The organism is Sodalis sp. RH22 (assembly GCF_047324165.1).
GTDB lineage: Bacteria > Pseudomonadota > Gammaproteobacteria > Enterobacterales > Enterobacteriaceae > Acerihabitans.
The window spans coordinates 573,367-630,209 of the sequence record NZ_CP178731.1 but is presented as its reverse complement, the minus strand read 5'-3'; the positions used below and the strand labels follow the sequence as shown (position 1 = coordinate 630,209).

The window sequence follows — 56,843 nt, the reverse complement described above, 5'->3', positions numbered from 1 at the left end:
CTCGACGCGCGGTAGCACTATGGCAAACGTGCAGATCTCCCAGGGTAATTCGCGCGACCTTCCTGCTTATGCCTGTCGGATATACGTCACAGCGTTCCGTGCAAGTACTGGGCTTTAACGATTTTCGCCGTCTTACCCCGCTGCGCCGCCTGATCCGCTTCCTGTACGTCAGGCCGGCATTTTGCTTTCAGCTTCCTTCAGATCCGCGATCGCCCGCGACACCCTTGCCTTCAGCTAACACTTCCCCTTGCCGGGTGTGTAGAGGACTTTCACCTCCAAGTCGCCCCTTGGCCACCACGGCCAGGGGACAGCACCCGTCAGGGCGCTACGCGCCATGCCTGGCGCACGAATAATAAACGGCTGCTCTCCCGCATCCGCAACGATACGACCGTCCTGCCACGCCAGCTCTATCGCGACGAGTCCACACCAAGCGAAATGGGCAATTTGTGGGTACATAAATACCTCAGATCTTACGGGATATAGTGGATGAACGCGCAGGTCTGGACTTTGGGACGGATGAACGAGACAAGATAAGCGTATCCGTGCTGGCCGCTGGACGAGCCAGCTGGCCGAACGTCTCGTTGCGTACTGGGAAACTCGGCGATTGATAGCGGGCTATCAGACGGCGCCGTAAGGCTTTACGGTACTGTGCCTGGTGATGAATATCCCTGGCCAGTCGATACAACTCACCATAGCCAATGTCCTTATGCTCCACGACAAACACTTTAACCGCGCTCTGCAATGCGTCGCTGGTCTGACTCAGGGCAATCAGATCTGAGCCGGTGATGGGTAGGGCAGGAATATTATCGGGCAGATGATACAGCCCGCTACGCCTTACGAGAGGCGAGCCAGCGAGCGTAAACGCGGTCCAAACGAGCCCCCCGAAAAGAGCACCCAGCACTATCAGTTGCCCTAGACCAGGCCAGAATCGGTACAGTACCATACCCGCCATCAGCGTACTTCCGGCCCAAATCAGTAGGGCCAGCCATAGTCGGGGCATATGGACGACTATCTTGGGGATACGCTGCGCATTCTCGCGCTTGATGAGGTTTAACACCATGTTTCGGATAAGCGTGACATCATTCTGGGATGACATGAGTGTTGCCTTCCTGTGATTATTCAGAGAGAAAAAACGACACTGTAAAGCTTCTGCCAATATTTTAAGCGGCACCGAAAATACATCCGCATGGCGGGTGGCTGCGCCAACTCAAGCTCACTGATTTTAAGTGCTGATGCCCCATCACGCTTGAGGCGCATAGCATGAAAAGCCGCCATATCGGCTAAGATGCGCTGCTGCCCCATTGAGGTAAGCGGGATAAAATTTTCCATCATACATGCCCCCCTGGCTGCTGTATAACGCGATCAGTAAACCGATTCAGGTGTTTCCCCAGGGGCACTGGATGCCGGTGTTTTTTTGGCTGATGAAAAATTACGCGCTCTGGCCCGGCTTGTAAAACCCTTTAATCACGGACTTCAACGGAAGGCGTACACGACAACGCCCGGACATCATGGCCGGAGCCAATGAAAAGGGTCACGAACCCAGTGTAACCCAAGAACGTGACCGGTTCCCTGGTGTTGTCGTGTAGCGATGTAAAGGTTTTACTTTACACATAAAATGTAAAGGAATGCTAGACAGGCGTCAAGGATAATTGATTGTCTGGGCGACCGATGATAGGAAAAAGACTCAAAGAAGCGCGAAGATTATGTGACATGACGCAAGAGAAGCTGGGGGTAATGATTGGCATTGAGGAAGCTACCGCCCGACAACGCATTTCACAATATGAATTGGGGACTCATACGCCAAAATATTCGCTCGCCTGCCTGATGGCGGAAATCTTGCACGTACCGGAATGCTACTTTTACATCAAAAGTGATGATTTTGCTGATAAAGTATTAGCGCTTTATCAGGCAGAGAACTCTCACTGTGCTACCGACACCAAAGAAAAGTAGGTAAAAAGTCTATTTGATAGCAACAACCACGTTGGCTGATTTTCCGACAACGTTCGGGGACGTATATGCCTATAGTATTATGTCAGGCTGAAACGAGGATATCCGCTGGTCGGTTGCGTTCGTCCTAATGCTGCAACGAATGGATACCCCAAGGATATCTGCTGGACAGACCACACGCCAATCCTAAAGGGCACCATTCTGTCTTGCGTACTACTGCCACACCATCTCTCAGTACCCGCCTCACGCCGCTGGAGCGCAACGGCCGGCAGGTATAGAATCGTCTGAACATGAAGACAGGACCGGAGACGGAGGGTCCGCCCCCGGATCGATAATCAGGTGATAACAGGAGTATTTTTATGAGGATCCGTACTCTTGGCCGTAACGGCCCCACCGTGTCCGCCCTGGGCCTCGGCTGCATGGGCATGAGTGCGTTCTACGGCGACCACAGCGACGAGACCGGCTCGATCGCCGTCATCCGCCACGCGCTTGACCGCGGCGTTACCCTGCAAGGTTGAAATCGCTTGACCCAATGAAAAAGGATCTCTTTCTTTTTTTCTTTATCGGGTTCATTGAAAAGAAGTTCATTGGTTTTGTCTATATCTTTACCGAAAGAGTCAAGATGGCTCCTCGGAATTTTACCGAGTAATTGTTGAATTTCCATACCTTTCTCCTTACTGGAATTTTCAGAGTTACATTAATGTTCACCTGTCTTACTTGATAACATACTTATCATAAGCAACGCACAGATAGTAATAATACTTCCCACTATCTGAATGCTTTCCATCTTTTCTCTTAGAAACAGGTATGCGCCGAAGATCCCAAAAATAGGGACCAAGTTTAGAAACATTCCTGCTAATCCTGCACTGATATTTTTTAATGAAATTAAATAAAATGTGAATGCGAGAGCATATTGAAGGATACCGGATGCTATCGCCAGTAACACAATGCCTATCGATGGAATAGAGAATGTATAATCGGTAACGATATACTCGATAATAAAAGCTAATGTTGTTGCAAGAAGTGCAGTGACTTGTTGAAAAGCAACAATGATAATGGCATCTGCAACCGCTATCGAGCGCGATGTCATCATAACATATACGGCAGCGGCAAGCATACCGGAAATAATAAGAAGATTCCCTATCATACCATTATGTATCAATTCTGACAGACTACTTCCTATTGAAAAGTAGAGGCCAATCAGAATGAAAGACGATAACATAATGAACAATTTACTTAATTTTTCTTTAAAAAACAACGCGGCAATGATCACTATAAATATTGATTCTAACGACTGTAATAGTGCCGCATCCGTTGCTCTGGCGAACGTGAGGCCAATCAACACCAGGATATAGGTCAAAAATGGCTCAAAAAGACCGAGAAAACTCACCTTTTTTAATGATCGTATATCTGGAATTTTTATTTTCTTTATAAGAACAATACACCATATAAAAACAACGCTGGCTGTAAGTCCCCCCCTGTCAGGATAGATGGCATCCCCTACTGAAAATCTAATTGGGGGTAGTGGAGCCTGACATGAAACGTTATTCACCTGAACGTAAAGCTGCTGTTTTGGACAAATTATTACCTCCTCACAACATGACTGTTAGCGCACTTGCACAGCAAGAAGGAATATCGGAAGCTACCCTTTACAACTGGCGTATTCAGGCCAAATTGGAGGGAAAGCCCGTGCCCGGAGCGAATAAAACTACCGAACAATGGTCGACCGAAGCCCGTTTTGCCGTGATCGTGGAAACTGCCACACTCAGTCAAGCCGAGTTAGGCGAATATTGCCGTCGTAAAGGGCTTTATCCAGAACAAATAGCCCAGTGGAAACAAGACTTCCTTCAAACGCCACAACCCGATACCCGGCAGTCGCAAAAACAGGCCCAAAAAGAAATCAAAGGGCTGAAGCGAGAACTGGCCCGAAAGGAAAAAGCCCTGGCGGAGGCGGCCGCGTTGCTGGTGTTGCGAAAAAAGCTCAATGGTTATTACGGGATAGCAGACGAGGACGACTGACGCCAGCGAACGAGCGAGTGCAATTTATCCGGTGGATAGGCGAGGCGACGAGCGCCGGTGCGCGCTTGCTCCCCGCCTGCCGAGAAGTGGGCATCAGCCTGCGCACCTGGCGGCGCTGGAACGGGCAGGCCGAAGACCGCCGGCCTTCGGCGGTGCGCCCACGACCGGCCAATAAGCTGACACTCGCCGAAGAACATCAAATACTGGCCGTGTGTCACGAGCCGGAGTATGCCAGTTTGCCGCCGGCGCAAATCGTGCCACGTCTGGCGGACACAGGGGTCTATCTAGCCAGCGAATCGACGTTTTACCGGATCCTGCGGCGCCACGGTCAGGTGCATCATCGAGGGCGTAGCCGGGCACCGCTGAAGGTCAATAAACCGACCAGCTATCAGGCGCTTGCGCCCCGCCACGTGTGGACATGGGACATCACCTGGCGTGCGCCCGGAGCTCAGGGCTGGCAAGGAAGCTAAATATGAGCCACGAACTGATCTGAAATCCGCCGCTTGTCGACAGGAGTCTGACAAGCGGCGGCAGTGTCTGGTTGTGCAGACACATGAGCCCGAGCGGCAGTGTCTCATTGTATGCTGGTGAGGTGATGAAGCCCGCTGACAACGGGGGGTGAGGCGAACTCGTTAAGCCAAGATGCTCCTCCAGGCTGAGTAGTGGACGGATGAAGAACATGAACCGATTAATCCGCGTCTATGGGTTGAAATGTCACCACCCCCTACACGGGTTAACAGGGGGTACAACGTTAGACGTTCTTTACATGTAGGATGGAGCGTGTCGATTGGCCACTTTACAGCCACGAATATGGCCATGGACTGACGCAATACCACAATTCTGTGTCAGAGCGTTATCGCCTCACAGAATGATGAGGGTAAAGACTGCGATCGGCATCCACCCCACTATGTTTGAGTTCAGGTCAGTAAACCGGGGAAGGTCTGTTTGGCTGTTAAGGGAGCATGACCCCGATGACAAACAGGCTGGCGGAGCTCCCGTAGTAGTCCGCGATGGGGAAAGCCCATTACATGGCGAAGGGGAGCAGTTTATATATGTTTGTAGAACAAACTACCTGACTGAAGTGAGGTGAAGACCTTTGATAATCAGCGAAATGCAATGCAAACTGGCAACGTGGGCGGATACCGAGCCGGATCGTAAAATGGATCGGTTATTGCGCCTGATTGCACACCCGATATGGCTGGCAGAAGCAGCACGGAAAACGCTGGCATCCCGAGGTAGTTACACGCCTGGGATAGACGGCATAACCAAACTGCATCTGGAAAACCGGTTGTTGGAAACTCTGGCTCAGCTCCGTCAGGAACTACTGTCGGGTGACTATCAACCGGCCCCCGCCCGGCGTGTGTACATTCCAAAAGCGAACGGGAAACTGCGCCCACTGGGGATACCTACATTACGGGATCGTATTATCCAGCGGGCCATGTTGATGGCAATGGAGCCCATCTGGGAAAGTGATTTCCACCGTCTTTCCTATGGATTTCGTCCGGAACGCAGTGTGCATCACGCTATCCGCACAGTGAAACTTCAACTGACAGATAAACGTGACACCAGTGGACGGTGGGTCATCGAAGGTGACCTTTCCAGTTACTTCGACACAGTACATCACCGGCTGTTGATGAAGGCGGTACGGCGACGGATCTGCGATCAGCGGTTCTTGTCGTTGCTCTGGAAAATCATCAAAGCCGGCCATGTTGATGCCGGACTGTTTCGTGCGGCCAGCGAGGGGGTTCCGCAAGGCGGGGTTATCTCGCCCCTACTGGCGAACATTATGCTGCATGAATTCGATCAGTATCTTGAGCGCCATTATCTTGGTACAAAGCCGCGTCAAGACCGATGGTATAACAACCATAGCATCAAGGTCGGTCGTCGGTCGGCGATCCAAGGGAAGTGGCAATGGCAACCCGCTGTAGCTTACTGCCGTTATGCTGATGATTTTATCATTATCGTAAAGGGTACCAAAGCGCATGCTGAAGCCATTCGGAACGAATGTCGCGATGTGCTTGAAGGAAAGTTGAAGCTGGCGCTGAACATGGAAAAGACCCGGGTCACCCATGTAAACGACGGCTTCACGTTTCTCGGTCATCGGCTTATTCGGAAACGAAGTCGCGACGGCATAATGCGGGTAGTCAGCACGATCCCACGAGAAAAGGCAAGAAACTTCGCCGCATCGCTGACTCAGTTATTGTCGGGAAACTTCGACGCCAACAAGATCGATATGGTCGACACACTGAACAAGAAGCTTCAAGGCTGGGCGAATTTCTACCAATTTGTCGACTTCAAAGCCAAAGTGTTCAGCCATATCGACGGTGTGGTGTTCTGGAAACTGACACACTGGCTGTCGCGGAAATACCGGACAGCAATCAAGCCGCTGATGCGACGCTGGTTTAAGCTCCCGCTCAACGGGTCAGCAAAGACCTGGGTTCTGTTTGGTACCAATCGCCAAAGCAGTCGATGCCGGGTGGAACTGATACGTTTAGTTGGGCGAGGTAAACGGCAATTCCGCTGGCGACTTCCTGAAAGCAATCCTTACCTCAGGAAGGAAGAACGCAATACGTTTACCTCACGCTATCGCGACGTTGCCATGGCCATGAGCCGTGTATAAATGGAGAGCCGGATGCGCTGAAAGGTGCATGTCCGGTTCGGAGAGGAGAGGCAAGGAAATAGTTCGACTACGCCTTGTCTCTTACTCTACTCGCGTCACGAGTCCGTGGCCGGTATTTTTATCTGTATCTGATAGAAGATATCTTTAGCCGGAAAATCGTCGGTTACGAGGTTCACGAAGAAGAAAATGGTGACCAGGCCGCCGCCCTGCTGCAGCGTACCGTGCTGCGTGAACAGTGCTACCGGCAACCTTTGGTGCTGCACGCCGATAATGGGGCGCCGATGAAATCCCAAACGCTGAAAGCAAAGCTGGAAGAACTGCAGATCACCGGTTCGCACAGCCGGCCGCGGGTCAGCAACGACAATCCGTATGTAGAGTCGCTGTTCAGAACGCTGAAATATGTTCCAGCGTGGCCGTCATCGGGCTTCCTGGACCTAAATGAGGCAAGACAGTGGGTTGAGTGTTTTAGCCGATGGTACAACGAAGAGCACCGGCATAGCGCTATCGGTTATGTGACGCCGGAACAACGCCATCAGGGGCATGACATTGCCCTGTTGGCAAACCGAAAAGCCTTGTATGAATCAGCCCAAAGGGCCAACCCGGAACGATGGTCAAAACACTGTCGCCAATGGCAACGTGTCGAAGTGGTGATGTTGAATCCGGATAAGCCGGAAACAGCGCTGGAAAATGCAGCATAAAAAATGACTAAGGGTGCCAACATCCTTGACAGCCGCCGAAGTTGTATTAATAAGAGCATTATCGGCGGAAAGCTTTGCAAAGCCCCCTTAGACATGACTAAGGCCATACCCCAGCAAAAAGCTGCCAGAATAGCAAACGCAGCGCCCTTAATATGAACGTTTGGTATCATAGTCCACCTGGTGTGGTTTAAATAAAATAATAACTATTTTGACGGTTCTGCTGGACAACACTCCTGCGGACAAGCATTCAAATCGCAAAGCCGACACACAGAATCTGACGTCTGGCGGTCGGTCACGGTATTTTCTAATATTTTTGAAATAAGCACCAAAAAAATGTCTTTTTCTTCCCCTTTTAACGGAGAAATAAGCTGCTCCAACACGCTATATCGCTCTTTGAGGATTTTTTGCATTTCTTCCATGCCTTTACTGGTTAAATGCAACGTAGCTGAACGACTATCTGTGACCGCGCGCTCTTTATAAACCAAACTCTGCTCTTCCAGTTTCTGAACCAGGCGCGTGGCAGCTGACTGCCCCAACGACAATGCGGACTGCAAATTGCTTAGCTGATTAGAGAAAAGGCCAATTTGAACCAGCGCAGAAGGATAAGAGGCATTCATTCCCAAGGCTTCGCTCGTTGCGGCAGAGATACGATCGGAAACTGAGAGGCAAAAAGCCCCCATGATGTTAAGTAGGCGTAGTTCGGACTGATTCATCAGCACACCCCATTGGGTTATGAATACTTAGCTTGTTATACATGTATCACTCATGCATTTACTTGGCAAGTATTATCCACTAACTATGTAGGTGTTCTTATCCAATGCTGTTCTGCGGGATCTTCCACGTCGCCATCACCATCTAAACTGATCGCATAGCGCCCCTGAGCAAACAGCATCAGGCGCCGAACCCATTCAGCCCGGTTGGCTGCATGTCGATTTCTTTCACCGTGTCCAGCCATTCTCCTTGTTGCCGGTTGTAGCCCCCTGCTCTGCTCCGGCCGCCTCTCTTTCAGCTTGGCCACTGCACGATCAAGATGCTGGGAAAAGCAAAGCTAAGGTTTGCGTGGTAATACTTTTATTATATTAATTTCTTTGAAATTCTCCTGCAGCATGTCTTGATTCATACTTGCTTTTCAATCACGAGGAGAAATGACGATGCGAATGAGAATACTAGGTAAAGATTTTACCGTTTCGGCTATGGGTTATGGCGCCATGGGCTTGAGCGAATTCTACGGAGAGGCCAAGGATACTGATTCTCTTGAGGTATTAAAAACGGTCATCGAAAGTGGCGTTAATTTACTCGACACCGCTGATATCTATGGGCGAGGACACAATGAACGCCTGATCGGTCACTTTCTTGGCACGCTGAAAGGTCGTCAGCGTGAACAGATTAACATCGCCACCAAGTGTGGTATTTACCGACCGGTTGAAGCGGCGTATGCACGCAGCATTAACAACGAACCGGACTATATACGCCGCTGCTGCCATGATTCATTACAACGGTTAGGCATCGAGCGTATTGACCTCTATTATCTGCACCGCATTAACCCGCAGGCGTCGATTGAAGAAAGTATGTCCTGCTTGAGCGAGTTGGTGAAGGAAGGCAAAATTGCGCATGTTGGGTTGTGCGAAGTCTCCGCCACAACGCTTGAAAAAGCCCATCGGGTTCATCCGGTCACGGCGTTACAAACTGAATATTCCTTGTGGACTCGTGATATCGAACAGAATATTTTGCCTACGGCCATCCGCCTAGGTATCGGTGTGGTCCCTTATTCGCCCTTGGGACGCGGTTTTCTGACGGGGAAATATTTAAACAACGCCGATTTTTCCGATGACGATTTCCGCAAAAACAATCCCCGTTTCAGTGATGAAAATTTACACTCTAATGCCAAGATCCTTAATGCCATCGAGCCGTTGGCTACGAAATATCAATGTACGCTCGGCCAGCTATCACTTGCCTGGCTGCTGGCGCAATATGACCAGATAGTTCCTATCCCTGGCACGAAAAATAGCCGTTATGCACGGGAAAATGCCGCAGCAGCAGACATTGAGTTAAGTGAAGACGATGTGGTTTTTATCACCAAACTGAAAGACCAGATCGAGATAAAAGGCGAACGTTATAGTCAGGAAGGCATGAAAGGTGTCAATGCGTAACGTTATTATCCAGGCAACCGAAGAGTGAAAACGCAAAAAGGCTGAAAACTTTACTCAGCCGTTTTGTGATTTACGTCAGCACGTCATTAACCGCGCTCTACCGCCAAGGCGACACCTTCTCCGCCCCCTATGCACAACGCGGCCATGCCTTTATGCAAGTTGTTACGCCGCATGTGGTGAATCAGTGTCACCAGTATTCGACAACCCGAGGCGCCGATCGCGTGGCCCAAGGCAATGGCACCCCCATTGGGGTTTACGCGATCCAGGGAAATGTGCAGTTCTGACAAAACCGCCAGCGCTTGTGCGGCAAACGCCTCGTTAGACTCCAATACGTCAAGTTCAGCTATTTCCCACATCTGCTCTTTCAAACAGCGACGAATGGCTTCGATCGGTGCGGCACCCATTATTTCAGGCTCAATACCGGAATTCGTAAAGTGCCCCACGGTCACCAGGGGCGTTAAGCCCAGACTGCCGGCTTTTTCCCGGCTGCATAACATGACCGCAGCCGCACCGTCATTCAGTGATGAGGCGTTGCCGGCAGTGACCGTTCCTGCTGCCTGGAACACCGGTTTCAACAACGACAATTTATCGTAGCTGGTTTCGCGCGGCCCTTCATCCTGGTCGAAACGGATGGTTTCGCCTTTTCTGTTGGCGAATTCGAAAGCTACGATCTCATCGAGAAAATGCCCATCCCGCTGCGCTTTTAACGCCCTCTGATGGGAAACCGCCGAGTATTCATCCTGCCGTAAACGTGAAATACCGAATTGTCTGGCGACATTTTCCGCCGTGACCCCTATATGAAAATCATGAAAAGCATCCCACAGACCATCCTGAATAAGGGTATCTTTCAGATCGGCATGCCCGAGGCGCAATCCTTTACGCGCCGCGTTAAGGATATGCGGCGCCAGCGACATATTTTCCTGGCCCCCGGCAATCACACATTCCGCGTCACCGCACTGGATCGCCTGCATCGCTAGATGAACGGCTTTCAGGCCTGAGCCGCAAACCTTGTTGATGGTCAGCGCATGAATTTTCACCGGTAAGCCGGCCTTTAAGGCGGTTTGGCGCGCGGGGTTCTGGCCACATCCCGCGGTCAGGACTTGCCCCATGATAACCTGATCTATCTCATGGGCGGCGACGCCGGTTTCTTTTAACAGAGCCTGGACCACGGCACTACCCAATGTGACGGCGGCTTGCTCGGCCAGAGCACCCTGAAAATTGCCAGTGGCCGTCCGTTTTGCTGCGACTATCACGACGTCTCTCATGTTGCGTTTCCTTTATCACCCGTTTTTCTGTGTAGTCTGAGCAATAGCCAGACGATAAGCGGTCAGTCCGTTCATGCAGGCGGGAACGCCTGCATAGATCGCCATTTGGATGACAATTTCGAGCAATTCTTTCGGTGTCACGCCGACGTTCATCGCTCCGCGCATATGCAGCTCCAGTTGCGGCTGTGCAGTGCCCAACGTGATTAATGAAGCCACGGTGATCATTTCCCGGGTTTTAAGGTCCAATCCGTCACGCCCGACGACGGCGCCAAAAGCGTAATCGGTGATCAATTGCGGTAAGTCGGCGTCAAGCTCGGCTAAACGGTTGCTGACTTTATCTGCCAAACCCGACTCAATTTGGTTCATTATCGAGCGACCGTATTCGGTTAAATCTTTGCCTGATTTCATGCTGTGCCCCCAGTCAATACCGCCGCTTGCTCGGTTCTCACCGGAATAATGGCGACCAATAACAATGACAAGACAATCGCCACGCCGGCAATGCTCATCAATACCGGAATACTCAGGCTGGCAACCAGCCATGCACCCGCCAGAGCGCCACAGCCTATCGCGGCGTTAAAAAAGGAAACGTAAATCGCTGAGGCGGGAAAGGCATTGTCACCGGCCAGCCTTAATACCCATGTCTGGAAACCCACGAAAATGCCGGACACCGCCAGGCCCCAGACAACGATCAGCGCCAGAATTTGACCGATAGCTAATGTCTGCCCCCATTGCCCAAGGGTTATCAGAACAGCGGCAATCAGCAGGATGGACAGCGAAACCATGGGTTTCAGCCATTTATCGATCAGCATTCCGGTGAGGAAATTACCGGCTAAACCGGCGATACCAAACACGAATAACATCACCGGGATCATGCGGGAGGACAGGGAATGGACGCTTTGCAGCCAAGGTTCAATAAAAGTGAAGGCGGCGAAATGCGCAGTGATGGCGAGCAGGGTAGCGGCGTAGATTTTCCACAGTGGACCCGAGCGCATAACGCGACCTAAAGCGGCCAGGCCCAGCGTGCTACTGCTTTTGACTTTGGGCACGATAAACGCGATGCCCAGAAACGTTATCACGCTGAGCAGCGACATCATCCAGAAGGCCGGCCGCCACCCGAGGTTCAGGCCTATATAGTTTGACAGGGGCACGCCAAAAACGCTGGCGGCTGAAACACCCCCAAACACGATGGACGTCGCCACGCCAATAAAACGTGCGGGGACTAATGAAACCGCCGTGGCGCCGATCATTGCCCAAAATGCCCCATGAGCCAATGCACCGATAACGCGGGCTGCCAATAGCCATTGATAATTGTTTACCGAAGCGCATAAGCTATTGGAAACTAGAATGATTAACGTCAGTACCAACAGCAGCATTTTTTTAGGCAAGTTCCCCAACAAAAGCGACGAGAGCAGCGCGCTGATCGCTCCGACCCAGGCATACAAGGTCACGGTCAGCCCAATCATCGATTCTGACTGGTGCAACCCCTGGGCCATAGGTGTTAACAGGCCAATCGGCGCAAGTTCAGTGGTGACAATGGTGAACGTGGACAGTGCCAAAATAATCAACGATAGCCATGTTTGCAGAGTGAGCGGCTGATTATCATTTAATGTATTTTTCATACTATTCCTTAATGTGAGGGAATATTCTCTTTGAGAATTTTCCATTGATTCTTTTCAGCATATTCAGCAAGATTTGAATATTCCCCGACACAGACAGGATGACCGATGGTTTCTAGCATAGGAATATCTGAAAGATCGTCACCATAGGCATAACTCGTCATGAGGTTAATGTTTTTTCCATGACTGAATGCTAACAACGCTCGCTGTTTTCCCATGCCTATAGTTTGTGGCTCACCAATTTCCCCGGTCAACAGGCCTTTATCATTCAACAGTAATGGAGTGCAAAGGATAGCGTCAGCGCCCAGGCGTCGACCTAACGGTTTAAGTAAAGGCAACATTGACCCTGAAATAAAAACAACAACCTGTCCATTAATTTTATGTTGTTGAAGTGCTTCCACGGCACAAGCAATATAGGTCTCATTATGGGATAAATATTTATTGAACCATGCTTCACCCATATGATAGAGATCTTCAATATCAACGCCAGCGAATTCACGATAATACATTTTGTTAAGTTCTTCTCTGGTCACACCCTGTGCAACCGCATTTTTAAAATTGGCAGTAAATTGTTGATGTTTTGATGTCCATTGTCGGCTCTCACTCCAATATTGATAAAAATGAAACATGCTTTTCATTTTTATCAATGTTTCATCGACATCGAAGAAGGCGGCCGTTAATTTCACTTTTCCTCCCCGTAGTCTTTTCTACGACTTTGGAGGGGGAAAGTGGGGTCGTTGCCTAATACGCCGGCATCGGACCAACGGGAAGGAGGCAATTCAACAATCACCACTGAAATTTTATCCAGCGGCGCACCGCAATGTATATGAACGGAGCGAGTGATTTCATCGACTAAATTTTTTACTTTAGCCTCGTCATTCATTTTCCAGGTGGTTATTTGGACAAATGGCATTGTTCTATTCCTTAATCAAAGGTCGTGAACTCACTGAATGAGAGTGTCGGAAGTTTCAGATGGGCATGAATATCACCGCCTAAACCGTATAATCCGATGGCTCCGCCGTAGCTTTGCTGACAGCTCATAAATAACACCACCACATTGATAATCCGATTACGGTTTTCTCCATCAGCAGGGAATGGATTCGGCAACTGCGCCCAGTATTGTGCATCCCCGCTGGCGTCAGTCATAAAGACATTAGGAATGCCTAACGGTCCGGGGCGACTGGGTAAAATAGGGTCGAGATCTCTTTCTCGCTGGCTCATCACGGTGTACACACTGTCGGGAACCAGTCCTTTAAAGGTGAAATCAAACCGTGCAGAGCGTTTATCTTCACTGACAGAGACGATTAACTCTCCCTGTGCCTTAACCCAATCCGCTAATGTAATGGCCGGTAATTTGCGTCTCCCATCCATGGAGCGATAATCGGCAATATGCCCTTCATGCAGCGGCATCGACGGCCTGACGTCCAGCGCTGCTAGCGGTCTTTGTTCTGGAGAAAAAAGCATGGGATAGTTATTCAGTGGCAAAGGTAATGGCAGCGCAAACAGCGTTATTTCTGCCAGCTTCGCCTCAGTCAATGTATCGATATCTTGCTTTATTTTATAAGGCAATATTTTACCGAACGGCGGCAGCGGACTCTCTTTATCAACAATGGCCGCCCCCCAACTCATACCGGTGTCTTTCGAGATCTGACCGATGACGACAAAATTACCCTGCGCGTCCATGACCTCTGCCGGGGGATAAAGCGGCCCCTGCGTGGTCCCGGCCAGGGTATAGCGCTGGCCGTGTAATTCAGACATGTGTGCTTCCTTTGATAGCCATGGAGGGGTCAATTTTCGATTGCAAGACAGAATGCGTCATACCGGTTGCCAATATTTCTTCCCGTTCACTGATAACGACAGAGGGATAAACCGTAAAAGAAACGTCCATGGATGAGCACAGGGTCGTATGTTGAGAAATACGAACGATCGCTTTAAAGCGTGAACGCCGTTCATTAATGTCTTTTTCCAACAGTTCGTAATATATCAATGCCGGCAATGGGAAAAGGAAATTATCAAACTTCATATTCATTTCATTAATGACGTAATATGTGCTGACAGTGTTATCAGCCATATAAAACTCATCGGTAATGGCAATAAAGGCTTGGCGACTCGCTTCAACCAATATCATGCCCTGAATATGTTTGCCTGTTTGATGATCGGCCATGAGTTCACAGCGCTCATCAATCGAAAGTGGCATAACATAAAGATCTTCACTCACTCTGCCCGCGGTGCCAATCAAAATATTATGGTACAATTCTTTGTGAGAATGTACATTTTTACCCGTGGTGGCCAGTTGTTGCAATTCGGTCAGATCCAGTTTATTTTCATGATGTTTATTTCGTTCCTGGTTATCTAATACCTTCCCGGCATAATCTTCTCGGACACCTTGTCCTACAATGAATTGGCTGGCCGTATCAATAATATTTGCCGGGATCTGAGTGATTAAATCCAGTTGGCTGATAGTAATGATATCCCTGCCGTTAGAAAATTCGCTGAATTTATCACCAACAACAATTATTTTTTTAGTCATGACAAATTCTCATAATAGGATGAAGTTTTATAAACCTACGATAGAGCGATAAAATCGGGTATAAAGACCGTCATTGCCACCGGTGATGTAATTATCACCAGCTTGCTGAATAATGGTCTTATAACGCTCGTTGGTGAAAGCTTTCTTGTAAGCCTCTTTATTGCCATCAAATGCCGAGATAAACATCACACCTGGCTGCCCGCTGATCAAAGAGTGATAAGCTCCGAAACTAACAATTTTATCTTTATTATCGCGAACCACGTTGAAGATGGTTTTTTCACGCCATTGACGGTATTGTTTGTAATTTTCGGCAGGGACTTCAACATGCCTTAATTGCACATATTCTGTCTCAGGTAAATCAGTCTGCGATTCAATGGGCGCTTCGACATATTTTACCAATTCACGGCGAATATCGCCTACCAGGTCGCTGGCAAAAAGAGTAAATGCGCTCTCTAATTCCGCTTCCTGGGTGGCAATTTCCGCAAGGGTAGTGAACGCGCGCAGTTCCAGCAGTTCATTTAAACCCGGTTCATCTGAAATAAAATACCTTTTGTTACTGCTGTTAACCAGTGAGGTGAGAACCTGTTTGTCTGCATTAGCTTTCAGCGGAAAGCGCGAAATGAGTACATATTTGGATGACATAGTAAAGCCTATATTATGTTTTGTGTGAGAGACTTCACACTATCCTTTTACTCATTGATGAGAATTGCTACTTTTGTAATATAATTTAAGTATCACGGATTTTTGTTTGGGGTGTCTACCAAAAATAAAGTCCTTACGTTTCTGCCAACTGAAAAGGGTTATCTTATTGTATCTATTATTCTCTTTTCCCTGGAAGATGGTAGAAAAGACGCTGGAGATCCAATATGATTCACCCAGAAGAAAAACTTCCTACAATCAAACAATTACAATGTTTTATTGCGGTGGCCGACGAGCTGAATTTCCGGCGCGCAGCGGAGCGTATGAGCATGACGCAGCCGCCGCTTACCCGTCAGATCCAGTGTTTGGAAGATGTTATTGGCAGCCATTTGTTCACCCGAGATACACATCAGGTTCATTTAACGGAGGTCGGGCTCAAGCTTGATAAGCAGGCCAGGCAACTGATCGACCAGCTTTCACAGGTTATGAAAGGGCTGAAAGTCGTTAGTGACAGGGTCAAAATTGGGATGACACGAACGCTGGATTTCACATTGATCCCAACCATTAATACACATTTGCAAAAGCTGATCGATGCTGATGATATTTTCTCTTACCAGCTGACGTCAAAACAACTATTACATATCCTTGAGCTCGGCAATCTCGATATTGTCCTGACGGGCGAAAAACCCGCAGGTAATCTCAATGATTTCGTCTTCCATTGGCTGCATCAAGAACCCCTGATGTTGGCGATGCCATCTGCTCACCCTGCCAGTATTCAAGAGCGTGTGTCGCTCCAGGATGTTGCTGATTTATCTCTTTATTGGTTTAACCGTAGTGCCAATCCGAGTTTCTATGATAAGTGCGAGACTGTATTTCAAGGCCTGCCGTTTACACTTAAACGTAAACCGGATGACTCATTGTTGACGCTAGCCCATGTCTCTCGGGGGGAAGGTATGGCGCTGATGCCAAAGTCTATGTGCCTGTCGTCGCGCAAAGGCTTATGCTATAGATGTCTGGACGCTCAGACTGGACAAAAACTGAATATCGATGTGTATATGGTGACACGGAAAGGGAAAATACGTGCTCAGGTCCTCGCCGCGGTAGAACAGTTATTAGCCGGTGTTGCATCTGAGCCCTTTGAACCATAATAGTGGTTAGATATTTGCTAAAGCTCAAATAAATTTTTAGGTATAATCATGTCCTGCCGATTAAATTTCCTGAATTGCCGTACGCAAATCATTTTACAGGATACATTATTATCTCTCCGCTTCAATCTATAGCGGAAATGTTAGTGCCTTTGTTCACTGCTCTGCGAGCCATGATAATGCACAAAACTGACAGTAATGCACAAAATGTACTAAACAGGATAGAAGCCGAGTAGGTATGGCTCAGGTCAAAAAGAAGTCCTCCTAGACTGCCGCCGGCGACTGCCGCTACGCCAACAGAAATATAGAGCGCGCCCAGAATGGCGCCCAAATTTGTCGTACCATACCATCCTGCCGCCACTGCCGGATAAAGTGCGATACACCCGCCATTCGCTACACCGAACAACAAGGCAAAAATCGCAAGTGACCAAAAACTATGGGCCTCAAGCCAAAAAAGATTTAGCAGTGCCAATGAAAAGGTCAAATACTGCAACAGCCGGCGAGGTCCCATACGATCCCCTGCCCGGCCCAAAAACAAACGTCCTGCCACGTTGCCGACCCCGATCAATCCTATCAGCAAATTCGCCTCACTGGCGGAAAGGCTGAACTGCCGCGCATAAGGATTGATATGTACCAGAGCTAAAAAAAGTCCGACAGACCCCAGGAATATGGCGCTGAAATACCACCAAAAAGGCGCCGCGGTGACGGCCTCTCTAAATCCCGAGCCCGCTGATGCCTTCCCGCTGCCCGGCGGGCTATTCTCATTTTTTTTCTCGCCATCCGGCAACAAACCATAAGCTTCCGGTTTACTTCTCATCAGGCAACCCGCAAGCACACCGGAAATCAAAATGAAAACAGCAAAAATGCGTAGGGTGGCTTCCCAGGACAGACTTTGCATTAACCATCCCGCCGCAGTCGGCCCAATGAACGTCCCCACGCCGGTTCCCGCAAGGGCTATTCCGGACGCCTGGCTGCGCCTGGTTATAAACCACCGCTGTGTCGTCGTTATCGCCGGGACATAGACCAGACCAACGCCCAGGCCAACCAACAAACCAAAGCAGAGAATAAACCAGTGCAGAGAAAACGACAAAAAGCTGCTGGCAAAAAAACCCATGGATAACAATGCAATACCGGTTATCACCACCGCACGGGGTGACAGTCTATCGGCAAGGGTGCCGGAGAAAACACCGACAATATAATAAAGCAATGCTGTTAGTGAAAAGATGGACGCGACGGAAAAACTCCCTGCCGAAAAACTTGACTGAATATGCGAAAAAAATGCGCCAAAAGAATAAGCCGCGCCAAAAATCAGTGCCAGTAAAATATGTGTGGCGTAAACCACGTACCATCCAAAAAATCGGTTTTCCTTCATATTCAATCTGCCATTTTTTAGCCTACAAATGATTTTAACGAGGTACGCGTTTCTTCTCGTAAGAATACATGAACTACCTCCAAAGTAGTCCAAGTTTTGGTCCGTACCCACGGGAGATCACTTTTGCAACGATGGCGACACGTTCCCGACCCTGCCGATCTTTTCCCCGGAAAATGCGATCATCAATATAATGGAATCCTCTGCCCAATTTAGACGCTCTTTCTTTACCGAGTCTTCGTATTAGCAGCTTTTTGCCTAATCCCCCAGTAGCGACGCTGCCCACCACCACACCTATACAACAACTGCCGTAATCGCTCGCCAAGGTAGAATGCGACGATTTTTCGCAACTGTGCGCATAGACCACCATTTCTGTTGCTAAGGCTTAGGATCTCGGTACGTGGGATACGCTACCAATCTGACATCGACTTAGAGCAGGACGAATGTCTATCTCTTGACCAAACTCACCTATTGCCTGCTACCAGATCAAACGCATTCCAGCGTGAGATCATAAGCAACTAAAAAAAAAAAGACCCCCATCGCTCACCGGAACTACCCACTTTCACTAAAGGAAATATATTATGAGAATTCGTCACCTTAGATATTTTATGGCTGTCGCAGAAGAGCTTAACTTCACACGTGCGTCGGTACGCGTGCATATTGAACCGTCCTCCCTGTCCCACGCCGTCCATGAGATGGAGTCACAACTTGGCGTCAGGCTGATTAATCGGACCCAAGGGAGTTTACAACTGACGTGGCCTGGCGAAGTACTACTTGAGGAAACTCGCCGCATGCTCTCTTTTTTCGAAAACGCACAATCCCGTGTACAGGCGGCCTCTCAGGGTCTGTGCGGACGGATCCGCCTTGGCCTGGCCGATAGTCTTGCTCAACCCCCATTGACAAGACTGCTGGCGAGAAGCCGTGAGGAAGACCCCGGCACCGAGATCCGCATCATGGAGATGACGACCAGCGAAATGCTCCGTGCCCTGCATCATGATCAGATTGATATTGGCATCACCCTCGATGATGAACGCCAGAATGGATACATCAAGTATAAGGTCTGGAGTGAACGTCCGGCAGTCGTTATCCCGACGCATCATCCCCTGCTCAGCGTCAGAACGGTGGCCCTGCAAAACGCTATTCAAAATCGCCTCATACTCTGCCACCCCGAAAAATGCTCGGGCGGCTACAAAGTCATATCTCGCTGGTTTTCAAGCAAAAACCTGCCTCTTCCAGACATCGCTGAATATGTATCCGGGCATGAGCAAATGATCATGCTGGTGGCCGCGGGTTACGGTATCGGCATAGGGCTGGCATCTCAACTGGCCCTCTATGCGCATCCAGACGTCATTGTCAGACCGATGCAAGACGATGTTCCCGACACCTCGACTTTTTTTGTCCTGCTGGAACGCGATCCTGAGCCCGCCATTGCGCGATTCCTGCACCGAGCCGGTGAAATGAACCACTTCTCTCAAAGCCAATGATGCAAACTCGTTCACAGTGGTAAGGCATGGCAAAAGTCAATTGACCATGCCTTTTTTATCATCAGCCCAAGAAATTTTTCAAGTTGCAATCTTTGACGCATATCACTTTTTTCATATTGATAAATTAATTTAAACAAAAAATGTAACAATTATTCCCATTTCCACCTGCGCGCATCCGCTAAATTTTTTGGCCTCACCACCTTGTTTTTCTCATTACACCCCTCGCCTGTTAAAAATTATTGACGACAAGGTCGTTCAAATTTTAATCAATTATTTTCTTCAACAAAACTGTTCATTCCTAATTCGTGCCGTCTCTCCACTGGTGTCAGCCTAACTCAACGTCTGAGTCAGGCATGCAGGACACAACAATACGGTGAGACGCTTGAACCTTTTGTTTGCTGCGTTTTTGTGTTGGTTTTCCTCTAATACGGGTCAGTCCCAGGAATGCCACACGGCATTAAGGAGTGGCCTGTATGTCAAATCAAGATAACGACCCGGCCCAGGAGCACCGCATTCTGCGGCGCGCCGAAGTCGAAATAAAAACGGGGTTCAAGCGCGCCCATATCTACAACCTGATGAAAGAAGGCAAGTTTCCCAAAGCCTTGCGCCTCGGCGTACGCGCGGTGGGCTGGGACTCCGCTGAAATCGATCAGTGGATCATCGAGCGACTGAAAGATCGCATCTGAACGTCTTCCAACGAGGACCATTTCCTTCCATTCAGCGAGGAGTGCGATCATGCAGGTTGTCTCCATTATCTCGACCAAAGGCGGTGTGGGTAAGACGACGACCGCGGCCAATCTCGGCGGCTTCGCCGCGGACGCCGGCCTGCGTGTGCTGTTGCTGGACCTGGACGTGCAGCCGACCCTGTCGAGCTATTTTTCGCTCGCGGCGCGGGCACCCGCCGGCATCTACGAGTTGCTGGCGTTCAACGAACAACGCATTGAGCAACTGGTCTCGCATACCGCTATCACCGGACTGGACCTGGTCATTTCCAACGACGATCGCAGCGAACTCAACACGCTGCTGCTGCACGCACCCGATGGACGCCTGCGCTTGCGACATCTGCTACCCGCCCTGGCGCCGCGCTACGACCTGCTGCTGATCGATACCCAGGGGGCGCGCAGCGTGTTGCTTGAAATGGCCGTATTGGCATCGGATATGGTGTTGTCCCCGGTCACGCTGGAGATCCTGGCCGCCCGCGAGTTACGTCGTGGCACCCTGCAGTTGATCAAGGATCTGGCGCCCTATCGCCGTGTGGGCATCGTTCCGCCACCATTGAGCCTGCTCATCAACCGCATGCATCCGGTCTCGTCCAACGCCCGGTTGATCCAGCAGGCCCTGAGGATGATGTTCCAGGAGCAGGCTGCGGTACGCGTGCTTAACACCGGCGTTCCCGCCCTTGAAGCCTACCCCCGCGCCTCAACGCGGGGACTTCCTGTTCACCGGGTGGAGTACCGGCAGCCTATCGACCGCATCGCGCCCGCCGCACTGGAGACGATGCGTGCGCTGGCATGCGAACTGTTCCCGCACTGGCATGACAGGTTCGCCCTCGTCACCGGTCGCGTCAGAACGCGCATGACGACGGGAGGACCTGTCCATGTCGAACATCCATGAGTTGATCCGGGGGCACAAGCAACTGCGCGCGGTCATTGAGTTCGCACTGGCTGAAGGCTGGCGCGTGGTGCGTACGCACGGCGGCCATCTGAAATTCATCCGGCCCGGCTATGCCACCATTTACACCGGCTCGACGCCAAGCGACCACCGGGTCGGACGTAACGCCCGCGCGCGACTGCGCCGCGCCAAACGTCAAGCGTCGGAGCTTGCTAGCCGGTCTTCCCTGCGGGAGGACGGCCATGGCTGAACTGACTTCACAAGGCATGGCCGACAAACTGCTATCGGCAGGTTTCGAACGCAGCGGACCTTCCGCCGCAGCGCTCAGCGACCCGATTGCCGATACCCCGATGGTGGTCACGCTTGACGAACTGCGCCCCTATGAACTCGACCCGCGCCGGACGCGCAATCCCCTCTACGAGGAGATCAAGGCCTCTGTCCGCGAACGAGGACTCGATGCCCCGCCCCCGATTACCCGCCGGCCGGGCGCCGAACATTTCATCATTCGCAACGGCGGCAATACGCGACTGGCCATCCTGCGCGAGTTATGGGCCGAAACTAAGGAAGAGCGTTTTTTTCGTATTTCCTGCCTGTTTCGCCCTTGGCCGGAACGTGGCGAAATCATCGTGCTGACCGGCCACCTCGCTGAAGACGAACTTCATGGCAGGCTATCTTTTATCGAGCGGGCGCTCGGTGTTGAAGAAGCCCGCGAATTCTACGAGCAGGAAGATGGACGTTCCCTGTCGCAGTCCGAGCTGGCCAGGCGTCTTTCGGCGGACGGCTACCCGATTCAACAGTCGCACATCAGCCGCATGCAGGACGCCGTCCGCTACCTGCTGCCCGTCATTCCGACGGTGCTCTACGGCGGGCTTGGCCGCCATCAGGTCGAACGCCTTGGCGTGTTGCGCCGGGCCTGTGAGCGCGCCTGGGAAGCACATTCTGCAGCCAAACGACTTCCTATGGATTTCGCCTCTTTTTTCCAAGACGTGCTGGCGCCGTTCGACGCAGGTTCCGACACCTTCTCGCTGCAGCGTGTCCAGGACGAGTTGATCGGGCAGATGGCTGAATTGCTGGAGTTGAACTACGACACGCTCAATCTGGAAGTCATCGAGAGCGAACATCGCCAGCAGGTGTTGACCAGTCCGCCCGCGCCGAACACGCCGCCTGCGGCGGAGCCACGCACTAAACCGTCCCTTCCGGCAACCCGCTCCCCGGCCCCATCCGAGGCTCCCGCTGCAACACCCCGACTCCGTCCCGGCAGTGCGTCCACCACTGCTCCGGAGACGACCTTCATGCCACCTGCGGGCGAGAAGGAACCCTCCACGCCCGGACCGGACATCCAATCGTCGGAAGAAACACTTCCGGCGGGGTACGCGCAGCAGGAAGAGCAGGAAGAACGCCTGCTGGGACATATCATCTCGCCGGCGCCCACTACCGATCGTCTGCAATCCATCCAGCGTCTGGTCGCCGATCAGTTGGGCGACCAGGTTACTGATTTTGCCGACAATGTGCTACAGGCCATCCCGATCCAGGTCGGCGGGCTCTATCCCATCACCGATGTCTGGTACATAGAGCCAGGGCTGGAGACACCGGAGCGCCTGCGCGTCCATATCGCGCAGTTCGCCCGCGAGATCGCTGGGGAAGCCTCGGCGACCGACTGGATCACGCTCTGCGATGACGGTATCGGTTTCGTATGTACCTCACCTTCACCGCCTCGCGATGCTGCCTCATTCCCTGCATTCCCGCAGGCGGTACTGACTCTGCTGGCTGCCTTGGCTAACCCCTCCGCGCTGCCCGAGAGGCTTGATCACCCTGTGCCGCCTGACGCACTGGCCGCCCTTCTGTATGGGCATGGTGATACTATCGCGCGGCTCAGTGACGAGGCGTTGGTGAAGCTCTTCCGACTACTGCGTCTGGCGCGCCGCCTGCTGGATCTCGAAGCAGGTTCTGCGCACGACGACGGTTGAGGATGGGAGGCCAACATGTCGTCACCCCATCCCCTGAACCAGGCCGTCATCGCGCAGGCCCTGCATGACCTGCGCAACGGACAGCTGCGCCGTTGCAAAGCAATGGGATTCGGCGAGAAAGAGCTCGATGCCCTCAAGCATCCGGCACTGGTCAGCCTGCTGGTCAACGCCTCGGTGTCCTGGTGCACGGTATCCATCAATCGTGAGGCACTGCTCCGGCTGTTGGATCAGGCACAGGACATCGGCAAAGAGGTTGAAACCATTGACCGCATGCTGCGCCTGGGGGCCAGCACGGAGATGGTCAGCCGCTATTTTGGCCTCACACACCAGGAAGTGGCGCTACGCCGGGATATTCTCGGCCTGCCCCGGCGCAAGGGTCGCCATCCCGTCCTGGATGAAGCCCAGGATGCAGCATTGTGGCAGCAATGGAAGGATGGCCTGCAGCAACACGCCATCTCGCCCGCAGACGAGATGGCGATGCTGCCCCTGGCCATGGAGCTTGCCGAGAACATGGTGCTGCCCATGTCGGTTGTCTGGGCCGCGGTACGACAATGGGTCGACCAGGGGCTGGTGTAGACCATGAGGCTGGATGGCACCTCCCAGCACCACGGATCCGTCGATTTGTCCGAACTCTTCGATGACGCCCTGCGCAAAGTGACTCCGCCACCTGAGTCATCTGCGTCTTCATCCTTCAAAGATGGCATGCTTTACAGCGGCAACCGGCACGAAAGCGTTCCCCGCGCGTTATTTCTTGATGCGCGCCTGACGCCGCTGGAGCGCAATGCCTGGCAAGTGTTCCGCCTGCAACTCAATGGCGATGGCCTCACCGCGTTCCCCACCTATGACCAGTTGCGCCCCTGGCTTGCGTCCATGCCCTGTGGGCCGCAGGCTTCGCATGAAACCGTGGCACGTGCCCTCACGCTCCTGCGGCTGACCCGCTGGCTCAGCCTGGTGCGACGTCGCCGTGACCGCAGGTCCGGCCGCATCCAGGGGAATGTTTATGTGCTGCACGACGAGCCCGTGACCCCGTTCGAGGCTATGCAACTCGATCCGGATTACCTCGGCCTGGTCAGCCAGTCGCTGACGCATGCGGCCAAGGCCGTTCAGGTCACCGGCCGCAACACGCTCAGGGAAATCGCCGCGGACCCACTGCTCAGCGGACGAACCCTACCCACTCGTCTACAGGTGCTGGCGCAACGTATGGCCCGACAGGAGGGGAACGTCACACGCGCACACGAGGCGCAGGCCGTCCACGAATCCGAAGACGGGGATGACGACCTTCTTCGGATTCGTGCTCCCCTCACTTCGGAATCCGAAGCCGGGCCGGAAGTGCCGCCTGACGCCCGTCTTCGGGATCCGAAGACGGTCCGTACAGTACGTATTACAGAAAAAGAAAAAGAAGTACGTACTGTACCGCGTGCGCGTGGGTTGCCGAACCTGAAACTGCCTGAACGTTTTCTTGCACTGAAGGAGGAACAACAGGCTGGCGCGCTGGTTGCCCTGCAACAGGTCGACTCAGGCCAACGGCAAGCCGTGCTTGACGAATGGGCGGTGCGTTGTCGCCGCGGCGCCGCGGTGCGCAACCCGGCCGGCTACCTGTTCGGCATCATTCAGAAAGCCATCCGCGGCGAGTTCAAATCATGGGTCGTCGCCCAGGCCGAGACGTGTCCGCTTGCGACACCGTCTCCGGCATCGCCCTCGGCCAACACAGCGGCGCCGCCGGCTTCCCGCGAGGCGGCCTTGCAGCATATTGCCCGGCTGCGTGCCCTGCTGCATATCCGCTCGCGTCCGGTATGCTAACGGAGATTGCCGGCGACAAGGACTGCAGGCTATCCCCGGGGGATAAGTCCGGCTCCCATGGCATATCTGGCATCGAGGAAGATGACCGGCACGCGAAGTCGGCCGGCTTCGGTGCTATCCCCAGGGGATAGCTGATTGATGCCACACCACCGAGGGATGGCGGCCGCCGATTCAGCCAATTCTCACTATCCCAAACTATCCCCAGGGGGGTAGGTCCGACCCCTGCGTCGTCCGGCATCAAGGAAGAAGCCGGCGTGCGAGGACCACCTATCCCCTGGGGATAGGTGTGATACCTGCCATGCCATCGCAAGAATCGGGATAGCGCCAAGTGCGGTTTTCCGACTGACAGCCTTCCATGCTATCGCGATGCTGGCGACTCGTTCTTCAACTGCGAGGCGTCTCCATGGCAAACAACGAACCTCTGCAACTCAACCTCGGGTCATTGCGCAGTGCGATGACACTGACGCTGCATACGCACCACGCATCCCGTATCTGGCACGGCCGCGCTGCCAGCGATGGCCGGCCCAGCATCGTTGGCCTGGCCGGCTACGTCTCGGTCATGAACAAGCTCAAACGCGGCTCGGAACAGGACGATCCCTACAGTGACGAATGGATGCTACGCATCGAGGAGAAGCTTGAGCAGACTCGCGCCACGCTGCATACCCTGCGCGAACAGGTGGATCTGGCACTGGCCGATGTTCCCGCAGCCCTGAGCCTAGGTGAGAATTTGAACGTTCAGCCGGTCAAGCTGCCGCTGTTCGTCAATTCGCAATTGGGTTTCATGGCGGTCTACCTGCTGGCGGATTTCGACGATATCGCCCGCAAGCTCATCCTGGCACATCACACCGCGCTCATCGACCGCAGCACACTGGAGCGCTGGCTCAACGATGGCGCACATGCCTTGCGCAGTCTGTTTTCATTGGCCCAGCAGTTTCGCTACTCAGGCACCACGCGCGACGATTTCGCCGCGAACAATGCCGCAGCCCGCGCCGCGCTTGAGAAATATGGGCCGCTGCCGCAGGCCGTGCTCGAAGGCACCCGACGCTCACGCTTCGCCCCACCGCTGCTGCGTCGTCCGCCGCCGTCGGCCATGACCACACGCTCAGACAGCTCAGCAACGGCTAAGGATGAGGGGGCCGTTCTCGCAACCGAGGGGGCCAGCGTCTTGGCTGAGGTATCCAATGACACAGCTGCGCCTGATGATTCCGATGATGAGGAACGATCTGAATGAGTGGCCCGAACCGTTTTGTCAGTCTGGAACAGGCGGACTTCCGCGGTCTGGAACACGCAGCCTATCTAAAAGGCCTTTTAAGACCCTTTAAGGGTAAGGGGGGTCTGGAGGACTGGGCCAGCCAGTGCCATTCACTGCGCGACAGTCTGATTGGCCTGGCGCAGCGGCGCGTTTTGTCGCAGACACACCGTCCCCCGTTCAACCTGCTGTCCATTGCCCTGGCCCAGCAGGCCACTGGCGCAGGGACCACCTTTCTGCGCTGGCGCAACCTCGACCGCTCGCGTATGGGCGTGGCGCTGTGGGAAGAACTGATGGACCGCACTTCACTCGTCGCCTTGTTGGACGATCTGCTCGCTATTGAACAGCAACGCATCGCCCTGAACATGCAAATCAGCCTGCTGCATACCCTCAGCCGCCAGGCCCAGGAATGCGCCAGCAAGATGGCCCAGGCTGAAGAGGTCTACCTGCGCCGGATGAACGCGCTCACCGACGCAGCACACTCGTATTACCGGCCACAGCCCTGATCCGCCTCGCTGCAGCACACCCGCGCAGGCTGTGACGGTGCGGGCCTTTCAACCACCACGGAGATCGCAACCATGAGCACCTATTTTATCAACGAGGGCAATATCGGCTCGCCGCCTGAGTTCAACGAATACCCGAACGGCAACGAGGAGCCACGGCGGGTACTGCGCCTCAACGTCTACTTCGACAATCCTGTGCCCACCAAGGACGGCAGTTACGAGGACCGCGGCGGTTTCTGGCGGCCGGTCGATTGGTGGCATCGCGATGCCGAGCACTATGCCACGCTGTTCCAGAAGGGCATGCGCATCGTGGTTCAGGGGCGTGAGGAGCGCGACGACTGGACCGATGAAAACAACAATGCCCGCACGACCTATCGCATCAACGCACGCAGCGTGGGGATCCAGCCCTACCGCATCGAGTCGGTCAAGCTCGCCCCGAAGTCGGCGTCCTCATCAGCATTACCCCCCACCGGCGGAGCCAGCGCCAACCGAATAGGCTGGGTGCGCAGGACGGTCATTGTGATACGGCCTTCCGTTTACCCGCAAGCTATCCCCTGGGGATAGCTTGCGCTTCTCCTAACTGACCGGACGCGCCGTAATCACTCTCTTTCGCGCCGTCTGCCCGGCACATTGTTATACAAACAGCACGCAACCTTATCTGGCAACAGGCAAATCAGCGTAGCGGGTTGTATAAGTCGGTGAGAGCATGCCCGTTTCATCACCCATGATTTTTTCTGCACACCCTGACCGGCGAACCAGACCTTGCCCTTTCTGATCTGTTTCAGCCCGTCCACCATATGCGTCAGCGCGGCACTGTTCTTTTGAGGTTGATGCTCGTCGAACAGGTTGAACTGCGCGACACCTAGCTGTAGAAGCCAGCCAGCATCACGCCGGCCTTCAAGTAACGGTGCCCTGCGTTCCAAATCCGATCGAGCCGTCTTCCAAGTCAACAACTTTGACAGCGTTTCGCTCGATAATTTTTCTCCTTTGGCGGCCGCTTATAAAGCACTTACGCTCACAGGATGCCCGGTCGGGGAAACCGTCTTGCACTTAAACAGAGCTAACTGGTTTTTATCAGATAATTTTTATCATAGGGCTGCTGCGTATGCAGCACTCCATAACATAGATAAATCAGTTTTCTCACCGCCGCGTCCAGCGCCGACATCTTGGCCTTTCCTTTCAGCAGCAGTCGCTCATAGAGCACTTTCACATGAGCGTTGCAACTGATATATAAAGCTTGGCCCTGGCCCTCATGCTCGATTGCAGCAGTCCGGCTTGAACTCCCTTGATGCGCGTACCCCCGCCAATCCCTGGCCGGCGGATCACAGACCCAACGTGTTCATGGCCCTGATGGAGAGCATAGGCAGTAATATGCTGGTTTTTGATCCTATGCCGGACAATAAAAAAAATCGCTATATCCCGAATCCAGGCGGGAGGTCACGGTCTGGGGAGTACCAGATGATTTTACCCCCCGCCTGGGGGGTAAAATTATATCGTCTACTAAAAGAAATAACCAAAATTTTATTCTTAAAATGTCAGCACAAAAAATCCATGGCTACCGTCCCGCTCCAGCTGTGCCACCAGTCCCAGCTCCCAGGAGATATAGTCCTGCATGGCCCGGGGGGAATTACCGGTGCCTTCATAGGGACGGCGGTAGCGCCGGGGCAAAGGACGCGGCGATTGGAATGCCGCTTCGTCCGGCGACAGTTCCGGCAGTGGCGCGGTCCAGGGGCCGGATACGGTAAAACCGGCATCCTCCCCGTCAAGCACCCAAACCTGCCAGCCCATTTGCGCCAGCCAGGAAGCGGTCATATCGGCACGCGTCCCGCCCCGGCCATCCGTCAGGACTATACGCGCCCCGCGTACGCTGGCGTAGTGATCGGTCTCCTGCACCAGCTGTCCGCCGGGGACCGGACGGGCCGCCGGAAAATGACCGGCGGCATACTCTTCCGGCTGTCTCACGTCAAAGACATAGGTGGTGCGATCCGGCTGTGTCAGCCAGCGCTGCAGTTCGCCGGCACCCAGACGTTTCACTCCGGCCCGATCCGCCACCCGCCTTGCGGCGACGGCGGCAACCCGGCCCGCCGTTTCGCTCACAGCGGGGTAACGGCGCCGTTGATGGTGCTCCAGCGGTAGCCCGGCCAGCATCCAGCCGATGGTGCCGTTGCGCAATGCCGCCACCGGGTTGGCAATACCGGCATTAATCAGCGACTGGGCGCCGATAATACCGCGGGTGCGTCCGGCGCAGTTGACGATAATGCGGGTGGTGGGGGATGGTACGAGATCCCGGACCCGCAATACCAGCTCCGCCCCCGGTACGCTGATACCGCCGGGGATGTTCATGGTCTGGTATTCATCGAAACGCCGAACATCCAGCACCGCCACATCCTCGGCGGCGTCCAGCAGCCGTTTCAGCTCTTCCGCCGCCAAAGACGGCGTCTGGCGGCGGTGCGCCACCAGTTCGCCAAACGCTTTGCTGGGCGAGTTGACGTCGATAAACAGTTCGCCGCCCGCCGCCGCCCAGCCGGCCAGTCCGTCCGCCAGCAAAGCCACATCCAGGTAACCCAGCGCCTGCAGCCGGCGCGCGGCGACGGCTGCCAGTCCCTCGCCGTTATCATATAGGGTCACAGGAACGGAGCGCCGGGGAATGCGCGCCATGACATCAGCCTCCAGCCGGGACAAGGGGATATTGGCGGCGAACAAGGGATGCCCTTCGGCATAAGAAGCTTCCTCGCGTACGTCCACCAGCGCCACTTCCTGCCGGTTCAACAAGGCCTGGCGAATTTCGTCCGCCTGCCTGCGGGGGAAAAGGGGGTTGGTCATGTAAAAATACTCCTGAATCAGATCAATCGAGTAGCGATATGGCTACATCAGCCATGGGGGAATCTGGCGCAGAGCGCCAATCGCTGCACTTTACCCGAGCCACCCCGAGGTAATGCCGTAACGATATAAAAACACACCGGCGCTTTGAAACTCCCCAACCGCTCCAGGCACCATGCCCGCAATCCGGCCTCATCCAGAACCATGCCGGCCCGCAATACCAGCGCCGCCGCGATATTTTGACCGTAATCGGCATCGGGTATCGCAAAAGCGGCCGCGTCACTCAGGCCGGGGAAATCCGCCAGCGCCTCGTCGATTTCCCGCGGGGCGATGTTTTCTCCGCCCTTGATGATGATCTCTTTCATCCGCCCGGTAATGAAATAGAATCCGCGCGCGTCGCGATAGCCAAGATCGCCGGTATGCAGCCAGCCGCCGGCGTCAATGGCCGCCGCGGTTTGTGCGCTGTCCAGATGATAGCCGGCCATGATGTTTGGGCCCCGCAGGAGGATTTCGCCGCAGCGATTATCCGCCAGCCGCTCCCCGCCGGGACCGGCAACGGCGGTCTCAATGCCGCAGGGCAAGCCGACGCTGCCATATACCCGGCCGGTATGGGGATTGCAGAATGCCAGCGAACCCGACTCCGTCATACCCATGCCCTCGATGACCGTTATGCCGAACCGCTGCTCGAATTGCCGGTGCCGGGCGGGCGGCAGCGGCGCGGAGGCGGAGCGGGCGAATTTGACCCAGGGATAGCGGGCATCGCCGTCGGAAGCGCCGTGCAAAAGGAAGGCTATCATGGTGGGCACCAGGTTGAGCCAGGTGCAGTGATAACGCGCCACCATGCCCCACCAGCGGGAGACGGAAAAACGCCGCGGCGCCACCAGACTGCCGCCGCTGACAAAGGGAACCAGCGTCCCGATGACCTGGCCGTTGATGTGGTAAAGCGGCAACGCGCACAGCAGACGATCCTGCGGCGTAAGCCGATGCCAACGTGCGATGCGTTCCGCCGCGGCCAGCATATTGCCGTGGGTCATAACAACCCCTTTGGGCAGGCCGGTGGTGCCCGAGGTATACATCAACAGCGCCGGGCTCCGGGCGGACAACTGCCGCGGACAGGCGGCCGGATCGTCGGCGGGGTGCGGCTTGCAGATGACCGCATCGTCCATCGGCAGGTCCCGTTCGCGGATCACCATCAAGGGACGGCCTGCCGGCGGCAGGCTGTCCAGCACCCTCCGCAGGCGAGGGGCAGACTCCCGGCTGGTGATGACGGTTTTAGTGCCGCAATGGGTGATAATCCACGCCAGGGCCGTGTCGGCGGCCAGCAAACTCAGGGGCACCGGCACGTAACCCGTCAGCATGCATGATAGGCAAAGCGCCACGGTGTCAAAGCCGCCGGGCAGCAGCAGCGCGATATGATCACCGGGCCGGTGGCCGGTGGCCATTAACCGCTCGTCCTGGCGCCGGGCGGCCAGGGCCAGCTGTGCGAAGGTGAGGGTGCGTTCGGTCTCCGGACAAATCAGGAAAACCCGATCGGCGCCCTCACGCAGATGCCGGGCCAGCACCGCCGGCAGCGAGTCGGCGGCGTCTGGCGCCGCGTCCTCCTCTTCGGTGCCTGTGTCGCCCCGCGCTGCTCTCTCTGCTTCGGCGCCGGTGTTGCCCAAGGCCGCTTCTTCGGCTTCGGCGCCGTTCACCGTTGCTTCGCCGCTGCCCTTCACGATCCCTTCCTGCGCAGATAATCGCCGAACAGCCTATCCAGCGAAGGGATATTTTCCTCTATGGGGCGCGAGATGCGGACCTTATTATAAAAATGCCGGTAATTGAGATTGTCGGAGAAGTGATTTTTGCCCCAGGTGCCGCAGCCCAGGGTCAGGGTAAAGGGCAATCCGTTATCAAAATTGCCGCCGGCGGCAAAACTGTGGGCTTGATTGACGATAACGCGGCTCACCGGCAGGGTGAGTCCCGCCGTCAGCGCCTCCGCCGGATCGGTGCCGTGCAGGCCGACGGAGTGGCCGGCCCCTTGCCAGGCATAAAGCGCCCTGACCCGGTCGCATGCCTGGTGAAAATCATCCGCCCGATAGGCGGTTAACACCGGCGAAAGTTTTTCACCGGAAAAGGGAAAGCGTTCGCCCACCCCCTCTTCCTCGACGATGAAAAAACGGGCACTCCGGCAGGCGGATCGCGTTAATCCGGCCGCTTCAGCCAGCAACAACGCGGATCGGCCCACCCGATCCCGCGCCAGCTTGCCGCCGCCGTCGGGCCAAAGGACCCGTTGCAGCCGGGCCTTTTCCCGTGCCGTCAATACCACGCCGCCCTGTGCCGCCAGGGCGTCCAGCATCGGCCGGTAGCGGCCGGACGGGATGATGATGCTGTTTTCCGCGGAACAGCTGGTGGCGTTATCAAAGGTTTTCGAATCCGCTATCTTGCGGGCGGCCGCGGTCAAATCCGCCGATTCGCTGATAATCGTGGCCACGTTGCCGACACCGACGCCGAAGGTGGGCGTACCGCTTTGCGTCGCGGCCCGGACATTGGCCTGGGAACCGGTGACGATAACCAGGTCCGCCGCGCCCATCAGCAACTGCGTGTGCTCGCGGCGGACGGGGGCGGGCAGCATTTGCACCAGATCGCGGGGAACCCGCAGGACATCCAGCTCCGGGTAGATTAGCGCCAGCAATCGGGCGCAGCTGGCGGCCCCTTTCGGCGACGGCGCCACGATAACGGCGTTGCGGCATTTCACGGCATTGATAATGTTATTGATTACCGTGGCCACCGGGTTGGTAGAGGGCGTCACGGCGGCCACGACCCCCACCGGCCGCGCAATGTCGACGATCCCGCGCTGCGGATCTTCGCCAATCACGCCGACGGTTTTTTTACCGTGCAGATCCCGCAGCAGCCCCAGCGTCTTGCGATGATTTTTGATGACCTTATCTTCGACATTGCCCAGACCGGTATCCTCTACCGCCAGGGTTGCCAAGGCCCGGTTATTGGCGGGATTGATCACCGCCCAGCCCAGGGCGCTCACCACCAAATCGATTTGCTCCTGGCTGTAACCGTCTATCCGCCGCTGCGCCTCCCGCGCCCGCGCCACCAGGGAGTGAATCAGCCGGGCCGGCGCCGTTTCCTCCCCGGCCGGGGAGAGGGAGGCCGGCGAGGGTGTCGCCGGGCTCATTTCGCGGCGGCCGGCTGCCAGACCGGCACCGCCTGGGCATTAATGTGTTTAGGCAATAATCCCGCGGCAAAAAACGCGTCGGCGATGCGCTGCTGTTCGCCGAGGCTCTCAAGGGTCACCGGTTTTACCTGATAGGTGCGATGGGCATTGGCCTGTTCCACGGTGGCCACGTCCAGATTGCCCCATAACGGTCCCAGCAATTTCGCCGCAGCGGCCGGATGGGACTTGACCCAGGCGCCGGTGTGTTCCAACTGCCGGTAAATCAGCTCCAGGATCTCGGGATGCTGCCGCGCATAGGAACTGGACGCCAGATAATAGCGCTGATAGCTGGCCAGCCCCTGCCCCGGCGCCAGCACGCGGGCATGCTGCCGGCGTTCGGCGGCGGCGACAAAGGGTTCCCAGGTTACCCAGGCGTCCACCTGCCCGGTTTCAAACGCCGCCAGGCCGTCCGCCGGGGTCAGGTAAGCCGGGGTGATATCATGGAATGTCAGGTGGGCCTTCGCCAGGGCAACGATGAGCAAATAATGGCTGCCCGCCGCTTTGGTGACCGCGATGCGTTTGCCTTTCAAATCTTCCAGGGATTTCAGCGGTGAATTTTGCGGCACCAGGATTGCCTGGGCATCCGGCGAGGGCTCTTCACGGGCAAAATAGGTCAAATCGGCGCCGGCCGCCTGGGCGAAGACCGGCACGGTATCCGCCACGTCGGCGGAGACATCCACATTACCGATATTCAGGGCCTCCAACAGCGGCAGGCCGCTGGAAAATTCATACCAGCTGACCTTAATTCCCCGGGGAGCCAGTTCTTTTTCCAGCGTGCCCTGCAATTTCACCAGGGTCAGCAAGGTGGAGGATTTTTGATAACCGATACGCAGAACGGTTTCCGCCCGCGCATTGAATTGAATCAATAAAGCCAATAAAGGAACGGCGATAAAAATAAGACGGCGCAAGGTAAACGTAAAGCGAGACATAACGGTATCCGACAAGAATAGGTAATAGTAAGCTCCAAGAGTTGCCCTGTACTGTCAAAGTATATAATCAACTTTAGATAGTCTATTTTATCCCTTAATATCCGGTCCGGTTCCCGGCCTTGCCGGCAGGCTTTCGCCAGGAGGGAAAACGCTCAACGCCGCCTTGGATCCGGCATTTTAGAAACACAAAAGCCCTTTAAGATAAACATCCATATAACAACATTACTTTATTAGAATATTTTCATACCGGCTATTAACAGCGGCCCTATATTTATGAATATGATTTTTCTTTTAGCAAAAGAATATCTATCCAAAGCTGAAAATAACATTTACCGAACAATTTCCCGCGCTGTTAGGATTTTCTTTTCACTCATAAAGATGGAAAGAAATGATGAATCTGCGCGGCGGTATTGCATTATTGCTTTCATTGGCCGTCTCGGCCGGTGCCTATGGCGCCGATACCCTGCGTATCGGCTATCAGAAATCCGGCACCACCCTGGTTTTGCTGAAAGGGGAAGGCTCGCTGGAAAAAAGCCTGGCCTCGCAGGGCATAAGGGTGAAATGGACGGAGTTCCCCGGCGGTCCGCAACTGCTGGAAGGATTGAACGTCGGCTCCATTGATTTTGGATTTACCGGCGAAACGCCACCGGTATTCGCTCAGGCCGCCGGGGCCAATCTGGTTTATATCGCCAATGAACCGGCCTCGCCCACCGCGGAAGCCATTCTGGTGCCGAAAGAGTCCGCCCTGCGCAAGGTGGGGGATTTGAAAGGTAAAAAAGTCGCGCTGAATAAAGGGTCGAATGTGCATTACCTACTGGTGCGGGCGCTGCAGGAAGCCGGCCTGAGCTATGGCGATATCACCCCGGTCTATCTCTCCCCCGCCGATGCGCGCGCGGCCTTTATCCAGGGCAGCGTGGATGCCTGGGTGATTTGGGATCCGTTCGCCGCCGCCGCCGAACAACAGCTGCAGGCGCGGACCCTGCGAAACGGCCAGGGCATCGTGGATAACTATCAGTTTTATCTCGCCACCCGGGACTTCGCCACGGCCCATCCCCGGGTGATTACCGAGCTGGTCAGGCAAATCCGGCTGGTGGATAAGAAGGCCGTTGAAGACCCCGCGGCGGTAACCCGCCAGGTGGCTCCCCTGCTGGGGCTGCCGGAGAATATCACCCGCATTGCGGTGGAACGGCAAAATTATCAGGCTGCGTTTATTACCCCGGCGGTGACCGCCGGCCAGCAACGGATTGCGGATACGTTCACCCAATTGAAATTGATTCCGCAAAGCCTGAATGTCTCACAAGCCGTCTGGACGCCGCCCGCACAGTAGCGGCGGACCGTCCGATGCGCACCTTACAGGAGCACGGGATGAAACGCATTACCCTCGAGCTTTCCGAACGTCTTGCGCCCTGGCTGCTGCCGGTGCTGTTAATGGTATCCTGGCAAGCGGCGGTGAGCGCCGGCTGGCTGTCCAGCCGGATCCTGCCGGCGCCGAGCGCGGTGGTCACCGCGGCCTGGCGGTTAATGTACAGCGGCGAGCTATGGCAGCATTTGGCCATCAGCAGTTGGCGCGCCGCGGTGGGATTCGCCATCGGCGGCTCCATCGGTCTGCTGCTGGGCTTTATCACCGGCCTGTCCCGCTGGGGGGCGCTGCTGCTGGACAGCACGGTGCAGATGATTCGCAACGTGCCGCATCTGGCGCTGATCCCGCTGGTGATTTTGTGGTTCGGCATTGATGAATCGGCAAAGATTTTCCTGGTGGCCCTCGGCACGCTGTTCCCCATTTATCTTAATACCTACCACGGCGTGCGCAATGTGGACGCCGGCCTGGTGGAAATGGCCCGAAATTACGGACTGTCGGGTTTTTCGCTGTTTTATCAGGTTATTTTGCCCGGCGCCCTGCCTTCCATACTGGTGGGAGTCCGTTTCGCGCTGGGTTTCATGTGGTTGACGCTGATTGTGGCGGAAACCATCTCCGCCAATTCGGGCATTGGCTATCTGGCCATGAATGCCCGTGAATTTTTGCAAACCGACGTGGTAGTGGTAGCCATTATTTTATACGCCATCCTCGGCAAGGCGGCGGACAGCGCCGCCCGGGCGCTGGAACGCGTCTGGCTGCGCTGGCATCCGGCTTACCAGAAGACGAGGGCAACGGCATGAGCGTTAACGTCTACCCGGTTAATCGCGGCATCCCCCTGGCATTGCGCCAATTGGAGAAGTCTTTCCATGGCCACCGGGTGCTGGGCAATGTGGATCTCGCCATCCCCGCCGGACAGTGCGTGGCCATCGTCGGGCGCAGCGGCTGCGGCAAAAGCACCCTGTTGCGCCTGCTGGCCGGTCTTGACCGGCCGGACCGCGGCGATCTCTCCTCCGGCAATGCTCCGCTGCGCGCCAGGCAAAACGATATACGGCTGATGTTCCAGGACGACCGGTTATTACCCTGGAAAAAGGTCGTGGATAACGTGGGCCTCGGCCTGGGCAAGGACGCCAGGGAGCGCGCCCTGGCCGCTCTTGACACCGTCGGATTGGCCGGGCGGGCCGGCGACTGGCCTTCCACCCTGTCCGGCGGGCAGAAGCAGCGGGTGGCGCTGGCGCGGGCTTTGATTCATCGTCCGCGCCTACTGCTGCTGGATGAACCCCTGGGGGCCCTTGATGCGTTAACCCGTATCGAGATGCAGCGCCTGATTGAGACCCTGTGGCGAGAACAGGGTTTTACCCTGCTGCTGGTGACGCACGATGTGCATGAAGCGGTGACCCTGGCGGATCGGGTCATCCTGCTGGAGCAGGGGCATATCGGCCTGGATATCGCCATCGATTTGCCACGTCCCCGCGGCCATGGGCAGGCCCGGCAGGCGGCATTGGAAAGCGAAATCCTGGAACGCATCTTTTCCAGCGGCGTTCAGGGCGCGCAGGGAGACGGCACGTTGCGCTCCGGGAGCGTTAATCAATAGACCCGCCATAATTCAAGCTGCAGGTGTGTTGGCTGTGTGACTCGGCTACTCCGTAAGCCTCGCCCTTTGGGGCCGCTGCAAGCGGCGTTTCGGATTATTGAGAGAATATAATTTTATTATTGACGACTTAAGGCAGGCAATAACGTGAAGCAAGCCCTGGTACTCTCGCCGCAGGAAGCGCGGCTGCTGCATCCCGACGGCAAGCCCGTCGCCACGGATCGGACCCATCGCCTGCTGGCCCGTATCCAGCACGCCAAACCGGCAGTCGATGTGGAACGGGCGCGCTATTTCACCGAGTCCATGGCGCAAACGGAAGGGGAATTACTGATCCTGCGCTGGGCGAAGGCGATGTATCACATCGCCGGGCATATCCAGGTGTATATCGATGAAGATCAGTTGATTGTCGGCCGGGGCGGCAAACCCGGCCGCTACGGCATTCTTTATCCGGAACTGGACGGCGATTTTCTGGAGCGGGCGCTGGAACAGCTGCCCCGGCGGGTGGAATCGCCGTTTACCGTCGAACCGGCGGAGGTGGATATCATCAAACGGGTGGTATCCCCCTACTGGCGGGGCAAAACCTACCATGAAGACCTGGCCCGCGCCCTGCCCGATGAGACGCTGCGCCTTACCTACGATCCCGCCGACGCCCTGACGTCCCGTTTTATCGTCAACGAGACCTCGTCGTTCCGGTCTTCCATTCAGTGGGTACATGACTACGACAAAGTGCTGCGGCTGGGGTTTAAGGGGATAAAGGAGGATGCACAGCGCCGGCTGGCGGCGCTGGATCCCTTCGATCCGTCGGACAATGTTGAAAAGGCACCGTTCCTGCAGGCCATTATCCTCAGCGCCGAGGCGGTGATTCTGTGGGCCGGACGCCATGCCGCGCTGGCGCGGGATTTGGCGGAACGGGAGCCCGATCCCGTACGGCGGCAGGAGCTGGAGGCCATCGCCGAGCGCTGTGCCCGGGTGCCGGAACACCCGGCGCGGGATTTTCGCGATGCGCTGCAGGCGCAGTGGTTCACCCAGATGTTTTCCCGCCTGGAGCAGAAAACCGGCACCATTATCTCCAACGGCCGCATGGATCAGTACCTTTACCCTTATTACCGGCGGGATCTCGATCGCGGCCTGCTGACCGAAGAGCAGGCCCTGGAATGGCTGGCCTGCATGTGGATCGCCATGGCGCAGTTCGTGGATTTGTACATCTCCCCCACCGGCGGCGCCTTTAACGAAGGCTACGCCCATTGGGAAGCGGTCACCATCGGCGGCCAGACGCCGGAAGGTTTGGACGCCGTCAATGCGCTATCCTATCTGTTCCTGCGATCGAAGCGGGAATTTCCGTTGCACTATCCGGACCTGGCGGCCCGCATCCATAGCCGTACTCCGCCGCGTTTTCTCTATGAAGTGGCGCAAACCATTAAAGACGGCGCCGGATTTCCAAAACTCATCAACGATGAAGAAGTGGTGCCGCTGCTGCTGGCGAAGGGGGCCGCGTTCAGCGAAGCCTATGATTTCGCGGTGTCCGGCTGCGCCGAGTGCCGGATGCCGAACCGCGATACCTATACCAGCCCCTGCGCCTATATCAACTTTCCGGCGGCGCTGGAGATGACCTTGTACAACGGCCGGATGAAACGCTACGGCGGGGAATTGCTGGGTATCGAAACCGGCGATCCGGGGGAATTCGCGGACTGGGAGGCATTCTGGCAGGCTTATGTAAAACAGCATCTGAATTTCCTTCGCCATGCGTTTATCCAGCAAAAAATCATCATTGATTTACGCGCCCGGCATTTTGCCTGGCCGCTGGGTTCCGCCCTGCACGACCTGGCGATGGACGCCGGCATGGATATCCACCAGCCGGACATCAACGGCGGTATCGATTTGGGTTATTTCGAGTTTATGGGGTACGGCACGGTCATTGATTCCCTGGCGGCAATAAAAAAATGGGTCTATGAAGAAAAACGTCTTTCCATGGGACAATTGCTGGCGGCGCTGGCCGACGATTTCAACGGCCATCCCACTGTCCGCGCCCTGCTGCGGGACGCGCCCAAATACGGCAATAACGATCCCTACGCCGACGATATCGGCAAGGCCCTGGATAAAATCTGTCTGGAATTTACCCAGCGCTATTCCCGCTCTCTGGGCGTGCATATGGATCTGCGGCTGGTGCCTTTTACCTCGCATGTGCCGTTCGGCAAGGTGGTGCACGCCACCCCCAACGGCCGCAAGGCCTACAGTCCGCTATCGGACGGTTCGTCGGCCTCCCAGGGCTGCGACAGCCAAGGCCCCACCGCGGTGCTGCTGTCCAATTACCACACCAAGAATTACCGGTTTCGCGAGCGCGCCGCCCGCTTGCTTAACGTCAAATTCACCCCCTCGGTACTGGCCGGCGAGGCGGGCACCCGCAAGCTGTGCGATTTTATCAAGGTCTGGTGCGACCTGAAGCTGTGGCATATCCAGTTCAACGTCATCAACCGGGAGACCCTGCTGGCGGCCAAAGCCGACCCGGAGCGCTTTCGCGGCCTGATTGTCAGGATTGCCGGCTACAGCGCCTATTTCACTGACCTCTCGCCGGACCTGCAGGATGATTTGATTGCCAGGACCGGCCATGAAATCTTCTGATCCGGAGGCTTTGTCGTTGCGAATCCCCGCCACGGCTTTGCCGGCTCCGTCGACGCGCCGGACCGATGGGGCAGAGACGGGCTGGATTTTCAATATACAGCGTTACTCCCTGCATGACGGTGACGGTATCCGCACGCTGGTCTTTCTGAAAGGCTGCCCGCTGCGCTGCGTCTGGTGCAGCAATCCGGAATCCCAGGGTGTATTGCCGGAAATCACGCTGGACGAAAAAAAATGCCTCGGACGGGACTGCGGCCTGTGCATCGGACAATGCCTTTCCCACAGCCTGGCGTATGGGGCCGACGGAGTTGTCCGGCTGAACACGGATACCTGCCGGCAGTGCCTGCAATGCCTGCCCGCCTGTTCCAGCCATGCCCTGCACGCCTTCGGTCAGCGGATAACGGCGGCGCGCGTGATGGATATTGCCGAGGCGGACAGCCTGTTTTATGCGCGCTCACGGGGCGGGGTTACCCTCAGCGGCGGTGAACCCCTGATGCAGGCGGATTTCGCCCTGGCCCTGCTGCGGGAAGCCCAAAAACGGCATATCGATACCCTGCTGGAAACCTGCGGTTACGGCCCCTGGCCGGCATTACGGGCGCTGGCGGGCTATTGCGACGGCGTCTATTTTGATATCAAAAACCTGAACGACGCCGCTCACCGCGGGTTTACCGGGCGTTCCAACCGCCGGATACTGGCCAACCTGCTGGCGTTGCGCCGGCAGTTTCCCCGTTTGCCGATCCATGTGCGCACGCCGCTGATCCCCGCGTTTAACGATAGCTGGGACGCTATCGCCCGCATCATTGATTTTATTCTGCCCCTGGCGGACGTCAGCTATGAAATCCTGCCCTATCACCGGCTGGGCAGCGACAAATACCGGCTGCTGGGACGGCCATACCTGCCGGGGGACATCCGACTGCCGGCGGACACCGTCGAGGAGATCATCAGCCGGGCCCGCCAGCGTCTCGGCCGCCGCTACGGCCCCGAAGGAACGAGGCCGAGTGTTGCCAACGCACCTGCAGCGTGAATGATGACGGGTATAGCTGTTTTACGCATTTGGAATGCCATATATATCAGTTGGAGCACCGGCTCCGGCTGTCCATCATAACCGTTACTCGTCGTTTTATTCAGCAGGAGCCGTCCATGAGCCTCAATCTTTTCTGGTTTCTCCCTACCCATGGCGACGGGCGCTATCTCGGCACGCCACGCGGCGCGCGCACGGTGGACCACGCTTATCTGCAGCAGATTGCCCAGGCGGCGGAACGGGTGGGTTTCGGCGGCGTGCTGATCCCCACCGGCCGCTCTTGTGAAGACTCTTGGCTGGTGGCGGCGTCGCTGATCCCCGTCACCCAGCGGCTAAAGTTCCTGGTGGCGCTGCGGCCGGGAGTGATTTCCCCTACCCTGGCGGCCCGTCAGGCGGCGACGCTGGATCGTCTGTCCCAAGGCCGGGCGCTCTTCAACCTGGTGACCGGCGGCGATCCCGACGAACTGGCGGCGGAAGGGGTATTTCTCGATCACGCCGAACGTTATGAAGCCGCGGCGGAATTTACCCATGTCTGGCGGCGGGTGCTGGAGGGCGAGACGGTGAATTTCCAGGGCAAACATGTGCAGGTGGAGGGGGCGCGCCTGATGTTCCCGCCGGTGCAACAACCTCGGCCGCCGCTTTATTTCGGCGGTTCGTCCGATGCCGCGCAGGATCTGGCGGCAGAGCAGGTGGAGCTTTATCTGACCTGGGGCGAGCCGCCGGCGCAGCTGGCGGAAAAAATCGCCCAGGTACGGGAAAAGGCCGCCGCGCTGGGACGGCAAATCCGCTTCGGCATTCGCCTGCACGTGATTGTGCGTGAAACCACGGAAGAGGCCTGGCAGGATGCCCGGCGGCTGATTGTCCATGTGGACGATGAAACCATCGCCCGCGCCCGGGCATCGTTCGCCCGGTTTGATTCGGTGGGACAGCAGCGCATGGCGGCACTGCACGACGGCAGCCGGGATCATTTGGAAATAAGTCCCAATCTGTGGGCCGGGGTCGGGCTGGTGCGGGCCGGCGCCGGCACCGCTCTGGTGGGGGACGGCCCCACCGTCGCCCGGCGCATCGCCGAGTATGCGGATTTAGGTATCGATACCTTTATCCTGTCCGGCTATCCGCATCTGGAGGAAGCCTATCGCGTGTCGGAACTGGTCTTCCCCCATCTGGACGTGGCGACGAACAGCCCTGCCGCCGCAAGCGATGCCATCCGGCCGCAGGGGGAAGTGGTCGCCAATGATTTCGCGCCGGACAAAATCCATTAAATGCTGACTAAAGTCCCCAGCGGGCATATTTTCAGCCCGGCATGGGGCGAGCCTGAAGATGACGTTGGTGACAATCATGACTGCCCATTACCAGGATATTCTCAACGATAATTTTTGGCTGCCGTTTACGCCAAATAAAGATTTCCGTAACGATCCCAAATTATTCGCCCGGGCGGAGGGAGATTATTATTATGATCCGGACGGACGGGCGATACTGGACGGGGTGTCGGGTTTATTCGCCTCGGCCTTGGGCCACGGGCGTAAAGAGCTTGCCGAGGCGGTTCACCGGCAAATGCTGACCCTGGATTTTACCGCCAGCTTTTATCGCGGCCATCCGGGAGCCTTCGCCGCCGCCAAGGCCTTATCGGCGCTGCTGCCCCCCGGCCTTGACAGGATTTTTTTTGTCGGTTCCGGCTCGGAAGCGGTAGATACCGCGCTGAAAATCGCCCTGGCGTATCACCGCGCCAAGGGCCGGGGTAGCCGGAATATCTTCGTGTCGCGGGAACGCGCTTATCACGGCGTCAATTTCGGCGGCGTCGCCCTGTCGGGGCTGCCCAACAACCGGCGGAATTTCGACGGCGTCGGGCCGCGGGTAGTGCATATGCGCCATACCTGGCTGGCGGAGAACCGCTACAGTCGCGGGCAACCCGGGCACGGCGACTTCCTGGCGGACGATCTTTTACGCCTGATTACGCTACACGGGGCGGAAAATATTGCCGCCTGCGTGGTGGAACCCATCGCCGGATCCACCGGCGTGCTGGTGCCGCCGGTGGGTTATCTGGAACGGCTGCGCCAGATCTGCGACCGGCATGACATTCTGCTGATCATGGACGAGGTGATCTGCGGCTTCGGCCGGACCGGCCGGGCATTCGCCAGCCAGTCCTTTAATATCCGGCCGGATATCATCACCCTGGCCAAAGCCCTCACCAACGGTGCGTTGCCTATGGGCGCCGTGGCGGTGAGCCGGGATATTCATGACGGCATTATCAATGCTGCCGGCGAGGGGGAGATCGAGTTTTTCCACGGTTATACCTGGAGCGCGCATCCGGTAGCCTGCGCCGCGGCGTTGGCCACGCTGGCGCTTTACCAGGAGTTAGAAGGTTACGGGCGCCGCAGAAAGCGCCGGATGATTTTTCCGGAGAAGGTTTTGGGCAGGCACTCGAGGAATATCACGTTCCGGGGCCGGCCATGGCGGCCGCAGCGGGCCACGATAACCGCCGCCAGCGACCGGCGCATGTCGGCATGCCGCGCTACCGGCACCTCCGGCGCCGTGACGACGAACAGCTGCACCATCTGGCCCAGTAGCGGATGCGCTAGACCCACCGCCGCCGCTTCGGCGATGCCGGGCACCGTCAGCGCCGCGTGCTCTACTTCCGCCGTGGACAGCCGCTTGCCGCCGATATTCATGGTGTCGTCCATGCGTCCCTGAATGGTTATGGCGCCGTGTTCATCACGGCGGGCGCGATCCTGCGTCAGATAGCGCCAGCCCTCGCCGTCATGCTGCCAATAGCGCGCCACGAACTCATCGTCATGGCCCCACAGGGTTTGCATGCCCCCTGGTCCCAGATGGTCATGCAGCACCAGCATGCCCGTTGCCGCCGGGCGGCCGGTTTGCTCATCCACAATGCTTACCCGGCGATCCATCACCGGACGCAGGGCGCCTCTCTGCCCGGCCAGGATCGGCCAGCCGCTTTCGGTTTGCCAGTAGTGATCGTACACCGGCACGCCGGCGCCCTGCTCCAGCCATTGACGGGTTTTGGCGTCCAGCGGCTCGCCGGCCAGATAGACGGCGCGCAGGGAGGGCAGCGACGGGTCAAGGGTTTCACTTTGCATGCGGGCCAGACGCATGGCGCCGGGTACGGTAAGCAGACGCGTGACGCCGTGGCGGGCAATCAGTTGCCACCAGCGCCGCCCCGGGGTATTCATGCCGCCGCCGGTGACCACCAGGGTGGTGAAACCGGCCAGCAGGGGCGCCCAGACCAGATAGCTGTGTCCGGTCACCCAGCCGATATCGGCGGTGGTGAAAAAAACTTCATTCTCGCCGGTATTGAAAATATGCGGCAGCGAGGCGCACAGCGCCACGGCGTAGCCGCCGGTATCCCGCACGACGCCTTTGGGCGTGCCGGTGGTGCCGGAGGTGAACAGCAGCTGTGACGGCGCCTCGGCGGGCAGCCAGCGACAAGGTATCGGCTCATTGTGATAAGCCGCCCGCAGCCGCCGGTAACTGAGTTCACCGTCACCGGGGTATTCACCCGCCGCCCTATCGTCGGTGCCGTCAGGATTGCGCATGGCTTCCGATCCGCTGTCGCCGACAATGATCCGGTTAACGGCGGGCGGCGCAAGTCCCTCTTCCCGCAATGCGCGGTTGATTTTATCCTCCAGGATCAGCAAACGGGGCCGGCTCAGGTGAATGCGCTCCGCCAGCGCCGCCGCGCTCAGCTGCGCCGAGACCACCACATGGATAGCCCCCAGCCGGGCGCAGGCCAGCATGGCGAACAGGGCCGGCGGCATGACCGGCAGGCAGAGCAGCACGCGATCTCCCGCCGCCACCCCCTGCCGTTGCAGGATCCAGGCCATGGCCACCACTTCCCGGTGCAGTTCGGCATAGCTGAATCGCTGCTCCGCGCCCTGCCGGTCGCAGCACACGAGCGCCGTTTGGCCGCCGCGCAGGGGCAAATGCCGATCCACGGCGTTATAACACAGGTTGGTGGCGCCGCCCGCAAACCAGCGGCAGTGCGGCCCACCGTGCTCTAAAGCCATCACCTGGCGAAACGGCCGCTGCCAGTGGATGCGCTGCGCTTCACGCCGCCAGAAAGCCTCATCCAGCGGGGAAGAGGCCGGTGAATCCAGCGCTAAATCTGACGGGGAAGGCACTGGCAAATCCGCTGGGATGACGGCCGACCAATCCAGCAGTGAACTGTCAGTCCGGTTAGCGAACGGCATAACGGACCTCCTGCGGCGCCGGCGCCGTCAGGCGGGCGGCGATGTGTTCCGCCAGGTATTCCGCATCTTCCCCCACTCCCTCGAACCGTCCCGAGCCCCAGGTCCACAGCCAGGGCAGACCGAGGAAATGGAGTCCTTCTTCCACTGACACGCCGCGCCGATGGCGGGGGTATCCCTTGTCATCAAACGCCGGCAGGTCAATCCAGCTAAAATCGGTATGGAATCCCACCGCCCAGATAATGGCCGCGAGATTGCCCAAAGGGATAGCGCCCCGGCCCGGCGGCGGGAACCACATCGGCTGATAGGGCGGCTCCGTGGGGGCGTCGATGCCCCGGGCGGCAATCCACTCATCGATATTCTCCCTGATGCGCCGGGCGGTATCATCGGCATTATCAAGATTGGCCGCCAGATCGTCTGCGGTGACCAGCCCCCCCCGCGCCTCATCAATGTCCAGCAACCGCCCGTGCAGTTGCATGCCCTGCCCGGCGAACAGCCGCAAATCGATATCCCGGCCACCGTCGCGGCCGGTGACATAATGGTTGGTTTTACGTCGGGCATCTTCCCCCTGGGGATGGTGGTCCACTGTCAGCCGGTAATGCCCCATGTCCTCCAGCCAGGCCACCACGTCGCGGCCGCGGTAAAAACGATTCACCCGCGGCGCGCTGCCGACGCACAGATGTACCCGGCGTCCGGCGAGATGCAGATCTTCGGCGATTTGCGCCCCGGACTGGGCCGACCCCACCACAAGGACCTCGCCCTCGGGCAAGGCGGCGGGGCAACGGTAGTCCGCCGAATGCAGCTGGTGGATCGTCCCCGGTAAACGGGCCGCCAGGGCGGGGAAACGCCGCCGGTGATAGTTGCCCACCGCGGCAACCACGTTATCGGCAGTGAAGGTTCCGCGGCTGGTGTGCAGAACAAAGCCCCCGCCGCCGTGGCGGCTGACCCGCTCCACGTTGATGCCGGTGAGCAGCGGCGGCCCGAAACGCTCGGCATAGCGCTCCAGGTAATTGATGATCTGGTCATTGACCATAAAACCGTCCGGGTCATCGCCGTCATAGGGAAAACCGGGCAATTTGCACTGCCAGTTAGGGGTCACCAGACAAAAACTGTCCCAGCGCTGCGCCCGCCAGGCCCAGCCGAGCTGATGGCGCTCAAATATCACATGCCCGATGCCCCGCTGAGTCAGGCAGTAGCTCATAGACAGTCCCGCCTGCCCGCCGCCGATGATAATCACCGGATAATGTGTTTGTTCCATGGTACCGTTCCTGAATTAATGATTAACGGGCAGCGCTTCGATTTTCTCGACGCGCACCGGGCGGGCATCGGGCAAAAAACCCCCGGCCTTGAGTTCGATGGCGCCGGACTGATCCATGGCGCTTGAACAGGCATAACCGAACTTCAGCGCGACCCGGTCGCTGGCTTCCTGCAGCGCCCGGCGCGCCAGTCCGGTAAACTCCTCCACGCTGTACTCTTTGCCCACCTCCAGATGCTGTTCAATCACGGTGGACGGTGAATAACACACGTCCACGGAGCTGTCCGGCCAGCGGACGGTAAAATGCATTGCGGGCATAAGCGCCTCCAGAATAAAAAAGTCAGGGGTTGATGCCGGTAAGCGGCGTTGTGTCGAGATCCCAGAAACAGTGGCGGTGTGAACCATCGCCGACCCAAAGCCTCGGGTCGGCGGTAATGCCGCCGATGGCCGCCGCGCCGATACCGAGCCGATGAAAGTGCGCCAGCACCTCGTCTGCCTGCTGGGAATGGACCGTCAACAGATAGCCGTAGCTGGGAAACATGCACAGCCACTCTTGCCAGCGGATCTCCGCCGGACGGGGTATGGCCGTTAAATCAATGTCCGCGCCGGCCCGGGCGCTTTCCAACAGCATGACCAGGGTGCCGAGCAGGCCGGCCTGGCTGATGTCCTTGGCCGCCTGTACCAGCCCCTGTTCCGCCAGCGTCGGCAACAGCGCCATGGCGTCGCGCAGCGCCGCCGGATCGGCGCGGGTCGCGGCGTCCCAGTTCAGCCAGGGCCCGCGTCGGGCGCCGCGCAAATCTATGGCGGCGATTAAGGTGTGTCCCGGCTTCGCCCCGGAGGCCCGCAGCACCCGTTTCGCTTTGCCCAGCACCGCCACCGCCAGCTGCGGCGATTCGCTGCGTAAATTGGTATGGCCGCCGACGATGGGCACCCGATAGGCCCGGGACGCGGCGGCCATGCCCTGCATCAAACGGCGCGCCTGTTCCGGACCGGCGCTCCACAGGGCATTCACCACCGCCACCGCCGTGCCGCCCATGGCGGCGATGTCGCTCAGATTAACCATCAGTCCGCACCAGCCGGCGAACCAGGGATCGTCCGCCACGAACCGGTTGATAAACCCCTCCATGGCCAGCAGGCTATAGCCCTCTTCCTGCGGAATGGCGGCGCAGTCATCGCCGTTGTCGCAGCCGGCCAGAGGCCAGGCTTCACGCAGTTCTCCGGCAATCCCCTGGATGTCCCGCTTCTGATCGATGCCGCCGTACCGGCGCACCTCCGCCAGCAGCACGTGTAAATCATCCATCAGCCGCCCTCCAGGCTCATCAGCAGCGGCGCCAGCTCCCGCGCCGGCCGCGGCGAAGGCCCGCTCAGCACCATGCCGCTGTTGGGGTCGAAACAGGGCGGATAAAACGCCAGATCCGCCTGCATAACCGCATGATCGATACCCCGCAGCCGTTCGGTGGACAGGGATGACCAGTGCATGCGCCGGAACAGCGGCACGTTTTGCTGCTGCACCCGGGCATAAAACGCCTCGCAGCCCAGGGCACAGGCGCTGGATACCGCCAGGCGGATAAGGGTCGGCCCCAGTTGCCCCTGCCGGCGGAAATGCCGGTCCACCGCCAGCCGCGAACCGTACCAAATATCCCCCTCTTCCCGGTGGATGCGCACCGTGCCGACGATTTGCTCCGGCCAGCCCGCCGTACTGCCGATAGCCACCAGCAGCCGGGCGCGTTCATCGATAGCATCCCGGTCATGCTCTTCAAACAGCCCCTGCTCGTGGCAAAAAACCCGCTGGCGCAGCAGATAGGCCTGCTCGCGCTCCCAGGGCAAGGTCACCCATTTGATGCGGTATTCGGGATAGAACATGCTGTCACTCCCCTCAGGCCGAGGCCCGCTCGTAGCTGGACAACGGCGAACAGGCGCCGCAACGGCCGCAGCCGGCCTTGATATCGGCGGAACGCAGGCCGCCGCCGCGCAGCATGCTGCCCAGGGGCTGCAAAATGGACTCCATGAAATCCGCTGCCGGCGGCGCATGATCCTCAAGCGGCGTACCGCGGATGGGCACGAACGGCACCACAAAGGGATACACGCCGATATCAATCAGCTCCCGCGCCGTAGACAATATCGCCTCACGGGTATCCCCCAGTCCCGCCAGGATATAGGTGCTCACCTGGCCGTGGCCGAACACCCGCACCGCGTCCTGGAACGCCGCCATATATTGCTCCACGGTGACGACGGCTTTGCCCGGCATAATGCGCGCCCGCACCGCCGGGGTTACCGCCTCCAAATGCATGCCCAACGCATCGATGCCCGCCTCCTTCATGCGGGTAAACCACAGCGCATCCCCCGGCGGTTCGCATTGCCCCTGCAACGGCAGATCCACCGCCGCCCGAATGGCCTCGGCGCTTTCGCACAGTACCCGCGCCCCGCGATCGCTGCCGGAGGGGGTGCCGGTGGTCATCACCATATGCCGCACGCCGTCCAGTTCCACCGCGGCCTTGGCCACTTCCGCCAGCTGCTGCGGCGTTTTACGGGCGATGGTCTTGCCCGCCGCCAGGGACTGGCCGATGGCGCAAAACTGGCAGGCCTTGCGCCGGTTTTCATAGCGGATGCAGGTTTGCAAAACGGTGGTGGCCAGCACATCGGCGCCGTGCAGGGTGGCGATATGGGAGTACGGGACACCGTCGGCGGTGCTCAGCCGGTAGAAATTCGGCTGGGAGACAAAGCTGATATCCCGCACCGGAATGGCGTCTTTCAGCAAATGGCTGACGCCGGCCCCGTCATGGGTCACGCTCCAGGGGGACTGGTGCGCCTGCTGGGTATACACCGGCACCATGACCGTCATGCCGTCGATAGTCACCGCCTGGTGATCCGACGGACCGGCGCCGCCCTGGCGATTGACATGGGCCGTCTGGGGATTGACCACCTTCAGGCCGTGGGTTTGCAGTTCAGTAATCAGTCGCTGGTTGCTCAGGCTCATGGCGCCCTCCTGTGAGGTCGGAAGTAAAGGACTCTGGGGCGGTTTGCGAAGACGCGAAGGAAATGTGCTGATGATGAACGGCCTGCTCATAGGACGCTTGCGGATGGCAGTAGTCCGCGGGCCGGTCATTGATCAGCAGGCTTAACAGTTCCGGCCGGGCATAGTGCCCCACGGAATCCATCATGCGTTTACGCTTGGCGATAAGCTTCATATCCAGATCGGCGATAAGAATGCCTTCCCCCTCGGTGATGGGAGGCGCCAGATGCCGTCCTTCCGGCGAGATAATGGCGGTATGGCACCCGCCGCGCAGCCCGCGCTGCAAATCGGCATCCGAGGTAATGGATTCAATCTGATCTTCCCGCAGCCAGCCGGTGGCGTTAATAACAAAACAGCCGGACTCCAGGGCGTGATGGCGGATGGTGACCTCCATCTGATCGGCGAAGATCTGGCCCACCAGCGAGCCGGGAAACTGGCTGCAGTGGATCTCCTCGTGCTGGACCATCAGCGCATAGCGGGCCAGGGGATTGTAGTGTTCCCAGCAGGCCAGGGCCGCGACCCGGCCGACGGCGGTATCCACCGCCTTCAGCCCCGAGGCGTCCCCCTGCCCCCAGATCATGCGTTCGTGATAGGTTGGGGTGATTTTACGCCGCTTCAGCACCAGCTCGCCGTCGGCGTCGAATACCAGCTGGGTGTTGAACAGGCTGCCGTGATCCCGTTCGGTCACCCCCAGCACCACCACCATGCCGTGGCGACGGGCGCTGTCGGCCACCGCGCGGGTAATGGGGCCGGGTACTTCCACCGCCTGCTGGTAAAGCCGCAGGTGCTCGGCGCCGGCGGTCATGGGCGGCGCGATAAAGGAAAAATAGGGATACCAGGGCACCAGGGTTTCGGGAAATACCACAATCTCGGCCCCCTTGCCCGCGGCTTCATCAATGGCATCCAGCACGCGCGACAGCGTTTTTTGCGCCTGGCCGAGGTCAGGCGCAATCTGCACGGCGGCGGCACGGATGATACGGTCCTGTGCCATAACGTCGGCTCCTTACACGGTCCAGGTATCAAGAATCACCGCGTTGTCGCGGATGTGCAGCAGCTTCAGATCCAGCACGTCCAGCGGATTGATGGCGCGGATGCCCTCAATGAGCGAGGGTTCGCCGTGGCCGTACAACGCCTGCAGGGCAAAACGGCAGGCAAAGACCTTGCCGCCTTCGGCCATGAATTTTTGCAGCTGGTTATTGAAGTTCATATGGCCGGGGAAGGCTTCGTCTCCCAGCTTGGGAAAGCCGCGCTGTACGCCGAGGGTCACCCCCGGTCCGTATAACAGAATCGAGGTTTCAAAGCCTTTGCGCTGCAGCCGGGTGGCCTGCAGCATATTCACAAAACCGATGGATCCTTCGAACGCGACGGTATGGAAGGTCACCAGCGCTTTCTGGCCCGGCTCGGCCTTCACGTCTTCAAACACCTTTTCTTCGTAATCCACCAGGAAATCGCCGGATTGATGTGCGGGCATTGTTACCGTTGGCATAATCTTAGTCTCTTCGCAGGTTTACTGGCATCGCCGACAGCCGCGGCGGATGATGTATCGCGCCGGCTAACGGACGCGTCATTATCCATGGAGCAAGGGTTATGCCAGGGGCGGAAAGGGACCATGCAATCATCGGCCAATCAATCGCTCAACTTCTGAGCAAAAAAAATTTTTAACGGCCTGCATTTGAGTTTATTTGGCAATCAACGCGCAGCAATTAACCAATTTGCTGCACAATGACAACGCAGGCGTAACCCATGATTGCACCATGCTAACGCATAACAAACAATCTGATGCAATCATTAAACACAATCATTACATCAATGATTGCATGGGCACGGATGAATCCGCTAGAGTGGAAGTCCGCCACCCAGAGAGAAACAGGAATGAAACGATTCGATCGTTGGACGCACTATATGCATGAACGACCGGAGCGTCCGGCCTATCTGCTGATTGCCGATTTGATCCATGACGCCATTGAAAGCGGTGATTTCCAGCCGCGGGATCGCCTGCCGCCTCTGCGGGATCTGGCGGTAAAACTCTCACTGAATTACACCACGGTGACCCGCGGCTACGCCGAAGCGCGCAAGCGCGGACTCATTGATTCCCGTCCGGGCACCGGCAGTTTTATCCGCGGCAAGGTGCCGTCGATCCCGCCCCGCAACGGCAGCAGCTATGAGATGACCATGAATCTGCCGGTGGAGCCGGATTCGCCGGATCTCGTGGCGCAAATCCGTCAGGGCGCCCTGAATCTGTTTGCCCACAAAGATCTGTTCCCCCTGCTGCGCTATCACGATTTCGGCGGCAACCATGACGACAAAGAGGCGGGATGCCGCTGGCTAGGGCGCCGTTTACCGGCGGTGGCCCCGGAGCGGTTGCTGGTGTGTCCCGGCATTCACAGCGTGCTGGTGGGATTGCTGACCCTGCTGGCGCGCCGGGGCGGAGAAATCTGCGTCGGCAGCCTGGTGTATCCGGGGCTGAAGGCCATCGCCGCCCAGTTGGATATCACCCTGCACGCACTGGAATGCGATGGAGACGGCCCTATGCCGCGCTCGTTTGAAAACGCCTGCCAGACCGGCCAAATCCGCGCCCTGTATCTCAATCCCACCATCAATAATCCCACTACCCTGACCATGCCGCTGCGCCGGCGTGAGAAGCTGGCGGACGTAGCCCTGCGCTACAGCGTGCCGATTATCGAAGACGACGCCTATGCCATGCTGCCCTCGGCGTCCCTGCCCGCCATGGCGGAGCTGGTGCCGGAACTGACCTGGTATATTACCGGCCTGTCGAAATGTTTCGGCGCCGGTTTGCGTATTGCCTGGGTGCACGCCCCCACGGTGCGCCAGGGGCAGCATCTGGCCGGCGCCATGCGGGCGCTGACGGTGATGTCCAGCCCGTTCACCAATGCGCTGGCGGCCCAGTGGATTAACGACGGTACGGCGGAAAGAATGCTGCTGGCGGTGCGGGAAGAAGCGGTGCTGCGCCAGCGGATGGCCGCCCGACTGCTGCGCCATTACAGTCTGCAGGCGGATGCCGAAGGTTTCCATCTCTGGCTGCGGCTGCCGCACCGCCAGGGCTGGAATCCGTCGGATGTGGCGGTGAAACTGCGCCATCAGGGGGTCAGCGCGGTCTCCAGCGCCGCCTTCTGTACCGACAATAATCCCCCCGATGCGCTGCGCCTGTGCCTGGGAGGGCCCAACAGCCGCGAGCAGTGCGAGGGAATGCTGAAAAACGTGGCGGACATGCTGGAATACCCCGCCTGGCTGTCCACGGTGGCGCTGTAGTGGCAGCGGTGCGTGAAGATCACGGTGGCGCTATAACCATTATAGTGAGGTTATTTTGTGGTATAGCCGCCATTCACCAGAATGGTCTGGCCGGTCATCCACCATCCCTCCGTCACCAGAAAACGTATCCAGGGAACGATATCGGCGATATCCGTCAGGCCGGTTTTGCTGAAAGGTGAGAGCGCGGCCGCCGTCTTATGGTAATCCCGCGCCTCGGCGCTTTCAGCCGGATAAAAGAACGGCGTATCCATAGGACCCGGACCGATGGCGGTGACGGAAATCCCCCGCTCGCCCAACTCCTTCGCCGCCGCGCGGGTAAAATGCTCCACCGGCGCCTTGGTGCCGGCGTAAGCGGCATAAAAAGGCGTAAACGCTCCAAGCAGGGAAGTCACCAGGGTACAGATTTTCCCATTGTCATTGAGGTGCTTCCCGGCCTCTTTAAGAAAGAAAAAGGCCGACTTGGCGTTCACCGCGCTCATCTCGTCATACTCCGCTTCCGAGATATCGAACAGGGGCTTTTTCAGCACCTTGCCCACGGTATTGACGGCAATGTCCGGCCTGCCGATGGCCGCCGTCACGTCCGCGAAGAGCTTTTCCACGGCGCCGGCCGTGGTCAGGTCGGCCTGAAAGGCCACAGCCTGCGCTCCGGCGGCCATGATCGCCGCCACGGTGGCCTCCGCGTCATCTTTACTTCCCGCTCTGTTGTAATGTATGGCGATGGCTTTCGCGCCGTGCGCGGCAAAATCACGCGCAATCAGCCCGCCCAGATTTTTCGCGCCGCCGGCAATAATGACGGATTTGCCTTTGATACTGTGCTCTGTCATGACGTCAGTCCTCTTCTCTATGGGTATAACAGCCAAAGATGGTGCCCCCTGAGAATAGCTCCTGCATTTTCTGTATAAAGGCCGCAATTCTGATTATACTGTCCATAAAACACGAACAATGTAATTTTTATGGACAGAATTGACCTCTTTCGCATTTTTATACGGGTGGTGGACTGCGGCAGTTTCACCCGCGCGGCCGACGTAATGAACATGCCCAGATCCACCGTTTCCGCTGCGGTTGCGGAGCTTGAATCACGGGTAGGAACGCGCCTGCTTCACCGCACCACCCGCAGCGTTTCCCTCACCTCCGATGGCCGGGCTTTTTATGAACGCTGCCTGAGAGTGATACCGGACGTGGAAGAAACGGAAAATCTGTTCAGACAAAACGATAGCCAGCCTGTGGGGAAAATCAGATTTGATGTGCCGGGACGCATTGGCAGGCTGATCATCGCGCCTTCACTGCCTGAATTCTTTACCCGCTATCCGCACATGATGCTGGAAATGGGAGCATCTGACCGCAATGTCAGTCTGGCGGAAGAGGGAATAGACTGTGCCTTGCGTGTGGGAAAACTGACCGACTCAAGTCTGGTGGCCCGTAAACTCGGGTTCCTGAAATTCATCAATGCCGCGGCGCCGGCCTATATCGCCCTGCATGGCCAACCCGCTACGCCTTCAAATCTGCCCCGCCATCTGGCCGTCAACTATGCATCGCCAACCACGGGCCGGGTCGAGAGCTGGGAATGGCCGGAAAACGACAGCTACCGGTCCGCTGTCCTGCGCGGCCGGATAACGGTCAATAACGCCGAAGCCTACATTGCCTGCTGCCTGGCCGGTCTGGGAATGATTCAGATACCCCGATATGACGTACAAAAACACCTGGAATCAGGTGACCTGATTGAGGTCATGCCCGCCTACCGCCCCCGCCCACTTCCGGTCCAGCTACTCTATCCACACCGTAAACACCTTTCCCGTCCGCTACAGACTTTTATAGCCTGGGCAGAGCCTCTCCTGAGGGAAAAACTGATGCTGGACGCGCCGGATTCTGATTCAGAGAAATGCTGAATACATGCCATTTCAAGGGTCCCACAGCACGATAAGCCCGCTATCACCCAGGGGTGAAGCGAGCGTATTAAAGGGAAACTGATGGGGTCTATGCAGGTGTGGTTTTCCCGCCTGCCCAAGCTCCTCAACGGCGATCCTGATGATGTCGCGGGTATCATTCGATGGCACCATCAGCCGTCCTGACGTCTGATAAACATATAATTCCTCGCTGACCGCACACGGACTGGTGCGCAGGAATACCGATATGTGCCGGCAGTATGGGCGCTCGCCCCGGAGATTTCTGCGGCACGCTCTGCATAGCCAAAAATCGCCTGGCGCATATCGTCATAACCGGTAATGCACGTACCGAAGGAACGGCTACAGACGATTTGCTACTTGGTGAGCGCAAACTCCACCAGAGCTAAACATGGCTTACCCGCAGTTCCCTTAGGGTCTGTTCCAATATTCGTTGACATTCTTGCGGATGAAGCCTGGCGCGCATTCCGCCAGTTAAAGCATATTCGCGATGCCCATCGCCCCAAGCTTTTTGCTGATCCGCCGGCCCACCTCCTGACTGCCTTCACAGGGACCCGTGCCAGCAGCTTTTGCTGCCGCACCGGATCGGTGAGATCCACAACGCCTTCGGTCTTTACTCATTTTTTTGCGACGTAGTTGGCCAGTTTGGCCAAGGGTTTGGTTTGTGCAACCCCCACCCCGACGATTAACCCGGTCTCTTTTAAAATACGTGCCCGTACGTCCCGGCCAAAATTCTACAACCGCAGGCAATCACATACCCCGGTGAGGTTCAAAAAAGCCTCGTTGATAGAATAGATTTCCAGCACAGGCGCCATCTCTTCAAGAAGAGTCATCACTCGGTTGGACATAACCGCATTTATGTGGAATAGAAAATCGACAAGAAATATCTCGGAGGCTCGATATTCATCCTGTTAGTCAGGGAGTAATTTCGGCAACTTGATTACCGATTAGCTGTCCATATGTTGATGCCCTTGAAGTCGATGTGGGGTATGCGTGCGACCTCAGTCAAGAGACTTCATCAGATTATTGATAGCCGTGAAAGGAATGGCTTCATTTGCAAAGGTGAAAGTGCCCTTATCTTTCACCTCTTGTGCCGCGCGTAATAGGCCGCCGAGCGCTGCTCTAGCGAATGAGCTGCCGACGCTTATCCGTCGCACGCCGACATCGGCAAGCTCAGCCACATTGAAATTGGAGCCGGAAAGTCCCATCACTACATTGACCGGTTTATGGAGGGCTCCGCACAGCGTTTTTATCGATTCTAGGTCAGGCAGACCTGGAGCATAAAGCACATCGGCGCCGGCTTGTTCGAAAGCTTGAAGTCTGAGGATTGTGTCATCCAGATCGTTTATGCCAACGCTAAAGTTTTCAGCTCGAGCCACTAGCATGAAAGGGAACGGCAGAGCTTTAACTGCCTCAACCGCAGCACTGATACGCTCAACCGCATGATTGAACTCGTAGACAGGGCGATCTATTTTTCCTGTTCCGTCCTCGATTGACCCGCCAACCAGACCGGCTTCGCCAGCTATACGAATGGTGTGGGCAACCTCTTCGGCAGAATCTCCGAATCCGTTTTCTAAATCAGCACTTACAGGCAAATCGGTCGCCTCGACAATATTTTTGGCATTCTCTATTATCTGACTGCGCGAAAGTAACCCCTCTGAATCACGTACGCCGAGGCTAAATGCAAAACCAGCACTGGTTGTGGCGAGGGCTTCAAATCCTAGTGACGTCAGCAGTCGTGCGTTACCAGCATCCCAGGCGTTGGGTAGGATCAAAGGTTCACTTCTGGAGTGGAGGGCTTGAAATACCATTGCTTTGGTGAGTAGGCTCATGAAATGTCTCCTTGCCGATGGTTTAACTAGTGAGTTGGTGATTGACGATATAAGCCGATTAATATATAGCGTTACCCGCGTCCACCATGCAATCCCCACTGATCTCAATAAAATACGTCGCGCTGGGATGCCGAATAATCCGATTATTTAAATCGATCCGCTCCTCCACCTGGTCCTGAGCCGGGCTGGGAAATCCGCACTGAACACGCTCAATTAAAAAGTCGCTTCACTGCTGCAAGTCATTCCGTCGTCTTTATAATTTTCACGTTAAGATCTACTAAAAACTGTATATATTTACAGTAATATCTAAACCCTAAAATTATCAAGTCGTTTCGTACCGTTTTTTTTCAGGGAGACTGATACTTCAGAATATTCAATTTGGCCCACAATTGAATAAATCTATCTGGATTCATCCTTGGCATGGGCTTCAAACGCGAGCGGACGTCCAAAGGTCAAAGAAAATATGGTGATTGTCAGATCCCCGTTTATTGCTGCGCCGGTAACTTTTATCGCACAAAGTAGAACGCATCGTGTCACTCACCTGTATACCGGAGTTCAAATGCGAATTTATCTGTGCGAAAAACCGTCACAGGCCAAAGACATCGCACGGGTGTTGGGCGCGAAACAACGCGGGGCCGGTTGCTACAACGGTCCTGGTATCGTCGTGACCTGGTGCATCGGCCATCTGATCGAAGCCGCACCCCCGGAAGTTTATGGTGAACAGTACAAACACTGGACTATCGAACAGCTTCCCATTATTCCCGAGCGGTGGCAGGTCGAGGTCAAACCCAAGACCGCCACGCAATTCAAGGCCGTCAAGGCGTTGTTGGCCAAGGCTACCGAGTTAGTGATCGCAACCGACGCCGACCGCGAGGGTGAGCTGATCGCCCGAGAACTCATAGACCTGTGCAGTTATCGCGGATCAATCCAGCGCCTGTGGCTATCGGCGCTCAACGATGCCTCCATCCGCAAGGCACTCAGTGCGCTGAGACCTTCAGCCGAAACGTTGCCGATGTACCACTCCGCCCTCGCCCGCTCGCGCGCGGACTGGCTGGTCGGCATGAACCTCAGCCGGCTGTTCACCCTGTTGGGTCGTCGGGCCGGCTATGATGGCGTGCTGTCGGTCGGCCGCGTGCAGACACCGGCGCTGAAGCTGGTCGTCGATCGCGATCGCGAAATCGCCCGTTTCGTCTGCGTGCCGTACTGGTCTATCGGCGTTACG

At 56.8% G+C, this 56,843-nt stretch carries 53 protein-coding genes and 5 pseudogenes (1 of these 58 running past the window's edge); 28 read left to right on the top strand and 30 right to left on the bottom strand.

Going from position 1 to position 56,843, the window contains the following annotated elements; genetic code table 11:
- Positions 1–463: 463 nt before the first annotated feature.
- Together ACL2XN_RS02950 and ACL2XN_RS02945 are read right to left on the bottom strand one after the other, a co-directional pair.
- Positions 464–1,096: a hypothetical protein gene (locus tag ACL2XN_RS02950; RefSeq protein ID WP_413730233.1), complete on the bottom strand. Its 633-nt coding sequence runs from the start codon at positions 1,094–1,096 to the stop codon at positions 464–466.
- Positions 1,097–1,119: 23 nt separating this feature from the next.
- Complete coding sequence (locus ACL2XN_RS02945; RefSeq protein WP_413730232.1) at positions 1,120–1,332, bottom strand: hypothetical protein; 213 nt, start codon at positions 1,330–1,332, stop codon at positions 1,120–1,122.
- A gap of 336 nt (positions 1,333–1,668) precedes the next feature.
- Between ACL2XN_RS02945 and ACL2XN_RS02940 the strand changes: the two genes are divergently transcribed.
- Both ACL2XN_RS02940 and ACL2XN_RS02935 read left to right on the top strand, forming a co-directional pair.
- The gene (locus tag ACL2XN_RS02940) at positions 1,669–1,950 is read left to right on the top strand and encodes a helix-turn-helix transcriptional regulator (RefSeq protein WP_413730231.1); all 282 of its coding nucleotides are present in this window, start codon (positions 1,669–1,671) and stop codon (positions 1,948–1,950) included.
- Positions 1,951–2,306: 356 nt separating this feature from the next.
- A pseudogene (locus tag ACL2XN_RS02935) lies at positions 2,307–2,456 on the top strand (aldo/keto reductase); the annotation flags it as partial.
- Between the two features lie 188 nt (positions 2,457–2,644).
- On the opposite strand, the gene ACL2XN_RS02930 reads toward ACL2XN_RS02935, so the two are convergent.
- Positions 2,645–3,499, bottom strand: a complete 855-nt coding sequence (locus ACL2XN_RS02930) for a DMT family transporter (RefSeq protein ID WP_413730230.1) — start codon at positions 3,497–3,499, stop codon at positions 2,645–2,647.
- Between ACL2XN_RS02930 and ACL2XN_RS02925 the strand changes: the two genes are divergently transcribed.
- From ACL2XN_RS02925 to ACL2XN_RS02910, 4 genes and pseudogenes are all read left to right on the top strand, one after another.
- Positions 3,484–3,966: a transposase gene (locus tag ACL2XN_RS02925; protein ID WP_203524861.1), complete on the top strand. Its 483-nt coding sequence runs from the start codon at positions 3,484–3,486 to the stop codon at positions 3,964–3,966. The two genes, ACL2XN_RS02930 and ACL2XN_RS02925, sit on opposite strands and share 16 nt — an antisense overlap.
- Positions 3,967–3,983: 17 nt before the next feature.
- Positions 3,984–4,436 carry a helix-turn-helix domain-containing protein gene (locus tag ACL2XN_RS02920; protein ID WP_413730229.1) on the top strand — a complete coding sequence of 151 codons (453 nt, stop codon included), beginning with the start codon at positions 3,984–3,986 and terminating at the stop codon, positions 4,434–4,436.
- Between the two features lie 641 nt (positions 4,437–5,077).
- Complete coding sequence (gene ltrA / locus ACL2XN_RS02915; RefSeq protein ID WP_413731055.1) at positions 5,078–6,586, top strand: group II intron reverse transcriptase/maturase; 1,509 nt, start codon at positions 5,078–5,080, stop codon at positions 6,584–6,586.
- Positions 6,587–6,654: 68 nt separating this feature from the next.
- Positions 6,655–7,284: pseudogene (locus tag ACL2XN_RS02910) on the top strand (transposase); the annotation flags it as partial.
- Between the two features lie 203 nt (positions 7,285–7,487).
- Here the strand turns inward: ACL2XN_RS02910 and ACL2XN_RS02905 are convergent.
- Positions 7,488–7,997: a MarR family winged helix-turn-helix transcriptional regulator gene (locus tag ACL2XN_RS02905; protein WP_413730228.1), complete on the bottom strand. Its 510-nt coding sequence runs from the start codon at positions 7,995–7,997 to the stop codon at positions 7,488–7,490.
- Positions 7,998–8,435: 438 nt separating this feature from the next.
- Here ACL2XN_RS02905 and ACL2XN_RS02900 point away from each other — a divergent pair, with 438 nt between their 5' ends.
- Positions 8,436–9,434, top strand: a complete 999-nt coding sequence (locus ACL2XN_RS02900; protein WP_413730227.1) for an aldo/keto reductase — start codon at positions 8,436–8,438, stop codon at positions 9,432–9,434.
- Positions 9,435–9,520: 86 nt separating this feature from the next.
- Here the strand turns inward: ACL2XN_RS02900 and ACL2XN_RS02895 are convergent, their stop codons facing one another.
- Genes ACL2XN_RS02895 through ACL2XN_RS02860 form a run of 8 tightly spaced genes read right to left on the bottom strand, consistent with a single transcriptional unit; the run spans position 9,521 to position 15,487 of the window.
- Entirely contained in the window at positions 9,521–10,699 is a 1,179-nt protein-coding gene (locus tag ACL2XN_RS02895) for an acetyl-CoA C-acetyltransferase (protein WP_413730226.1), read from the bottom strand.
- A gap of 15 nt (positions 10,700–10,714) precedes the next feature.
- A complete protein-coding gene (locus ACL2XN_RS02890) occupies positions 10,715–11,107 on the bottom strand; it encodes a carboxymuconolactone decarboxylase family protein (protein WP_413730225.1) in 393 nt (130 codons plus the stop codon).
- A complete protein-coding gene (locus tag ACL2XN_RS02885) occupies positions 11,104–12,318 on the bottom strand; it encodes an MFS transporter (RefSeq protein WP_413730224.1) in 1,215 nt (404 codons plus the stop codon). The genes ACL2XN_RS02890 and ACL2XN_RS02885 overlap by 4 nt, the downstream gene beginning before the upstream one ends.
- 8 nt (positions 12,319–12,326) lie before the next feature.
- Complete coding sequence (locus ACL2XN_RS02880) at positions 12,327–13,001, bottom strand: HAD-IB family hydrolase (RefSeq protein WP_413730223.1); 675 nt, start codon at positions 12,999–13,001, stop codon at positions 12,327–12,329.
- A complete protein-coding gene (locus ACL2XN_RS02875) occupies positions 12,998–13,228 on the bottom strand; it encodes a tautomerase family protein (RefSeq protein WP_413730222.1) in 231 nt (76 codons plus the stop codon). Before ACL2XN_RS02875 ends, ACL2XN_RS02880 begins: the two co-directional genes overlap by 4 nt.
- 11 nt (positions 13,229–13,239) lie before the next feature.
- A complete protein-coding gene (locus ACL2XN_RS02870) occupies positions 13,240–14,073 on the bottom strand; it encodes a hypothetical protein (protein WP_413730221.1) in 834 nt (277 codons plus the stop codon).
- The gene (locus ACL2XN_RS02865) at positions 14,066–14,845 is read right to left on the bottom strand and encodes an AfsA-related hotdog domain-containing protein (RefSeq protein ID WP_413730220.1); all 780 of its coding nucleotides are present in this window, start codon (positions 14,843–14,845) and stop codon (positions 14,066–14,068) included. Before ACL2XN_RS02865 ends, ACL2XN_RS02870 begins: the two co-directional genes overlap by 8 nt.
- A 27-nt stretch (positions 14,846–14,872) precedes the next feature.
- Positions 14,873–15,487 carry a hypothetical protein gene (locus ACL2XN_RS02860; RefSeq protein WP_413730219.1) on the bottom strand — a complete coding sequence of 205 codons (615 nt, stop codon included), beginning with the start codon at positions 15,485–15,487 and terminating at the stop codon, positions 14,873–14,875.
- Positions 15,488–15,711: 224 nt separating this feature from the next.
- Here ACL2XN_RS02860 and ACL2XN_RS02855 point away from each other — a divergent pair, with 224 nt between their 5' ends.
- On the top strand, positions 15,712–16,632 hold the full coding sequence (locus ACL2XN_RS02855; protein ID WP_413730218.1) for a LysR family transcriptional regulator: 921 nt from the start codon (positions 15,712–15,714) through the stop codon (positions 16,630–16,632).
- 121 nt (positions 16,633–16,753) lie between these two features.
- On the opposite strand, the gene ACL2XN_RS02850 is transcribed toward ACL2XN_RS02855, so the two are convergent.
- Positions 16,754–18,001: an MFS transporter gene (locus ACL2XN_RS02850; RefSeq protein ID WP_413730217.1), complete on the bottom strand. Its 1,248-nt coding sequence runs from the start codon at positions 17,999–18,001 to the stop codon at positions 16,754–16,756.
- A gap of 578 nt (positions 18,002–18,579) precedes the next feature.
- Between ACL2XN_RS02850 and ACL2XN_RS02845 the strand changes: the two genes are divergently transcribed.
- The 10 genes from ACL2XN_RS02845 (at position 18,580) to ACL2XN_RS02800 (ending at position 27,176) form a co-directional block, all read left to right on the top strand.
- Positions 18,580–19,482 carry a LysR family transcriptional regulator gene (locus ACL2XN_RS02845; RefSeq protein WP_413730216.1) on the top strand — a complete coding sequence of 301 codons (903 nt, stop codon included), beginning with the start codon at positions 18,580–18,582 and terminating at the stop codon, positions 19,480–19,482.
- Positions 19,483–19,955: 473 nt separating this feature from the next.
- On the top strand, positions 19,956–20,168 hold the full coding sequence (locus tag ACL2XN_RS02840; RefSeq protein ID WP_413730215.1) for an AlpA family transcriptional regulator: 213 nt from the start codon (positions 19,956–19,958) through the stop codon (positions 20,166–20,168).
- Between the two features lie 49 nt (positions 20,169–20,217).
- Complete coding sequence (locus ACL2XN_RS02835) at positions 20,218–21,096, top strand: ParA family protein (protein WP_413730214.1); 879 nt, start codon at positions 20,218–20,220, stop codon at positions 21,094–21,096.
- The gene (locus ACL2XN_RS02830; RefSeq protein WP_413730212.1) at positions 21,080–21,343 is read left to right on the top strand and encodes a type II toxin-antitoxin system HicA family toxin; all 264 of its coding nucleotides are present in this window, start codon (positions 21,080–21,082) and stop codon (positions 21,341–21,343) included. Before ACL2XN_RS02835 ends, ACL2XN_RS02830 begins: the two co-directional genes overlap by 17 nt.
- The gene (locus tag ACL2XN_RS02825; protein ID WP_413730211.1) at positions 21,336–23,060 is read left to right on the top strand and encodes a ParB family protein; all 1,725 of its coding nucleotides are present in this window, start codon (positions 21,336–21,338) and stop codon (positions 23,058–23,060) included. Before ACL2XN_RS02830 ends, ACL2XN_RS02825 begins: the two co-directional genes overlap by 8 nt.
- 15 nt (positions 23,061–23,075) lie before the next feature.
- Complete coding sequence (locus tag ACL2XN_RS02820) at positions 23,076–23,636, top strand: DUF2857 domain-containing protein (protein WP_413730210.1); 561 nt, start codon at positions 23,076–23,078, stop codon at positions 23,634–23,636.
- Between the two features lie 3 nt (positions 23,637–23,639).
- Positions 23,640–24,860 carry an STY4528 family pathogenicity island replication protein gene (locus ACL2XN_RS02815; RefSeq protein WP_413730209.1) on the top strand — a complete coding sequence of 407 codons (1,221 nt, stop codon included), beginning with the start codon at positions 23,640–23,642 and terminating at the stop codon, positions 24,858–24,860.
- A 403-nt stretch (positions 24,861–25,263) separates the two neighbouring features.
- Positions 25,264–26,091, top strand: a complete 828-nt coding sequence (locus ACL2XN_RS02810) for a PFL_4669 family integrating conjugative element protein (RefSeq protein ID WP_413730208.1) — start codon at positions 25,264–25,266, stop codon at positions 26,089–26,091.
- The gene (locus ACL2XN_RS02805) at positions 26,088–26,615 is read left to right on the top strand and encodes a DUF3158 family protein (protein ID WP_413730207.1); all 528 of its coding nucleotides are present in this window, start codon (positions 26,088–26,090) and stop codon (positions 26,613–26,615) included. The genes ACL2XN_RS02810 and ACL2XN_RS02805 overlap by 4 nt, the downstream gene beginning before the upstream one ends.
- 72 nt (positions 26,616–26,687) lie before the next feature.
- Positions 26,688–27,176 (top strand): single-stranded DNA-binding protein, encoded by a 489-nt coding sequence (locus tag ACL2XN_RS02800; RefSeq protein ID WP_413730206.1) that lies wholly within the window; start codon positions 26,688–26,690, stop codon positions 27,174–27,176.
- A gap of 90 nt (positions 27,177–27,266) precedes the next feature.
- On the opposite strand, the pseudogene ACL2XN_RS02795 reads toward ACL2XN_RS02800, so the two are convergent.
- The 5 genes and pseudogenes from ACL2XN_RS02795 to ACL2XN_RS02775 form a co-directional block, all read right to left on the bottom strand.
- Positions 27,267–27,552, bottom strand: a pseudogene (locus ACL2XN_RS02795) (DUF4113 domain-containing protein); the annotation flags it as partial.
- A gap of 587 nt (positions 27,553–28,139) precedes the next feature.
- A complete protein-coding gene (locus ACL2XN_RS02790; RefSeq protein WP_413730204.1) occupies positions 28,140–29,435 on the bottom strand; it encodes a rhodanese-like domain-containing protein in 1,296 nt (431 codons plus the stop codon).
- A 47-nt stretch (positions 29,436–29,482) separates the two neighbouring features.
- Positions 29,483–31,147 carry an AMP-binding protein gene (locus ACL2XN_RS02785; protein WP_413730203.1) on the bottom strand — a complete coding sequence of 555 codons (1,665 nt, stop codon included), beginning with the start codon at positions 31,145–31,147 and terminating at the stop codon, positions 29,483–29,485.
- A complete protein-coding gene (gene sauS / locus ACL2XN_RS02780) occupies positions 31,144–32,598 on the bottom strand; it encodes an acylating sulfoacetaldehyde dehydrogenase (protein WP_413730202.1) in 1,455 nt (484 codons plus the stop codon). The genes ACL2XN_RS02785 and sauS overlap by 4 nt, the downstream gene beginning before the upstream one ends.
- The gene (locus ACL2XN_RS02775; RefSeq protein WP_413730201.1) at positions 32,595–33,566 is read right to left on the bottom strand and encodes an aliphatic sulfonate ABC transporter substrate-binding protein; all 972 of its coding nucleotides are present in this window, start codon (positions 33,564–33,566) and stop codon (positions 32,595–32,597) included. The genes sauS and ACL2XN_RS02775 overlap by 4 nt, the downstream gene beginning before the upstream one ends.
- A gap of 388 nt (positions 33,567–33,954) precedes the next feature.
- Between ACL2XN_RS02775 and ACL2XN_RS02770 the strand changes: the two genes are divergently transcribed.
- The 7 genes and pseudogenes from ACL2XN_RS02770 to ACL2XN_RS02740 form a co-directional block, all read left to right on the top strand.
- Entirely contained in the window at positions 33,955–34,893 is a 939-nt protein-coding gene (locus ACL2XN_RS02770) for a sulfonate ABC transporter substrate-binding protein (RefSeq protein ID WP_413730199.1), read from the top strand.
- A 38-nt stretch (positions 34,894–34,931) separates the two neighbouring features.
- Positions 34,932–35,723, top strand: a complete 792-nt coding sequence (gene ssuC / locus ACL2XN_RS02765) for an aliphatic sulfonate ABC transporter permease SsuC (protein WP_413730197.1) — start codon at positions 34,932–34,934, stop codon at positions 35,721–35,723.
- Positions 35,720–36,514, top strand: coding sequence for an aliphatic sulfonates ABC transporter ATP-binding protein (gene ssuB / locus ACL2XN_RS02760; protein ID WP_413730196.1), 795 nt, complete (start codon positions 35,720–35,722; stop codon positions 36,512–36,514). The genes ssuC and ssuB overlap by 4 nt, the downstream gene beginning before the upstream one ends.
- A gap of 144 nt (positions 36,515–36,658) precedes the next feature.
- The gene (locus tag ACL2XN_RS02755; protein ID WP_413730195.1) at positions 36,659–39,130 is read left to right on the top strand and encodes a glycyl radical protein; all 2,472 of its coding nucleotides are present in this window, start codon (positions 36,659–36,661) and stop codon (positions 39,128–39,130) included.
- Entirely contained in the window at positions 39,117–40,151 is a 1,035-nt protein-coding gene (locus ACL2XN_RS02750; RefSeq protein ID WP_413730194.1) for a glycyl-radical enzyme activating protein, read from the top strand. Before ACL2XN_RS02755 ends, ACL2XN_RS02750 begins: the two co-directional genes overlap by 14 nt.
- Before the next feature lie 116 nt (positions 40,152–40,267).
- Complete coding sequence (gene ssuD / locus ACL2XN_RS02745) at positions 40,268–41,410, top strand: FMNH2-dependent alkanesulfonate monooxygenase (RefSeq protein WP_413730192.1); 1,143 nt, start codon at positions 40,268–40,270, stop codon at positions 41,408–41,410.
- 58 nt (positions 41,411–41,468) lie between these two features.
- A pseudogene (locus ACL2XN_RS02740) lies at positions 41,469–42,443 on the top strand (aminotransferase class III-fold pyridoxal phosphate-dependent enzyme); the annotation flags it as partial.
- 68 nt (positions 42,444–42,511) lie between these two features.
- On the opposite strand, the gene ACL2XN_RS02735 reads toward ACL2XN_RS02740, so the two are convergent.
- Genes ACL2XN_RS02735 through ACL2XN_RS02700 form a run of 8 tightly spaced genes read right to left on the bottom strand, consistent with a single transcriptional unit; the run spans position 42,512 to position 50,104 of the window.
- Positions 42,512–44,353: an AMP-binding protein gene (locus ACL2XN_RS02735; RefSeq protein ID WP_413730191.1), complete on the bottom strand. Its 1,842-nt coding sequence runs from the start codon at positions 44,351–44,353 to the stop codon at positions 42,512–42,514.
- The gene (locus tag ACL2XN_RS02730; RefSeq protein ID WP_413730190.1) at positions 44,340–45,608 is read right to left on the bottom strand and encodes an MSMEG_0569 family flavin-dependent oxidoreductase; all 1,269 of its coding nucleotides are present in this window, start codon (positions 45,606–45,608) and stop codon (positions 44,340–44,342) included. The genes ACL2XN_RS02735 and ACL2XN_RS02730 overlap by 14 nt, the downstream gene beginning before the upstream one ends.
- Positions 45,609–45,623: 15 nt before the next feature.
- Positions 45,624–45,923 carry an MSMEG_0570 family nitrogen starvation response protein gene (locus tag ACL2XN_RS02725; RefSeq protein WP_413730188.1) on the bottom strand — a complete coding sequence of 100 codons (300 nt, stop codon included), beginning with the start codon at positions 45,921–45,923 and terminating at the stop codon, positions 45,624–45,626.
- Positions 45,924–45,945: 22 nt separating this feature from the next.
- Positions 45,946–46,905, bottom strand: coding sequence for a sll0787 family AIR synthase-like protein (locus ACL2XN_RS02720; protein WP_413730186.1), 960 nt, complete (start codon positions 46,903–46,905; stop codon positions 45,946–45,948).
- Entirely contained in the window at positions 46,905–47,468 is a 564-nt protein-coding gene (locus tag ACL2XN_RS02715; protein WP_413730184.1) for an MSMEG_0567/Sll0786 family nitrogen starvation N-acetyltransferase, read from the bottom strand. The genes ACL2XN_RS02720 and ACL2XN_RS02715 overlap by 1 nt, the downstream gene beginning before the upstream one ends.
- A gap of 13 nt (positions 47,469–47,481) precedes the next feature.
- A complete protein-coding gene (locus ACL2XN_RS02710) occupies positions 47,482–48,576 on the bottom strand; it encodes an MSMEG_0568 family radical SAM protein (RefSeq protein ID WP_413731054.1) in 1,095 nt (364 codons plus the stop codon).
- A complete protein-coding gene (locus tag ACL2XN_RS02705) occupies positions 48,551–49,609 on the bottom strand; it encodes a Nit6803 family nitrilase (RefSeq protein ID WP_413730182.1) in 1,059 nt (352 codons plus the stop codon). Before ACL2XN_RS02705 ends, ACL2XN_RS02710 begins: the two co-directional genes overlap by 26 nt.
- 12 nt (positions 49,610–49,621) lie before the next feature.
- Positions 49,622–50,104, bottom strand: coding sequence for an MSMEG_0572/Sll0783 family nitrogen starvation response protein (locus ACL2XN_RS02700; RefSeq protein ID WP_413730181.1), 483 nt, complete (start codon positions 50,102–50,104; stop codon positions 49,622–49,624).
- A gap of 386 nt (positions 50,105–50,490) precedes the next feature.
- Here ACL2XN_RS02700 and ACL2XN_RS02695 point away from each other — a divergent pair, with 386 nt between their 5' ends.
- Positions 50,491–51,888 (top strand): PLP-dependent aminotransferase family protein, encoded by a 1,398-nt coding sequence (locus ACL2XN_RS02695; protein WP_413730179.1) that lies wholly within the window; start codon positions 50,491–50,493, stop codon positions 51,886–51,888.
- A 50-nt stretch (positions 51,889–51,938) separates the two neighbouring features.
- Here the strand turns inward: ACL2XN_RS02695 and ACL2XN_RS02690 are convergent, their stop codons facing one another.
- Positions 51,939–52,712: an SDR family oxidoreductase gene (locus ACL2XN_RS02690; protein WP_413730178.1), complete on the bottom strand. Its 774-nt coding sequence runs from the start codon at positions 52,710–52,712 to the stop codon at positions 51,939–51,941.
- 129 nt (positions 52,713–52,841) lie between these two features.
- Between ACL2XN_RS02690 and ACL2XN_RS02685 the strand changes: the two genes are divergently transcribed.
- Positions 52,842–53,774 (top strand): LysR family transcriptional regulator, encoded by a 933-nt coding sequence (locus ACL2XN_RS02685; protein WP_413730177.1) that lies wholly within the window; start codon positions 52,842–52,844, stop codon positions 53,772–53,774.
- A 12-nt stretch (positions 53,775–53,786) separates the two neighbouring features.
- Here the strand turns inward: ACL2XN_RS02685 and ACL2XN_RS02680 are convergent, their stop codons facing one another.
- The 3 genes and pseudogenes from ACL2XN_RS02680 to ACL2XN_RS02670 all read right to left on the bottom strand — a co-directional run.
- The gene (locus ACL2XN_RS02680; protein WP_413731053.1) at positions 53,787–54,020 is read right to left on the bottom strand and encodes a hypothetical protein; all 234 of its coding nucleotides are present in this window, start codon (positions 54,018–54,020) and stop codon (positions 53,787–53,789) included.
- A 770-nt stretch (positions 54,021–54,790) separates the two neighbouring features.
- The gene (locus ACL2XN_RS02675) at positions 54,791–55,621 is read right to left on the bottom strand and encodes an isocitrate lyase/PEP mutase family protein (protein WP_413730175.1); all 831 of its coding nucleotides are present in this window, start codon (positions 55,619–55,621) and stop codon (positions 54,791–54,793) included.
- Between the two features lie 73 nt (positions 55,622–55,694).
- Positions 55,695–55,835 (bottom strand): annotated as a pseudogene (locus tag ACL2XN_RS02670) (S24 family peptidase); the annotation flags it as partial.
- Positions 55,836–56,180: 345 nt separating this feature from the next.
- On the opposite strand from ACL2XN_RS02670, the gene ACL2XN_RS02665 reads away from it, so the two are divergent.
- A protein-coding gene (locus ACL2XN_RS02665) for a DNA topoisomerase III (RefSeq protein WP_413730173.1) crosses the window boundary here: on the top strand, positions 56,181–56,843 show its start. It continues 1,347 nt past the right edge of the window; 663 of the gene's 2,010 nt are visible here — the first part of the coding sequence; it begins with the start codon at positions 56,181–56,183; the stop codon falls past the right edge of the window.

Excerpts from the sequence above, each read along its gene's own strand:
- ACL2XN_RS02885 (WP_413730224.1), bottom strand. The coding sequence starts at position 12,318 with ATGAAAAATACATTAAATGATAATCAGCCGCTCACTCTGCAAACATGG.
- ACL2XN_RS02950 (WP_413730233.1), bottom strand. The coding sequence starts at position 1,096 with ATGTCATCCCAGAATGATGTCACGCTTATCCGAAACATGGTGTTAAAC.
- ACL2XN_RS02790 (WP_413730204.1), bottom strand. The coding sequence starts at position 29,435 with ATGACCAACCCCCTTTTCCCCCGCAGGCAGGCGGACGAAATTCGCCAG.
- ssuD (WP_413730192.1), top strand. The coding sequence starts at position 40,268 with ATGAGCCTCAATCTTTTCTGGTTTCTCCCTACCCATGGCGACGGGCGC.
- ACL2XN_RS02685 (WP_413730177.1), top strand. The coding sequence starts at position 52,842 with ATGGACAGAATTGACCTCTTTCGCATTTTTATACGGGTGGTGGACTGC.
- ACL2XN_RS02675 (WP_413730175.1), bottom strand. The coding sequence starts at position 55,621 with ATGAGCCTACTCACCAAAGCAATGGTATTTCAAGCCCTCCACTCCAGA.
- sauS (WP_413730202.1), bottom strand. The coding sequence starts at position 32,598 with ATGAGCCCGGCGACACCCTCGCCGGCCTCCCTCTCCCCGGCCGGGGAG.
- ACL2XN_RS02725 (WP_413730188.1), bottom strand. The coding sequence starts at position 45,923 with ATGCCCGCAATGCATTTTACCGTCCGCTGGCCGGACAGCTCCGTGGAC.
- ACL2XN_RS02805 (WP_413730207.1), top strand. The coding sequence starts at position 26,088 with ATGAGTGGCCCGAACCGTTTTGTCAGTCTGGAACAGGCGGACTTCCGC.
- ACL2XN_RS02845 (WP_413730216.1), top strand. The coding sequence starts at position 18,580 with ATGAGAATTCGTCACCTTAGATATTTTATGGCTGTCGCAGAAGAGCTT.
- ACL2XN_RS02940 (WP_413730231.1), top strand. The coding sequence starts at position 1,669 with ATGATAGGAAAAAGACTCAAAGAAGCGCGAAGATTATGTGACATGACG.
- ACL2XN_RS02860 (WP_413730219.1), bottom strand. The coding sequence starts at position 15,487 with ATGTCATCCAAATATGTACTCATTTCGCGCTTTCCGCTGAAAGCTAAT.
- ACL2XN_RS02925 (WP_203524861.1), top strand. The coding sequence starts at position 3,484 with ATGAAACGTTATTCACCTGAACGTAAAGCTGCTGTTTTGGACAAATTA.
- ACL2XN_RS02730 (WP_413730190.1), bottom strand. The coding sequence starts at position 45,608 with ATGGAACAAACACATTATCCGGTGATTATCATCGGCGGCGGGCAGGCG.
- ACL2XN_RS02735 (WP_413730191.1), bottom strand. The coding sequence starts at position 44,353 with ATGCCGTTCGCTAACCGGACTGACAGTTCACTGCTGGATTGGTCGGCC.
- ACL2XN_RS02720 (WP_413730186.1), bottom strand. The coding sequence starts at position 46,905 with ATGGATGATTTACACGTGCTGCTGGCGGAGGTGCGCCGGTACGGCGGC.
- ACL2XN_RS02815 (WP_413730209.1), top strand. The coding sequence starts at position 23,640 with ATGAGGCTGGATGGCACCTCCCAGCACCACGGATCCGTCGATTTGTCC.
- ACL2XN_RS02810 (WP_413730208.1), top strand. The coding sequence starts at position 25,264 with ATGGCAAACAACGAACCTCTGCAACTCAACCTCGGGTCATTGCGCAGT.
- ACL2XN_RS02945 (WP_413730232.1), bottom strand. The coding sequence starts at position 1,332 with ATGATGGAAAATTTTATCCCGCTTACCTCAATGGGGCAGCAGCGCATC.
- ACL2XN_RS02890 (WP_413730225.1), bottom strand. The coding sequence starts at position 11,107 with ATGAAATCAGGCAAAGATTTAACCGAATACGGTCGCTCGATAATGAAC.
- ACL2XN_RS02825 (WP_413730211.1), top strand. The coding sequence starts at position 21,336 with ATGGCTGAACTGACTTCACAAGGCATGGCCGACAAACTGCTATCGGCA.
- ACL2XN_RS02895 (WP_413730226.1), bottom strand. The coding sequence starts at position 10,699 with ATGAGAGACGTCGTGATAGTCGCAGCAAAACGGACGGCCACTGGCAAT.
- ACL2XN_RS02705 (WP_413730182.1), bottom strand. The coding sequence starts at position 49,609 with ATGGCACAGGACCGTATCATCCGTGCCGCCGCCGTGCAGATTGCGCCT.
- ACL2XN_RS02690 (WP_413730178.1), bottom strand. The coding sequence starts at position 52,712 with ATGACAGAGCACAGTATCAAAGGCAAATCCGTCATTATTGCCGGCGGC.
- ACL2XN_RS02830 (WP_413730212.1), top strand. The coding sequence starts at position 21,080 with ATGTCGAACATCCATGAGTTGATCCGGGGGCACAAGCAACTGCGCGCG.
- ssuC (WP_413730197.1), top strand. The coding sequence starts at position 34,932 with ATGAAACGCATTACCCTCGAGCTTTCCGAACGTCTTGCGCCCTGGCTG.
- ACL2XN_RS02770 (WP_413730199.1), top strand. The coding sequence starts at position 33,955 with ATGATGAATCTGCGCGGCGGTATTGCATTATTGCTTTCATTGGCCGTC.
- ACL2XN_RS02835 (WP_413730214.1), top strand. The coding sequence starts at position 20,218 with ATGCAGGTTGTCTCCATTATCTCGACCAAAGGCGGTGTGGGTAAGACG.
- ACL2XN_RS02850 (WP_413730217.1), bottom strand. The coding sequence starts at position 18,001 with ATGAAGGAAAACCGATTTTTTGGATGGTACGTGGTTTACGCCACACAT.
- ACL2XN_RS02905 (WP_413730228.1), bottom strand. The coding sequence starts at position 7,997 with ATGAATCAGTCCGAACTACGCCTACTTAACATCATGGGGGCTTTTTGC.
- ltrA (WP_413731055.1), top strand. The coding sequence starts at position 5,078 with ATGCAATGCAAACTGGCAACGTGGGCGGATACCGAGCCGGATCGTAAA.
- ACL2XN_RS02800 (WP_413730206.1), top strand. The coding sequence starts at position 26,688 with ATGAGCACCTATTTTATCAACGAGGGCAATATCGGCTCGCCGCCTGAG.
- ACL2XN_RS02775 (WP_413730201.1), bottom strand. The coding sequence starts at position 33,566 with ATGTCTCGCTTTACGTTTACCTTGCGCCGTCTTATTTTTATCGCCGTT.
- ACL2XN_RS02840 (WP_413730215.1), top strand. The coding sequence starts at position 19,956 with ATGTCAAATCAAGATAACGACCCGGCCCAGGAGCACCGCATTCTGCGG.
- ACL2XN_RS02715 (WP_413730184.1), bottom strand. The coding sequence starts at position 47,468 with ATGTTCTATCCCGAATACCGCATCAAATGGGTGACCTTGCCCTGGGAG.
- ACL2XN_RS02695 (WP_413730179.1), top strand. The coding sequence starts at position 50,491 with ATGAAACGATTCGATCGTTGGACGCACTATATGCATGAACGACCGGAG.
- ACL2XN_RS02865 (WP_413730220.1), bottom strand. The coding sequence starts at position 14,845 with ATGACTAAAAAAATAATTGTTGTTGGTGATAAATTCAGCGAATTTTCT.
- ssuB (WP_413730196.1), top strand. The coding sequence starts at position 35,720 with ATGAGCGTTAACGTCTACCCGGTTAATCGCGGCATCCCCCTGGCATTG.
- ACL2XN_RS02820 (WP_413730210.1), top strand. The coding sequence starts at position 23,076 with ATGTCGTCACCCCATCCCCTGAACCAGGCCGTCATCGCGCAGGCCCTG.
- ACL2XN_RS02900 (WP_413730227.1), top strand. The coding sequence starts at position 8,436 with ATGCGAATGAGAATACTAGGTAAAGATTTTACCGTTTCGGCTATGGGT.
- ACL2XN_RS02750 (WP_413730194.1), top strand. The coding sequence starts at position 39,117 with ATGAAATCTTCTGATCCGGAGGCTTTGTCGTTGCGAATCCCCGCCACG.
- ACL2XN_RS02875 (WP_413730222.1), bottom strand. The coding sequence starts at position 13,228 with ATGCCATTTGTCCAAATAACCACCTGGAAAATGAATGACGAGGCTAAA.
- ACL2XN_RS02855 (WP_413730218.1), top strand. The coding sequence starts at position 15,712 with ATGATTCACCCAGAAGAAAAACTTCCTACAATCAAACAATTACAATGT.
- ACL2XN_RS02700 (WP_413730181.1), bottom strand. The coding sequence starts at position 50,104 with ATGCCAACGGTAACAATGCCCGCACATCAATCCGGCGATTTCCTGGTG.
- ACL2XN_RS02870 (WP_413730221.1), bottom strand. The coding sequence starts at position 14,073 with ATGTCTGAATTACACGGCCAGCGCTATACCCTGGCCGGGACCACGCAG.